The organism is Marinomonas foliarum (assembly GCF_003337275.1).
Taxonomy (GTDB): domain Bacteria; phylum Pseudomonadota; class Gammaproteobacteria; order Pseudomonadales; family Marinomonadaceae; genus Marinomonas; species Marinomonas foliarum.
Map to the genome: position 1 here is coordinate 1 of NZ_QPJQ01000015.1, position 57,671 is coordinate 57,671.

45 protein-coding genes (1 of these 45 running past the window's edge) are annotated in these 57,671 nt (G+C 44.9%); 21 read left to right on the top strand and 24 right to left on the bottom strand.

Translation table 11 applies throughout. From position 1 onward, the window contains the following. Nucleotides 1–32 precede the first annotated feature (32 nt). Complete coding sequence (locus DFP77_RS09435; protein ID WP_114412043.1) at nt 33–845, top strand: carbohydrate porin; 813 nt, start codon at nt 33–35, stop codon at nt 843–845. Nucleotides 846–1,077: 232 nt separating this feature from the next. Here DFP77_RS09435 and DFP77_RS09440 read toward each other — a convergent pair whose 3' ends face one another. From DFP77_RS09440 to gss, 4 genes are all read right to left on the bottom strand, one after another. Next, the gene (locus DFP77_RS09440; protein ID WP_114412044.1) at nt 1,078–2,463 is read right to left on the bottom strand and encodes an MFS transporter; all 1,386 of its coding nucleotides are present in this window, start codon (nt 2,461–2,463) and stop codon (nt 1,078–1,080) included. A gap of 103 nt (nt 2,464–2,566) precedes the next feature. Further along, on the bottom strand, nt 2,567–4,972 hold the full coding sequence (locus tag DFP77_RS09445) for a glycoside hydrolase family 3 C-terminal domain-containing protein (RefSeq protein WP_114412045.1): 2,406 nt from the start codon (nt 4,970–4,972) through the stop codon (nt 2,567–2,569). Between the two features lie 13 nt (nt 4,973–4,985). After that, nucleotides 4,986–5,627 carry a TetR/AcrR family transcriptional regulator gene (locus DFP77_RS09450; protein ID WP_258861109.1) on the bottom strand — a complete coding sequence of 214 codons (642 nt, stop codon included), beginning with the start codon at nt 5,625–5,627 and terminating at the stop codon, nt 4,986–4,988. A 169-nt stretch (nt 5,628–5,796) separates the two neighbouring features. Continuing rightward, nucleotides 5,797–7,674 carry a bifunctional glutathionylspermidine amidase/synthase gene (gene gss, locus DFP77_RS09455; RefSeq protein WP_114412047.1) on the bottom strand — a complete coding sequence of 626 codons (1,878 nt, stop codon included), beginning with the start codon at nt 7,672–7,674 and terminating at the stop codon, nt 5,797–5,799. 254 nt (nt 7,675–7,928) lie between these two features. Between gss and DFP77_RS09460 the strand changes: the two genes are divergently transcribed. Both DFP77_RS09460 and DFP77_RS09465 read left to right on the top strand, forming a co-directional pair. After that, nucleotides 7,929–9,005 (top strand): alkene reductase, encoded by a 1,077-nt coding sequence (locus DFP77_RS09460; RefSeq protein ID WP_114412048.1) that lies wholly within the window; start codon nt 7,929–7,931, stop codon nt 9,003–9,005. 185 nt (nt 9,006–9,190) lie between these two features. Further along, complete coding sequence (locus DFP77_RS09465; protein ID WP_114412049.1) at nt 9,191–10,348, top strand: methionine aminotransferase; 1,158 nt, start codon at nt 9,191–9,193, stop codon at nt 10,346–10,348. Between the two features lie 71 nt (nt 10,349–10,419). Here DFP77_RS09465 and DFP77_RS09470 read toward each other — a convergent pair whose 3' ends face one another. Further along, a complete protein-coding gene (locus DFP77_RS09470; RefSeq protein WP_114412050.1) occupies nt 10,420–10,827 on the bottom strand; it encodes a GFA family protein in 408 nt (135 codons plus the stop codon). A gap of 31 nt (nt 10,828–10,858) precedes the next feature. Further along, nucleotides 10,859–11,134 carry an Lrp/AsnC family transcriptional regulator gene (locus tag DFP77_RS09475; RefSeq protein ID WP_110574507.1) on the bottom strand — a complete coding sequence of 92 codons (276 nt, stop codon included), beginning with the start codon at nt 11,132–11,134 and terminating at the stop codon, nt 10,859–10,861. Nucleotides 11,135–11,594: 460 nt separating this feature from the next. Between DFP77_RS09475 and DFP77_RS09480 the strand changes: the two genes are divergently transcribed. Beyond that, nucleotides 11,595–12,875, top strand: coding sequence for a sensor domain-containing phosphodiesterase (locus DFP77_RS09480; protein WP_114412051.1), 1,281 nt, complete (start codon nt 11,595–11,597; stop codon nt 12,873–12,875). Nucleotides 12,876–13,090: 215 nt separating this feature from the next. Then, nucleotides 13,091–14,380 carry a dicarboxylate/amino acid:cation symporter gene (locus DFP77_RS09485; RefSeq protein WP_114412052.1) on the top strand — a complete coding sequence of 430 codons (1,290 nt, stop codon included), beginning with the start codon at nt 13,091–13,093 and terminating at the stop codon, nt 14,378–14,380. Between the two features lie 103 nt (nt 14,381–14,483). Here the strand turns inward: DFP77_RS09485 and DFP77_RS09490 are convergent, their stop codons facing one another. Then, nucleotides 14,484–15,524 (bottom strand): zinc-dependent alcohol dehydrogenase family protein, encoded by a 1,041-nt coding sequence (locus DFP77_RS09490; RefSeq protein WP_114412053.1) that lies wholly within the window; start codon nt 15,522–15,524, stop codon nt 14,484–14,486. A 140-nt stretch (nt 15,525–15,664) separates the two neighbouring features. Between DFP77_RS09490 and DFP77_RS09495 the strand changes: the two genes are divergently transcribed. After that, entirely contained in the window at nt 15,665–16,126 is a 462-nt protein-coding gene (locus DFP77_RS09495) for an Lrp/AsnC family transcriptional regulator (RefSeq protein WP_114412054.1), read from the top strand. An 86-nt stretch (nt 16,127–16,212) separates the two neighbouring features. Here the strand turns inward: DFP77_RS09495 and adhP are convergent, their stop codons facing one another. Continuing rightward, nucleotides 16,213–17,223, bottom strand: a complete 1,011-nt coding sequence (gene adhP / locus DFP77_RS09500) for an alcohol dehydrogenase AdhP (protein WP_114412055.1) — start codon at nt 17,221–17,223, stop codon at nt 16,213–16,215. 260 nt (nt 17,224–17,483) lie between these two features. Between adhP and DFP77_RS09505 the strand changes: the two genes are divergently transcribed. Together DFP77_RS09505 and DFP77_RS09510 are read left to right on the top strand one after the other, a co-directional pair. Further along, on the top strand, nt 17,484–17,936 hold the full coding sequence (locus DFP77_RS09505) for a PA2169 family four-helix-bundle protein (protein ID WP_114412056.1): 453 nt from the start codon (nt 17,484–17,486) through the stop codon (nt 17,934–17,936). A 241-nt stretch (nt 17,937–18,177) separates the two neighbouring features. Next, a complete protein-coding gene (locus DFP77_RS09510) occupies nt 18,178–20,166 on the top strand; it encodes a BCCT family transporter (protein ID WP_114412057.1) in 1,989 nt (662 codons plus the stop codon). 96 nt (nt 20,167–20,262) lie between these two features. On the opposite strand, the gene DFP77_RS09515 is transcribed toward DFP77_RS09510, so the two are convergent. Continuing rightward, the gene (locus DFP77_RS09515) at nt 20,263–21,924 is read right to left on the bottom strand and encodes a diacylglycerol kinase family protein (RefSeq protein WP_114412058.1); all 1,662 of its coding nucleotides are present in this window, start codon (nt 21,922–21,924) and stop codon (nt 20,263–20,265) included. 135 nt (nt 21,925–22,059) lie between these two features. Then, nucleotides 22,060–22,932: a LysR family transcriptional regulator gene (locus DFP77_RS09520; protein ID WP_114412059.1), complete on the bottom strand. Its 873-nt coding sequence runs from the start codon at nt 22,930–22,932 to the stop codon at nt 22,060–22,062. 135 nt (nt 22,933–23,067) lie between these two features. Here DFP77_RS09520 and DFP77_RS09525 point away from each other — a divergent pair, with 135 nt between their 5' ends. Next, on the top strand, nt 23,068–24,279 hold the full coding sequence (locus DFP77_RS09525; RefSeq protein ID WP_114412060.1) for an MFS transporter: 1,212 nt from the start codon (nt 23,068–23,070) through the stop codon (nt 24,277–24,279). 74 nt (nt 24,280–24,353) lie between these two features. On the opposite strand, the gene DFP77_RS09530 is transcribed toward DFP77_RS09525, so the two are convergent. The 3 genes from DFP77_RS09530 to DFP77_RS09540 form a co-directional block, all read right to left on the bottom strand. Beyond that, nucleotides 24,354–26,456, bottom strand: coding sequence for a methyl-accepting chemotaxis protein (locus tag DFP77_RS09530; RefSeq protein ID WP_114412061.1), 2,103 nt, complete (start codon nt 26,454–26,456; stop codon nt 24,354–24,356). Nucleotides 26,457–26,762: 306 nt separating this feature from the next. Continuing rightward, nucleotides 26,763–28,691, bottom strand: coding sequence for a B12-binding domain-containing radical SAM protein (locus tag DFP77_RS09535; RefSeq protein ID WP_114412062.1), 1,929 nt, complete (start codon nt 28,689–28,691; stop codon nt 26,763–26,765). Between the two features lie 201 nt (nt 28,692–28,892). Continuing rightward, nucleotides 28,893–29,813 (bottom strand): alpha/beta fold hydrolase, encoded by a 921-nt coding sequence (locus tag DFP77_RS09540; RefSeq protein WP_114412063.1) that lies wholly within the window; start codon nt 29,811–29,813, stop codon nt 28,893–28,895. 83 nt (nt 29,814–29,896) lie between these two features. On the opposite strand from DFP77_RS09540, the gene DFP77_RS09545 reads away from it, so the two are divergent. Beyond that, the gene (locus DFP77_RS09545) at nt 29,897–30,298 is read left to right on the top strand and encodes a MerR family transcriptional regulator (RefSeq protein WP_114412064.1); all 402 of its coding nucleotides are present in this window, start codon (nt 29,897–29,899) and stop codon (nt 30,296–30,298) included. Between the two features lie 50 nt (nt 30,299–30,348). On the opposite strand, the gene DFP77_RS09550 is transcribed toward DFP77_RS09545, so the two are convergent. The 4 genes from DFP77_RS09550 to mtgA all read right to left on the bottom strand — a co-directional run bounded on the left by DFP77_RS09550 (nt 30,349) and on the right by mtgA (nt 36,014). Then, complete coding sequence (locus tag DFP77_RS09550; protein ID WP_258861111.1) at nt 30,349–30,642, bottom strand: hypothetical protein; 294 nt, start codon at nt 30,640–30,642, stop codon at nt 30,349–30,351. Nucleotides 30,643–30,748: 106 nt separating this feature from the next. Further along, on the bottom strand, nt 30,749–31,879 hold the full coding sequence (locus DFP77_RS09555; RefSeq protein ID WP_114412065.1) for a glycerate kinase type-2 family protein: 1,131 nt from the start codon (nt 31,877–31,879) through the stop codon (nt 30,749–30,751). A 107-nt stretch (nt 31,880–31,986) separates the two neighbouring features. Continuing rightward, nucleotides 31,987–34,962 carry an NAD(P)-dependent oxidoreductase gene (locus DFP77_RS09560; protein ID WP_114412066.1) on the bottom strand — a complete coding sequence of 992 codons (2,976 nt, stop codon included), beginning with the start codon at nt 34,960–34,962 and terminating at the stop codon, nt 31,987–31,989. Between the two features lie 374 nt (nt 34,963–35,336). After that, complete coding sequence (mtgA, locus tag DFP77_RS09565) at nt 35,337–36,014, bottom strand: monofunctional biosynthetic peptidoglycan transglycosylase (protein WP_114412067.1); 678 nt, start codon at nt 36,012–36,014, stop codon at nt 35,337–35,339. Nucleotides 36,015–36,217: 203 nt separating this feature from the next. On the opposite strand from mtgA, the gene DFP77_RS09570 reads away from it, so the two are divergent. Then, entirely contained in the window at nt 36,218–36,940 is a 723-nt protein-coding gene (locus tag DFP77_RS09570; RefSeq protein ID WP_114412068.1) for a metal-dependent hydrolase, read from the top strand. Nucleotides 36,941–36,972: 32 nt separating this feature from the next. On the opposite strand, the gene DFP77_RS09575 is transcribed toward DFP77_RS09570, so the two are convergent. Together DFP77_RS09575 and DFP77_RS09580 are read right to left on the bottom strand one after the other, a co-directional pair. Next, nucleotides 36,973–37,356: a SpoIIAA family protein gene (locus DFP77_RS09575; protein ID WP_114412069.1), complete on the bottom strand. Its 384-nt coding sequence runs from the start codon at nt 37,354–37,356 to the stop codon at nt 36,973–36,975. 284 nt (nt 37,357–37,640) lie between these two features. Next, the gene (locus DFP77_RS09580) at nt 37,641–38,237 is read right to left on the bottom strand and encodes a hypothetical protein (protein ID WP_114412070.1); all 597 of its coding nucleotides are present in this window, start codon (nt 38,235–38,237) and stop codon (nt 37,641–37,643) included. A 256-nt stretch (nt 38,238–38,493) separates the two neighbouring features. Here DFP77_RS09580 and DFP77_RS09585 point away from each other — a divergent pair, with 256 nt between their 5' ends. Then, on the top strand, nt 38,494–39,381 hold the full coding sequence (locus tag DFP77_RS09585; protein WP_114412071.1) for a DMT family transporter: 888 nt from the start codon (nt 38,494–38,496) through the stop codon (nt 39,379–39,381). Between the two features lie 178 nt (nt 39,382–39,559). Here the strand turns inward: DFP77_RS09585 and DFP77_RS09590 are convergent, their stop codons facing one another. Further along, nucleotides 39,560–40,501, bottom strand: a complete 942-nt coding sequence (locus DFP77_RS09590; RefSeq protein ID WP_258861112.1) for a sensor domain-containing diguanylate cyclase — start codon at nt 40,499–40,501, stop codon at nt 39,560–39,562. A 642-nt stretch (nt 40,502–41,143) separates the two neighbouring features. Here DFP77_RS09590 and DFP77_RS09600 point away from each other — a divergent pair. Together DFP77_RS09600 and DFP77_RS09605 are read left to right on the top strand one after the other, a co-directional pair. Then, nucleotides 41,144–42,670, top strand: a complete 1,527-nt coding sequence (locus DFP77_RS09600; protein ID WP_114412073.1) for a histidine-type phosphatase — start codon at nt 41,144–41,146, stop codon at nt 42,668–42,670. Nucleotides 42,671–42,786: 116 nt separating this feature from the next. Further along, nucleotides 42,787–43,716, top strand: a complete 930-nt coding sequence (locus DFP77_RS09605) for a porin (protein WP_114412074.1) — start codon at nt 42,787–42,789, stop codon at nt 43,714–43,716. Between the two features lie 129 nt (nt 43,717–43,845). Here the strand turns inward: DFP77_RS09605 and DFP77_RS09610 are convergent, their stop codons facing one another. The 3 genes from DFP77_RS09610 to DFP77_RS09620 all read right to left on the bottom strand — a co-directional run bounded on the left by DFP77_RS09610 (nt 43,846) and on the right by DFP77_RS09620 (nt 48,452). Then, a complete protein-coding gene (locus tag DFP77_RS09610; protein ID WP_114412075.1) occupies nt 43,846–44,544 on the bottom strand; it encodes a transposase in 699 nt (232 codons plus the stop codon). A 120-nt stretch (nt 44,545–44,664) separates the two neighbouring features. Beyond that, nucleotides 44,665–47,400, bottom strand: a complete 2,736-nt coding sequence (gene polA / locus DFP77_RS09615; protein WP_114412113.1) for a DNA polymerase I — start codon at nt 47,398–47,400, stop codon at nt 44,665–44,667. Nucleotides 47,401–47,531: 131 nt separating this feature from the next. Further along, nucleotides 47,532–48,452 (bottom strand): GGDEF domain-containing protein, encoded by a 921-nt coding sequence (locus DFP77_RS09620; RefSeq protein ID WP_181858527.1) that lies wholly within the window; start codon nt 48,450–48,452, stop codon nt 47,532–47,534. Nucleotides 48,453–48,871: 419 nt separating this feature from the next. Here DFP77_RS09620 and DFP77_RS09625 point away from each other — a divergent pair, with 419 nt between their 5' ends. From DFP77_RS09625 to DFP77_RS09635, 3 genes are read left to right on the top strand one after another with little or no spacing between them, the layout of a single operon-like run. Then, the gene (locus DFP77_RS09625) at nt 48,872–49,834 is read left to right on the top strand and encodes a homoserine kinase (RefSeq protein WP_114412077.1); all 963 of its coding nucleotides are present in this window, start codon (nt 48,872–48,874) and stop codon (nt 49,832–49,834) included. A gap of 58 nt (nt 49,835–49,892) precedes the next feature. Further along, nucleotides 49,893–50,456, top strand: coding sequence for a DUF1007 family protein (locus DFP77_RS09630; protein ID WP_114412078.1), 564 nt, complete (start codon nt 49,893–49,895; stop codon nt 50,454–50,456). A 57-nt stretch (nt 50,457–50,513) separates the two neighbouring features. Next, nucleotides 50,514–51,149: a LysE family translocator gene (locus tag DFP77_RS09635; protein ID WP_114412079.1), complete on the top strand. Its 636-nt coding sequence runs from the start codon at nt 50,514–50,516 to the stop codon at nt 51,147–51,149. 3 nt (nt 51,150–51,152) lie between these two features. Here DFP77_RS09635 and DFP77_RS09640 read toward each other — a convergent pair whose 3' ends face one another. Beyond that, the gene (locus DFP77_RS09640) at nt 51,153–51,710 is read right to left on the bottom strand and encodes a TetR/AcrR family transcriptional regulator (RefSeq protein ID WP_114412080.1); all 558 of its coding nucleotides are present in this window, start codon (nt 51,708–51,710) and stop codon (nt 51,153–51,155) included. 200 nt (nt 51,711–51,910) lie between these two features. Between DFP77_RS09640 and DFP77_RS09645 the strand changes: the two genes are divergently transcribed. The 4 genes from DFP77_RS09645 to DFP77_RS09660 form a co-directional block, all read left to right on the top strand. Next, nucleotides 51,911–53,047, top strand: coding sequence for an efflux RND transporter periplasmic adaptor subunit (locus tag DFP77_RS09645; RefSeq protein WP_114412081.1), 1,137 nt, complete (start codon nt 51,911–51,913; stop codon nt 53,045–53,047). Nucleotides 53,048–53,098: 51 nt separating this feature from the next. Beyond that, nucleotides 53,099–56,200 (top strand): multidrug efflux RND transporter permease subunit, encoded by a 3,102-nt coding sequence (locus DFP77_RS09650; RefSeq protein ID WP_114412082.1) that lies wholly within the window; start codon nt 53,099–53,101, stop codon nt 56,198–56,200. 286 nt (nt 56,201–56,486) lie between these two features. Continuing rightward, nucleotides 56,487–57,107, top strand: coding sequence for a MarC family protein (locus DFP77_RS09655; protein WP_114412083.1), 621 nt, complete (start codon nt 56,487–56,489; stop codon nt 57,105–57,107). A gap of 114 nt (nt 57,108–57,221) precedes the next feature. Then, nucleotides 57,222–57,671 carry the 5' portion of a nickel/cobalt transporter gene (locus DFP77_RS09660; RefSeq protein WP_114412084.1) on the top strand. It continues 537 nt past the right edge of the window, so the window shows 450 of its 987 coding nt (coding positions 1–450); the start codon lies at nt 57,222–57,224; its stop codon lies beyond the right edge, outside the window.

Sequence of the window (57,671 nt, forward strand, 5' to 3'; positions counted from 1 at the left end):
AGCAGTAGGTGAAGCATCAACCAGATAATCCGATGAGATGCCGGTCTGTCTCACTCTCATGCAAAGGTAAGATCAACCATTTAATCCGCTTACCCATAAAAACAACGGGCGACGCTGTTGTTGATGATGCTTACGTCCAATTTGGTAATAGCACTTGGGACCTTCAGGCCGGTCGTTTTGAGGCAGTAAATCTGTTCCCAAAAGGCAAAGACACCCTTATTGAACACGTAGAAGCAGTAGATGTTTATGAAGCGAACATGACTCGCGGCCGTGAAGGTGATGATACTGGTCAGTTTGCTTTACACTTCAATGCTAGCGAAAGTGTTAAATTTGAACTTGCTACTCTTTATGGCGATCCAAATATCGATGAAACCACAGAAGATAAAGCGACGGCTATCTCTGGTATTAGACCTTCTGTAACCTTTGCTGCGGGCGCCGCGACTATTACAGCGGGCTATGAAAGTGTTAAGTATGATTTGGCAGCAGGCGGTGAAGTTAAAAAATCTGGTTATGCAGTCTCTGCTAATTTTGATGTGGCCGCTGCGAACGTTAATCTTGCCGCAACGTTCGGTAAAGATCATGAAACCGATGAAAAAGTGACTTCTATGATGGCAAATATGACATACGGTAACTTTGGTCTAGGTCTTATTGCTTCTTCTGTCGATGAAGGAACGAGTGATGATCCTTCTTTGTTAACCACTTATATTGCTTACACAGTGCCAGTGTTGGATATTGAGAATGCAACGGTGACCTTTGCTGGTTCATATTCAACGGCTGATAAAGTGGCTGCGGGTACAAATGATAAAGTAACTGCAGCACGAGTTCGATTTAACTATGGCTTCTAGCGTTTAGTTAAAGGTAAGAGCAATATTATTGGTTATTCCCTTTTCTGGTGATATTGCTCTTCATCGTGGTTATTTTCCTGTCCCACTTTTCTTCTAGTACACTTTACTTATTCGAGTGTAGATATCTTTTATCGAATAAAATGGCTTCCCATACAGATTTACGTTATTAAATATCTCACTCTGACACCATGGTGAAAATAAATGAGCCAAAGTGCCTGTGTGAGAGAATGAATTACTTAGCCGTTTCAAATGGGTTTTGATACTGGCTGTTGTCTTCTTCTGGGGTGTCATGTTTTAAATCAGCCAGTAGCTTATCAGTTAATTTATAGCTGTATAAAAAGATGACTAAACCAATGCTCGCACCTATTGCGTTACCTAAGTTGAGTGCATCCCACATGCCTTGAATGACTGCTGGAGTTTGCTGTACAGCGTTTCCTGCAGTGGTTTCAATAAACCCAACCATAGCGAGATAACCCATTGCAATTGCCCCTCCAACCGCTGTTGTCGCTTTATTCGCAAAGGTTTGAGTTGCAAAGGTGACGGCTTCAAGGCGTTTACCTGAGCGTATATAGCCATACTCAATACAATCGGCAATGAAAATACTTGGCATAATCAGAGTGACACCAAGAGCAACAGCTTTGATCATGGTTAAAGCAACGAATGCTTCGATATGTTCATAGCCAATTACCCATGTAATCAAAGACAGAATGCATAGGGCGGCAGAAGCCCAAGCGAAGGTGGCAATTTTTCCAACTTTACGAATACCAATCGGCACTAATGGTGATGCCAGCATAGCTGGGCCAATCATGGCGAAAAGGAATAAGCCGGAAAGAGAGGGATCATTAAATACATCCCGTGCGATATAAGGCATTAAGGTAAAGGCAACGTTAGATCCACCAATAAAAACAAAGGCAAGGATAAACATCAGCAAGTATTTATTACCAGTGACCGTGCCTAATATTTGCTTAAGCGAGGGTATCTCTTGTTTTACTACGTGGCGTTCTTTTACTTTGCGAATGGTTAACATCAGAAGCATGGCAGTGAAGCACATAATGACAGCCGCCAGCGTCCATTTCCCACCGAGTTTTTCGACCAACCAAGGTGCGCTAATCATAGCGATGACCATGCCCACAAAGCCGCCAAAACGCACAAAAGAATAGATTACATTACGTTCGTCTTTGTTGTTGGTCATGATAGTGCCAATAGCGTAAGCGGGGGCATCAGAAACGGTATAGAGCATGCCCCAGCCTACATAAGTAATGAAGGCATAGACTATACGAAGCCACATTGGCTGCTCCGCTAGGTAATCACCGAAGGCAAAGACTAATACGGTAGCAAGAGGAACGGCCCAAGCAATTGCGTTCACCCAAGGTTTGAATTTACCGCCTTTAAAACGACTTCGCTCGACAAGAACAGAAAGAATTGGGTCATTAACCGCGTCCCATACTCTGGCTAAAAGAAAAATAATGCCCACTGTGCCAGCGGATAAACCGAGTACAGAAGTGTAGTAAATGCTGATAAAGATAGTCACAAACATAAAAATAATGTTTTGACCGGTGAAAAAGGTGTAATAGCTTACGCGTTCACGAAAACTGGTTTCATAGTTCGAGTTCGACATAATGGTCTCGTTGTTGTTTTTATTGTTTATTAACTAAGCCCTTCATTACGCATCAGTGATTCGTTGTAATGAAGGGCTTTTTAACAGAGTTAAACGATAATGTTTAAGCTCTTGTTTCCTTGTTATTTAACGAGGCAATAAGTTGCAAAATCTGATCTTCAGAATATTGCTGGCTATTGAATACTGGCAAATTACGTAATGGCATATCCGCCACCATGGACTCCGCCATCAGGCGATCGGCTTGTGCCGCAGAGTCATTCTGATCGCCGCCCATCATTTGGGTAAATACAGAAAGCATGCTTTCAAACAGAGGCTTGCCTAATGGTTCGTTGGCAATGTCACCCAAGGTTGAGTTCACCGTGTAAGGCTTAGTAGGAGTGGGGGCGGGAATGTCGTAACCTAATAACGCAGTGAATGCCGCGTCATTAAAATCACGTTTTGCAGGCTCGAAGTAGGTTTTTAATGCAGCAATGGGCTGTTTCTTTGCCACTTCCGTGTCTAAGGTAATATTGGCGGTATCGCGAATATCTTCTATAGAAGAGCCAATATGAATCTGATATTCATCGCTCTCAGCTATCCAAGATGATTGAGCTTCATCCCAATAGGCAAAGGCACGATAATCCAGCTCAAGCGCGATTTCTTTGCTTTCACCTGGTTCTAAGAAAACCTTTTCGAAGGCTTTTAACTCTTTGGCTGGGCGAGGTAGAGAAGGGGATTTTTGCCCAACGTAACACTGTACAACTTCCGCGCCGGCTGTATCGCCGGTGTTGGTGATAGTGATTTGTAGCCTAATAGCGTCATTTTCTTTAAATGGTGAGTGATCGCCACTTAGTAAGGTTAAATGGTAATAAGTGAAGCTCGTGTAAGACAAACCATGACCGAAAGGAAAAAGTGCTTTCGTGCTGGTGGTATCAAAATAGCGATAACCGACCCAAATAGCCTCGCGGTATTGCACTTGTTTTGTGGTGCCTGGGAAATAAGGTTGGCTTGGTACATCGTCTAAATTTGCTGGGAAGGTTTCAGCCAATTTACCACTGGGGTTTACCTCGCCAGAAAGCACTTTAGCCACCGCTGAAGCACCGGCTTGTCCGCCTAGATAAGCTTCCAGTATGGCGGGTACCTTGTCGACAAATGGTAGAATCACAGGTGCGCCATTTTGCAGCACAACAAGGGTTTTATTGAGCTGTTCGCCAAGCTCAGCGATTAGGTCTAGTTGCACCTGTGGCAGATTTAAATGCTGACGATCAAAGCCTTCTGATTCGTATTTTGGCGTCAGTCCTGCAAACAAAAACACCACGTCTGCTTGTTTTGCTAATTCAATAGCTTTGGCGATTTCTGCCGCGTCTTCTTTATCATTGAGATGGTAGCCAGCAGTGTAACTGACATTATCGGCACCAAACTGTTTTTTGATTTCGTCGAGAGGTTGCTCTAGCTTGAATGGATTAATCTTGGAGCTGCCCGCACCTTGGTAGCGAGTGTTGTTAGCTAATGCGCCAATAACAGCGATTTTCTTTCCTGCGGCAACTGGCAATAAACCATCATTTTTTAACAGCACACAGGCTTCTCCCGCGATTCGCGCAGCGAGATCATGGTGAGCATTTAGGTCAGCTTTGACCTTATCGCTTTCTAAAGACGCTTGTGATTTCAGGATCAGTTCCAGCACGCGAGAAACAGATTTATCCAATGCTTCCATCGTTAGTTGACCGCTTTTAACGGCAGCAATGATCTTCTTGGTATTCATATCGCCAGAGCTTGGCATTTCTAAATGCTGGCCATTCTTGACGCCTTCAACGCGGTCGTTATTGGCGCCCCAGTCAGTAACAATAATGCCTTCAAAGCCCCATTCTTTGACAAGAATGTCGTTGAGCAATTGCTTGTGCTCGGCAGCGTAGGTGCCGTTTACCTTGTTGTAAGAGCACATGACTGTCCAAGGTTGTGTCTGTTTAACGGCTCTTTCAAAGGCTGGTAGATAGATCTCGCGTAGGGTTCTTTGATCGACAATGGCATCGACCGTCATGCGGCAATGTTCATGATTGTTCACTGCGTAATGTTTTAAGCTGGTTCCCACGCCTTGGCTTTGTACGCCTTTGATCCAAGCGGCTGACATGTCGCCAGAGAGTAATGGGTCTTCAGAAAAGTATTCGAAATTGCGCCCGCCCAATGGGTTGCGTTTGATATTGGTTCCAGGGCCAAGTAATACAGAGACATCTTCAGCGCGACATTCTTTGCCTAGCGCGACGCCCATTTCTTCAATCAGCTTGGTATTCCAAGATGCCGCAAGCCCCGATGCGGTAGGGAAACAGGTGGCTTTTACCGCTGCATTTAGACCGACATGATCGCCTTCCCCGGATTGTTTACGCAGGCCATGTGGGCCATCTGTCACCATGATGGAGGGTAAATTTAAGCGTTCAATCCCATGTAGGTTCCAAAAATCCTTGCCGGTACAGAGCATGGCTTTTTCTTCTAGGGTTAGTTCGTCTAAGAGTTGTTTTATTTTTGTATCACTCATCGTTTCATCCTTATTAGATTTGTGGCGATGGCTTCAGACCATCGAGTAGTAGCTGGATTAACACAGGGGTAAGTTGTGGAATGGCCTCTTGTTCAATTTCCATCAAGGCGTCTCGGCGTAGCAGCATACGACGGAAAAAAGTTGGGACGCTGTTAAATAGTGTGACCGCCAAATAGGACGCGGGGACGTCAGCGCGAATGCTGCCTTCTGCTTGCCCTAGGGAGACAATGTCTGTGAGAGATTTGCTGACTGTATCGGGTAATAGTTGGGTCAGTTTATCTCGAAACTCGGTGGGGATACGTGATCCAGCGTAGTAACCATCAAATTCCGCGATGAAGCGGTCATCGTCTGCATATTGGACATCAGAATACGCTTGCATTAGGACACCAAGCCCTTCGAGAACATTGGAAAAATGACGCGCTTTAATTTTGTCTATGATGCCTTCATATACACCGATTTTGCGGGTAAGAACCACCACTAGAATAGAAAAGCCCAAATCGTATTTGTCTTGGTAATAGCGATATAAGGTATTACGGCTCATGCCAGTGGCCGCCGCAATGTCTTTCATTTGAGTATCGGCAAAGCCATTTTCGATAAAAAGAGCTTCCGCAATAGTGATAATTTTGTTCCGAGTGGCCTCGGTTTGGTGAACCATTCTCGTCGTCATAATAAATGTTACACGTGTTATATTTTTTATTAATCTAAGAGGTGGTGGGTTTTTAGTCAATCATTAGTTACCAAAAAAAAGCCTTTGCTCCATCGTCTGAGGCAAAGGCTTCTATATAAAAACAATTAAAATCAATAGTTTGAGATGGAACTAATGGTCATTCAATGACTCGCAAAGCCATTAAATCACTGTCTTTGGTGATGACCAAGGTCGGATCAACGCGCAAGCAGCTGCCAGCGTAGTGCCCCGCTACCGAAAAAGTACACACCTGTGAGCGATAACCTTCAATATCAGGTAGCTTCCATAAGGCTTGGAAAATTTGATCTTGATGGGCAAAACGCCCAGCGGTCTCTTCCATTAAGTCGTCTTCACCGTCGTACAGGCTAATGTTAAAACCACAACGCCCAGCGATAGGTTTACTCACGTAACCGTTGGTTTTTAATGCATCGCTTAATTCAAATGACGATTCCAATAAATAGGGATGGTCTGGAAAAAGCAGCCATAAAACCGGTAAAATCGCTTTATTACTGGGAATAAGCGTCCAAAGTGGTTCATAGACCATTACGTCTTTACGCAATAAAACGTCGACTAAACGTGGTGCCTCACTACGAGGTGCATCGGTTTTGTAGTCGCGAAGGCGTTGTTCATCGTCATCGCATTCGGTACGGATTTGATCCAGTGCCGTTTCCCACGCCCAGGTTTTCCATACCCAACGGATTTTGACACCGTCAGCATCGACTACATCACCGTCTTCGTCCCAACGCAGGCTACTGACACCCTTGATGACTTTGCAATCGAGCCTTGCTTTTTCCATGGTACGTTTCATGAAAAGCGCGTGGTAATTCTCTTCTAAGTCTGTATCCTGCATGATGTGAATCACGCCTTTTACCGCACTGTTTTTCCACGCTTCGATCAATTCATCGACTAATTCTGTCGCAGAACCTTCACCTTCCGCTACGCCATAATGCGTGGCCCATTTGTCTTGAATGATGCCCGCTTCCATGTAGCAAGAGGCTGAGTCGCAGTTGTATTCGTATACCTTGATTCCATTAGCTGACAGACTGAAATCAAAGCGTCCGGTGATCATCTGGTTACGACGGTTATCCCAAGATTGGTGAATCTTCGGCCATAAAGCTGGAGGAATATTAAAGCTAGAAAGCAGGTCATCGTTTTGCAGCACATAATCCGTAGCGTGCATAAACAAGGCGTGCAACTCATTGGTGGCGCGCTTTAGTTCTCGTTCAGCGGTTTCTGTCATCACCATGTATTTGTAGTCGTCTTCCGGTCGGCTGGCGAGTTTGTGTCCGCCCATCATGTCGACAAAGGCTTCTTCCGCTGGATTCGCGACATTTAACCAAGCGCGAGAAGCTTGGCCTTTGTTTGGTACATGGCGAATTTGTAAATCAAACAACGCTGGGTCGTCTGGTTCAATATTTTCTGCGTGCAGGTCATCTTCAGTTTGGATGACCCAACCCATAATGGACGCATCGCCATAGGAGCAACGCAGCCAATAACCACCATCTTTGCTGATACGCGCATCAAGCACGCGAGAGTAATCTTGGCCTTCTTCCCACACTTGATGGCCGACGTTTTGTTCGACCAAGTACAAGCGATCTGGCAACACTTTAGTGACAATAGCCACATGCCCTGTTACTTCAAATTCACCGCCTTCGTTCCAAATTAAAAGAGCACCGACTTCAGGATGACGTAACGAGCCATTGCGAAAGGATTTCAGTGGCAAGCGGCTCTCATCTGTAATGAGCCGAGCTGACGTTAGACGAAAAATATCATAGGCCATAGCAACATCATCAAAGATATAGCCTTTATTTAGATACAACCAACGACGGGCAAACTCCACGCATTGCCACTTGTACCCCATGAAAATTCCATCGACATAGCTGCGATAAGCATGGCGGTTAGGTAACTCATTATCATCGGCGGAATCATAGTCGGAAGAGTAAACTGGCACATTGCCTGGCGCTATACCTAACAGGGTGCCAAAAGGCGCGATTGGCCTGCTGGAGTCAGATGTCATGAGCTTGAATTCCCTCACACGAAATGTGTTCAAACGGGTAAAAGAAAGACGACATACATGCCGTCTGATGCTCGCAATATAGTCCTTGAGAAGGTGACCTGCAAGCACTCTTGGCGCTTATTTTTTGATCTGTATTTGAGAGAAGTTTGACCGACTATTCAGGAAAGAAAGTGCACGAGATTGTTTTTTAAAATAACTGCCCTATGTAGTCTTTATCCTTTCTATAAAGATTGAAAATTATTCTGGAGTTCATAATGAAAAGCACAGAAAAAAACCTATTTAGCCCATTAAAAATGGGAAACCTAGAGTTACCTAATCGTTTTATCATGGCGCCTTTGACTCGCACACGTGCTCCTGGTCATCAGCCAAATGCCTTGATGGCAGAATATTATGCTCAACGTGCCAGCACAGGTTTGTTGATCACCGAATGTACTATGGTGACTGAGGGAACATCAGCCTTTGGCGATGATCCAGGTATATATTCCGCTGAACAGATCGAAGGTTGGAAGCTAACGACAAACGCCGTCCATGAAAAAGGCGGCCGTATATTTATGCAAATTTGGCATGGTGGTCGTGCTTGTCATCCGTTATTAAATGGTGGCAAAGAAGCCGTTTCTGCCAGCGCGATTGAAATCGATGGTGAAACTCATACTCCTGAAGGCAAAAAGCCCTACACGGTACCTCGTGCATTAACCGTGGCCGAAATCAAAGACATTGTGGGAGATTTTCGTCAGGCGGCAATCAATGCAAAAGAAGCAGGATTTGATGGTGTTGAAATTCACGGTGCCAATGGTTATTTAATTGATCAATTTTTGCGTGAAAGCTCTAACCAGCGCACTGATGAATATGGTGGCTCCTTGGAAAATCGTGCCCGCTTCCTAACGGAAGTGATCGAAGCGGTAACAGAGGTATTTGGCAGTGATCGAGTTGGCTTGCGTCTATCTCCGCTCAATAGTTTCCAAAGCATGAAAGAAGGCGACCCACTGGCTTGGACTCGATTTTTGAGTGAGCACTTAAATCGCTTTAACTTGGCGTATTTGCATTTAATGCGTGCGGACTTCTTTGGCGAGCAGCAAGCCGATGTTGTCAGTGTCGCGCGTGACGCTTACAAGGGGCATTTGATGGTCAATATGGGCTACTCGCCAGAAGAAGCCAACCAAGTGCTAGCAGATAATCAAGCGGACAGCGTGGCGTTTGGTAAAGATATTCTTGCCAACCCAGACTTTGTTGAACGCGTTCAGGCGGGCGCTGAATTAAACGAGCCTAACCCAAATACCTTCTATACATCTGGTGCCGTAGGTTATACCGATTATCCATTTATGACTGCGTAGTCTCAGTTAATACAAGCTCAATCTGAAAACGCCAAGGTGAATGCCTTGGCGTTTTTTTTGTTGAAATTGTTAGATAAATTAAATGATTATCTCATCATAAAATTATTCTCATTCAAAGAGGATTGACGAAGGATCCTTAAGTCTTTTAACTTAGTTAAATTTACTTTCGCTTAAGGCAACATATTGTGACCATCTCTTCTACTCTTACTTCCAAATTGCCATCCGTCGGCACCACTATTTTTACCAGAATGTCAGCATTGGCGGCGGAAAAGGGAGCGATCAATTTGTCGCAAGGCTTTCCAGATTTTCCGCCTGATGCGCGATTATTGGCGCGTGCCTCGCAGGCGATTTTAACTGGTAATAATCAATACTCGCCCATGACTGGCTTGCCAATATTGCGAGGTGCGATTGCCAGCTTGGTAGAGCGTCATTATGGTCGAAAAGTTAACGCACTTAGTGAGATTACAGTGACGAGCGGTGCGTCGGAAGCCATTTTCGATACGATTGCCGCCTTAGTTCATAACGGCGATGAAGTGATTTTGTTCGATCCCGCTTATGACTTATACGAGCCAGCGGTGACGTTGGCGGGCGGTGTTTGTAAACGAGTGACGTTAACGGCACCGAATTTTCGCCCTGATTGGCAGGCGTTTGCTGAATTGCTAACGGATAAAACACGCTTGATATTAATCAATACGCCACACAACCCAACAGGAAGCTGTTGGTTGGCTGAGGATTTAGAATCTTTATGGCGAGCGATTGCGAGCCGAGACATCTATGTACTGTCTGATGAAGTGTATGAGTTTATTCATTTTGGTGAATCCGCAGTAAGTGTTCACAAACATGCGGAGCTTTCAAAGCGTAGCCTAGTGGTCTCGTCTTTTGGCAAAAATTTTCATTTAACAGGCTGGAAGGTGGGTTATGTTGTGGCGCCAGCGGAATTAACTGTGGAGCTTCGCAAAGTACATCAGTTTGTTTCTTTCTGCACAGCAACGCCTTTACAACAGGCCTTGGGAGAACACCTAACCGCTGAACCCGAAGCAAGCACTGGCTTGGCCAGCTTTTATCGCCAAAAGCGTGATGTATTGAGAGGCGCATTAGCTAGCAGCCGTTTTAAGCTATTGCCTTGTGAAGGCACCTATTTCCAATTATTGGACTATAGCGCGATCAGTGATTTGGACGACGTAGCGTTTTGCGAATGGCTTATTGATCAAGTCGGCGTAGCCGCGATTCCAGTGAGCGTTTTTTACCAGCAAGCGCCAAGAGATCAGCGCATAATTCGTCTGTGTTTCGCTAAAGAAGAAATTACTCTATTAGAAGCCGCTCGTCGTTTAAGTGAGCTTTAATTAAATAAAAAAGCCAACATCGGTGTTTGTCACCTAGTTGGCTTTTATTGACCGCTTATTTTAGTAGTTATTTAGCTTGGCATGGTTTCGAACGCAGCCACATCGCTTAAGTGATCATCCCAGTTGCCTTTGCTATCCATGAATATATGCGCTTGCGGCGTTATATCGACATCTGTATCTAAGCAGCCTGCCGGTACCACAACCAAACCACGACTTTTCGCATCGGTAGGGACATTGGAGCCACAAACAGAGCAAAATGTACGAGCAAAGTTTGTGTCTTCTAATCGATAAAAGCTGAGTTTGTCTTCGCCGCTTAACCAATTTAAGGTCGCGCCTGGCGCAAAAAGGTTAGCACAATGCGCTGTACCAGAGGTTTTTCTACAACGGCTACAGTGACAAAGGAAAAACTTCTTAAATTCACCTTCCAGTTCAAATTTAACCGCACCACATAAGCAAGATCCAGTATGAAGATGGCTCATTATTGCATGCTCCAAACAAAGAGTTTTTTAATTATACGCCGACTGAAAACATGCCTTCTAAGTCATGTTTTGAATAAGCACGAAACGCCAACATAGTTTCTGTTTTTAAAATGTTATCGATCTGTGCAAGGTGCTGTGTCACCAATTCAGATAGTTGATCATTTGTCTGCACACGAGCAATGGCGGTAATGTCGTATGAACCGCTTACAGAATACACTTCAGATAAACCTTCAATAGAAGCCAATTTTTCAGCGACTTGGTTGATGTACTTTTTCTCAACAGAAAGCATGATAATCGCGGTAACCATAGAATGTCCTTTTTGGATTGTTAATGTACGCTGAGGCTTGAATGAAAAGAGACGTCAGCGAATAGAGGGAATTAAAGCACCTTAAGTGTCTATTTACAAAGGCGCAAAGAGGGAAGTTAAGTGGATAAATGGGAAAGTTAGAACGGCGAAAAAAGTGGTTCTAAGGAGGAAAACGACATGTTTGAGTCATATAGTTTGAAAGGTGAGAAATATTTAGCCATAAAGTTCTATAAGAAAACTTTATAGCAATCGCGAAAGTTATATTTTCTTTGATCTGCTTACTTAACTATTCATTTGTTTACGCAATAGTTTTGAAAAAAAACGCTAGACTCATTTGATTACATATTGGCACGGAAAAAAAACGGTAAGAGATTTAGTGCTTTTGGTATGCTTTATCTACGTCTTGGGGTGAGCATTCATAATGCCTAATACATATAAAATCATTTCTTAGAGGTAGAAAGTGTTCGAGACAAGTACAGCAGAAATAAATAGTAGCGTCGATTTAATGATGTCTATTTTGGGTGTTCAGAATCAAAGCAGAATGGATGCGGAACTCTTAGCAGGTTCCTTTAATTATGATTTGGAGCATCTAGTACAAGCTATTCGACAGCATTTAGGGATGGACGTCGCGTTTTTGTCTCGTTTTCATAACGGTCATCGTGAAATGTTGTATGTCGATAAAAAAGACATTTGTAATGGTTCACTTAATAAAGGTCATAAGGATAAAAACGAAGAAACTTATTGCCAGCTAATTGCCGAAGAAAAACTGCCGAGAATTATTCCTGATACGTCGCAGAATGAAATAACCAAAGCGTTAGCGGTAACAAAAATTTTAAATATAGGCAGTTATATTGGAGTGCCTATCTATCTCTCAGATGGTTATCTTTATGGTACTTTGTGTTGCTTCAGTGAGAAGGCTGATGAGTCATTGACGAATAAAGACCTTTCAATGTTAACGCTGTTTGCAAAAATTTCGGCTCGTAATATCGAAAAAGAACTGACCGCATCAAGATTACGAGAAGCTGCATGTGACAATATTTTTGACATTATAAATAACTGTAAGCTATCCATTGTATTGCAGCCAATCTATGATTTTAAAGCCAAATCTATTAAGGGCTTCGAATGTTTGTCTCGCTTTCAAGTCGAGCCATATCGTTCCCCTGATTATTGGTTCAATCAGGCAAACATATCAGGTGTTGGTGAAGCACTAGAGCTATTTGCTATTGAAGAATCATTAAGTTTATTACCGCTTATTCCTGAACAATATTATATAACACTGAATGTTTCTCCTAAGCACCTTACATCACTTTACTTACAATCTATGTTAGACAAAGCGCCTCTGCATCGTATTGTTTTAGAAGTAACCGAGCGAGAATCTATTCCAGACTATAAGGCGTTTAGAAATGCCATTCAGCACTTTCGAGACAGAGGCATGCGCCTTGCTGTTGACGATGCAGGGGCCGGCTTTGCCAGCTTCCAGCATATATTGGAGCTGGAGGCCGATATCATTAAATTAGATAGAAGCTTAATCGCTAATATCAATTCAGATCATAGAAAGAGAGCCTTGGTTGCCGCACTCATTGGCTTCGCGAAAGAAACCAAAAGCACAGTTTTAGGCGAGGGAGTGGAGACCTTAGCGGAGCTAGAAGTGCTGCAAGAATTGGGCGCACAAAAAATTCAGGGTTATTTCTTCTGTCATCCTCTACCGCTTAAAGACGTGCTGGCTTTTTGTGAGGCTTGAAGGCTTGTTTTAAGCCTTTTTCTGGTACCTATTAAGTGTCACTAATGTACATTTCTTGCTCTTATCTCCCTGTAAAGTAACGTAGTCTTTTCCTATCAAACCAAAGAAAATGGTTTTTATGCACTATAATGGCATGTACTATGCGTGACTTTTATTTTAGCGCTGTGATGATTTGCGGGTTAAAACAACGATGACAAATGGAATGAGAGAGTCTTATGAATACAACGTTTAAAGTGTTACTTGGGATGGGGCTCGGCATCATTGTTGGCTTGATCCTCAATTTAACGGGGCTAAATGCCGATGGGACATGGGCGAACAGTTACTTAACGGATGGCTTGTTTAAAGTCGTTGGTACAATGTTCGTTAACGCCCTGAAAATGCTTGTTGTACCTTTGGTTTTCTTCTCATTGGTCTGTGGTGTGTGTGGCATTGGTGACATCAAGTTACTGGGAAGGATTGGGTCTAAATCGTTCGTTCTTTACCTTCTGACAACGGCCATTGCCATTGCCGCAGCGCTGACTATTGCCACCGCTTTTGGTATTGGTGAAGGCATGAATGCCGAGTCCTCTGTGACCTTCACAGGGAAAGACTCTCCACCATTATCGACGGTATTGATTAATATCGTTCCTTCAAATCCTATTAGCGCCATGGCGCAAGGTGACATGCTTCCGGTGATCTTTTTCTCGATCATGTTTGGTGTAAGCATCTTAATGGTAGGACAAAAAGCTAAGGTTGTTAGCGATTTCATTGAGTCATTAAACGACATAATGATGAAGATGGTCACCATTATTATGGAAGTGGCGCCGTATGCCGTGTTCTGTCTTATCGCTAGAGCCATAGCGGATTTGGGGATGGATTTACTCGCTCAGTTGTTGGGTTATGTATTGGTGCTGATTGGCGTCTTGTTCTTCCATTTATTTGTGACTTTGCAAGTGATCCTGAAAGTCTTGTCTGGCTTGAGCCCAATTACTTTCATGAAGAAAATGCGTAACACGCAAGTGTTTGCTTTTAGTACATCCAGTTCAAACGCGACGATTCCTGTTACCTTGCGTGCGGTGACAAAACGCCTTGGCGTGAAAAACTCGGTAGCGTCTTTTACTGTACCGTTTGGTGCGACCATCAACATGGATGGTACTGCCATTATGCAGGGTGTCGCGACGGTCTTTATTGCCAATATTTATAATGTAGAGCTTGGTATGATGGGTTACCTAACGGTGATCTTAATGTCTGTACTGGCATCGATTGGTACCGCAGGCGTTCCTGGTGTTGGCTTGATTATGCTATCTATGGTGTTTGCTCAAGTAGGCTTACCAATCGAAGGTATTGGCTTGATTTTGGGTGTGGACCGCTTGTTAGACATGATTCGTACTGCGGTTAACGTGTCTGGTGATGCTGTAGTGTCTACTGTGGTTGCTAAGAGCGAAGGACAGTTAGACGAAAGTGTCTACAATGATCCTAATGCGGGTAATCAGTCTGAAATGCATTTAGAAACCAAACAGAGCTAATAACGGTTAGTATCAGAGGATTCTCTGAACAAACGAATCGTCTAAATAGAGAAGAGCGCAGCCCTCAAGGGTAAGCGCTCTTTTTTTACATGCGATACAGAGGTTAAAAACGTGTAACGACAGTCACGCCCGGTGGGTTGATCTTGTCTATGTTGGTTAGCGCTGCAATGGATTCTTCTAGGCTGATGGTGCGGCCAAGTAGTTTTTCTGGGCTGAGTTTTCCTGACTTAATCATCGACAACATGGCATCGTAACGGAACGCCTGCATGCCGTGACTGCCAATAATTTCTAATTCATGAGCGATAACCAGATTCATTGGAATCGGTGGAGTTGCTTGATCTGCTAACAGCAAGCCGACCTGAACGTGCTTGCCTAGCTTTTTTAAACTCTTAATGGAGTTTATGCAGGTTGTTGGGTGGCCTAAAGCATCGATTGATACATGAGCTCCGCCACGGGTGATCTCTTTAATTGCTTCTGTTACATCAGCCACGCTGGTGGCATTAATGGTCGCGTAAGCGCCTAGGGCTTTTGCTAATTCAAGTTTGTCGTCTGTCACGTCCACCGCAATCACATTGGCACCAATGCTGTTGGCAATCATGATGGCTGACAAGCCAACACCGCCACAACCATGCACAGCCACCCATTGTCCTGCACTGACTTTACCCTGATCGACAACCGCTCTAAACGAGGTCACAAAGCGACAGCCAAGGCTAGCCGCTGTGGTGAAGTCTATGCTTTCTGGCAAGGTAACAAGGTTCACATCCGCATTGTGAATAGAGACGTATTCGGCAAAAGAGCCCCAGTGAGTGAATCCTGGTTGTGTTTGATTACCACAGACTTGATGATTGCCACCGTGACATTCAGGACAAGAGCCACAGCCGCTAACAAAGGGCACAGTAACTCGGTCACCGACTTTAAAACGCTGAACATCTTTGCCTACGGCTTCAATAACACCTGCAAACTCATGACCTGGAACGTGTGGCAGCACAATGTCTGGATCGTGTCCCATCCAGCCATGCCAATCACTGCGGCAAACACCTGTCGCTTCAACTTTGATCACCACGCCATGATTTTCTGGCGTTGGATCTTCGACATTCATAATTTTAGGTGTGGCTGAAAAGCTTTCGTAGACAACGGCTTTCATGGTGTTCTCCTTTGGTGATCAATACGTCAGCCTAATAGACTACTGAATATAGAAGAAATTACCTTGCTCTTTTCCTTGTATATCAGCGAACTTAAGAAATACTATTTCAGATATGAGGTTAATAAGAGGGGAATCTTTCAATGGTGGCTTTGGATAAGGTAGACACTGATATTGTTCGACGTATGCAGCAAGATGGTAAGCTGACTAACGCAAAATTAGCCAGCGAACTTTCATTAAGTGAAACACCCTGTTGGCGCCGGCTAAAACGCCTCGAGGAAGAGGGTATTATTACCGATTATCAGGCGAACCTTGACCGACGTAAGTTAGGCTTTGGGGTGATGGCGTTTGTGCAGTTGACCTGTAATCAGCACGATGCAGAAATCACTCAAACTTTCGAACAGATGATCCAGCAGTGTGACAATGTTTTGTCTTGTCATAACACCACAGGTGCGGCGGATTTTTTACTGCAAGTGGTTGCTAAAGATTTAGACGATTACAGCCGCTTTGTGGATCAAGTTCTGAGAAAATTACCGGGTGTGTCTGCAATCGCTTCGAATATCTCTTTGCGAGAACTAAAAGCATCAACGCGGTTGCCAGTATAATGACTGTATTTTAGAGAAGATGCAGATAATACAAAGCCAACTGGTAAGGGTTGGCTTTGTGCTTCACACGCCAGAAAAACAAACAATCACAAGGTCATTACAATACGGCCTGTGATTTCACCTTTTTCCATATCGGCAAAAATCTCATTAATATCATCCAGTGTTTTTTCTGCAATAATGGCTTTGACCTTACCTCGTGCGGCAAATTCCAAGCACTCTTCTAGATCTTTACGAGTACCAACGATGGAACCAACTACGCTGACACCATTAAGCACCGTGTTAAAAATTGGCAACGGCATGTCTTCTGGCGGCAAACCTACCAAGACACATTTACCGCCACGTCGAATGACGTCATAGCTCTGTCTGAAGCCCGCTTTGCTGACAGCAGTACAAACGGTGGCATGAACACCTGAGGTTGTGTCTAGAATTTCTTTTACGACATCGTCGGTTTTGAAATCGAAGAAATATTCTGCACCTAATGACATCGCCAAGTCACGTTTGGCTGCGCCCGTATCAACCGCAACGACTCGAAATCCCATGGCAACAGCGTATTGCACGGCTAAATGGCCTAGACCGCCAATACCAAATAGAGCGACCCAATCGCCAGGTTTTGCGCCAGAGACTTTGAGCGCTTTATAGGTCGTCACACCGGCACAGAATAACGGCGCTGCTTCAACATAACCTAAGCCTTCCGGTACTTTAACCACATATTCAGCATGAGCCGCGCAGTATTCAGCGTAACCACCATCGACGGAATAACCAGCATTTTGCTGCGAAAGGCATAAGTTTTCGTTGCCTGTTAAGCAATATTCACAATGTCCGCAGGCGCTGTACAACCAAGGAATGCCGACTCGATCTCCCAAGACCAAATGCTTTACCGCACTGCCGACTTCAACAATCTCACCTACGCCTTCGTGACCAGGGATAAAGGGCAGGGTAGGTTTTACAGGCCAATCTCCATGACAAGCATGTAAATCCGTATGGCAAACGCCACAAGCATGAATCTTGACGAGTACTTGATGTGGTTCAACATTAGGTTTAGCCACATCCTCAATGTTTAGAATGGCACCAAATTTACTGGCTACAGCTGCTTTCATAACAAACTCCATCTTTTTATTTAATTAGACGCAATGCTATGTAGTCATAGTGGCACAGAGGAGGAGCGCAAGAGCTGCTTTAGATCAAGGGTTAGGCCTAATTTTTATAAAGAAAAGAGGCTTTGTAAGGCCGTCTCTACTTTCTGCAGCAAACATGCAGTCTAAGTGCATCTACAGAAATACGGTTGTTTTTAATCAAGCCATCGCCAAGTATGTATGTAGCAACACGGAATAAAAGTAACGCTAATTAGGAGGAACATATGCAAAATCAAACTGCACAAGCCCACCACATTACAGACATTATTAAAGTGATGAACGGCGGTATTGAATTCTACCAAGAAGCGAAAACTAAACTTGATAACAGTACTTACCAAGCTTTCTTTGATCGTATGATTGGCGCTAAAGCAGAAGCGGTGCAAGAGCTACAACCCTTCGCTATTGATCAACAAGGCGAAGTCGAAAATGACACTAGCAACATGGTGAAAGCGCGCCAATCGTACACGAAGCTGTTGGCTAAGATCTCTGGTGATTCGACTACGTTTACTTATATTGATCAGCTTGAGGAAGTGGAAGATAAGGTTCTAGAAGAACTTGATTTGGCGCTAGAGCGAAAGCAAGCTCAAGACTGTGATGTTACCTTGCGTCGCGTTAAAGTCAGAATGAAAGAGTGCCATGATGAGATGAAGGCACTACAAGTCGCAGCTCAACATTAATGATATAGGGTGAGAAGCCGCGTTTTAGCCTTTGATTTGCTTTTACCTAAGGCAAAAACTTAGGGTAAGCGTTGCGGAACATTATTAGTATTGTAAAGCCAGCATGGGTAGATTAGGGGTCCATGCTGGCTTTTTTCATTTCTAATCATAGAGTTAGTGTGTAAATCACAGAAGTCACGTCAGGTCATGCAGGTTGCTATTCTTATCAGCTTTTGTCAGGGTGTAAGAAGAGGAGGCTTTTATGACCAATTCACAAAAGACAGTAACGGGTGCAATACTGTTACCAGTATTCATCCCAACCGTTATCGTTACCCTATTTCTTATCGTAGGAACCCTAAGTAATCCAGAGTTTGCAGGAGAGGTATTTCAAAGCGCATTGGCTTGGGTTACTCAGACTTTTGGCTGGTTCTATATGCTGGCTACCGCAATTTTTCTCGTATTTCTTGTTTGTATCGGATTCAGTAGCTGGGGCAATATTCGTTTAGGTCCAGATCATGGAGACCCTGAATACAGTTTTCCGGCTTGGTTTGCGATGCTTTTTTCCGCAGGCTACGGGATTGCCTTGTTGTTTTTTGGTGTTGCTGAGCCTGTCTTACACTTTTCCCAACCACCGAATGCTACTGCCGAAACCATTGGTGCAGCTCGAGAAGCGATGCAAATTGCCTATTTTCATTGGGGCCTACATATCTGGGGGATTTACGGCCTGATGGGGCTGGTTCTGGCTTACTTTGCCTTTCGCCATGGTTTGCCATTGTCGGTGCGGTCGGCACTTTATCCCCTGATTGGTGATCGTATTTACGGACCTATTGGTCATATTGTCGATGTGTTTGCCATTCTTGGTACTTTGTTTGGTTTGGCGACCACGCTGGGTTTATCAGTTACGCAAATCAACGCGGGTTTACATTACCTTTGGGAAGGCATACCGATTAACACCATGGTGCAAATCACCGCCATTGGGTTAATTACGTTAGCTGCAATAGGTTCTGTGGTTGCTGGTATGGATAAAGGGGTAAAAAATCTTTCGATTTTAAATATGTGCTTGGCTGTCTTTATCATGGTGATTGTGTTTTTCGTTGGCCCAAGTATTCATATTCTTGATGCCTTCGTACAAAACACAGGCTCTTATCTCAGCAACATTGTAGAGCGGACGTTTAATCTACAGGCTTATACGCAAAGTGATTGGATTGGTAACTGGACGCTGTTTATCTTTGCGTGGACTATCGCTTGGGCGCCATTCGTCGGCTTGTTTATTGCAAAAATTAGCCGAGGTCGTACTATCCGCCAGTTTATCTTTGGTGTGCTTGCGGTACCGACGCTGTTTACTTTCCTATGGTTTGCTATCTTTGGCGATACCGCCCTGTATTTGATTATGGAGCAAGGTAAAGATGTCTTGATTGGCGAAGTTCAGGCAGACCATTCGGTAGCATTATTCCAGTTCTATGATTTATTGCCTTGGTCTACTTTCCTATCGGTGATTACCGTCTTTCTAATCATTACCTTCTTTGTTACCTCCTCGGATTCTGGGTCCTTAGTCGTTGATTCATTGGCTTCTGGTGGTGCGCTGGAAACACCTGTGTGGCAGCGAGTCTTTTGGGCGTCTCTAGAAGGTATTATTGCAGCAACCTTATTACTGGCGGGTGGCTTAGGGGCCTTGCAAACCATGAGCATCTTAGCCGCACTGCCTTTTGCCATCATCATGTTGATTGCGGCACTTGGCTTATGGCGAGCCTTGGTGATCGAAGGGCATCGTGGTGCAGCAGTGGAAGCCGCTGCAACACCAGGTCGAGCATTCAGTAATGAAGGCAGCTGGCGCAAACGCTTAAGTACTTTGTTTAAATTTCCTGGTGAAGCCAAGGTGACTCACTTCATTAAAGAAGTGGTTGAGCCTGCGATGGAAGAAGTACAAAAAGAGCTCGCGATTCATGGCTGGAAAGCCAATATCACTAGAGAAGAAAACGGTGTTACTTTTCAGCTAGAAAGGGACGAAAAGTTAGATTTCTATTACCAAGTAGTGGCCACGGAACATGAAATACCAGAAGCCCACAGTGAGAATTCGAAATACGATACTCATTGGCAGGCCGATGTGTATATTCGTAATGGCGCGCTGGGTTATGAGCTCTATGGCTGTAGTCAGGATGAGGTGATACGTGATCTGATTGACCAGCTAGAACAGTACTTCAACTTTGTTGATGCCGCTCCAGGGCAATTACCTTGGAATACGGTGTCGTAGCTTAAATCTTGTTTAAAAGAGCAAAAGTCTATTAAAGCGTAAGCAAAAAAAGCCCGCATTGGCTCAATGAGTGAATGCGGGTTGTTATTAAATTGCTTATGCGTAATTTGCTTTTTTATCGCTAATTACTGACTCAGGGACGATGACACTCAAAGATTGAGGTCTGACGACGACTTCTAGCTTTTCAGCTTCACGCTCTTCGCCATCGATCACATAGTGACCTACTTGACTGATATCTACCGTTACACGCGATGCAGAACGATGGAATACGCCATTGTTCCCTTCAGGGGCTTCGCTGTCTTCATTTTGGTCGCCCAATCCAAGCATAGCCAATTCAGCCAAATTCAATATTTGCATGCGCTCAGGGTCTAACCAAGTTAAATCCAACTCGCCATCCATAATATTCGGTACGCCTTTACCTTGTGCTAAAAGCGTCGTTATAGGAGCGGCATTAGCAATGGTTAGGCTTGGTGTTGTGATGGTGAAAGGTTCATCGTCATTCAGTTGAATAGTAAATTCATGGACCTCGTTTTGGCCGATGGCTTCCCATAGACCTTTCAAGTAAGCAAGCTGACCACTGGTGTTCTTTTTACTACGGTCGGCTTTTTCAATCATCTGTTGCTCAAAACCAACGCCCGCCAGTAATAGCATTAATTCGCCGTTACAGGTTGCGGTGTCGATGCGTTGTTCGCAGCCATCAATTAGGTTTAAGCAAATGGTTTCCAAAGGTGCGACTTTTGACATGGTGCCGCAGAGCACATGGCTTAGCGCATTGGCGGTGCCAAATGGGATAATACCCAGCTTAATGTTGGTGCCTACCATGGCCGCTGCAACCTCAGTGACTGTGCCATCGCCACCACAGGCAATGATCATATCTGGCGAAGCTTTAACCGCTTCTTTGGCTAATGCAGTGCCATTTTTTTCTGGTGTGGTTGTTTTCACCGTGACATCAAAATAGGCTGATAGATAACGCAAAATAACGTCTTGTTGTGCTTCCCATTGGCGTGTTCCAGACACCGGATTGGCAATGAGCCAAGCGGAGTTATGCACCACCAAAAGCTTACTTTCTAAGGCGCTTTTTAGATGTTTAAACTGGCGTTTGTTTAAGCGAACAGTCTGGCGAATATCACGTATTTTTTCCATCACCTCTCTGGGAGTGGACTTAGGGTTCTGGCTCAGTAAATACGCTGCCATCATGAAGGCTGAGCGGCCTCGACCTAAAGCACAATGAATGACCACAGAGCGGCCCGTTTTACGGTGTGTGTGTATCCAGTTAAGAGCTTTTTGTATTTGCGTATCGGAAGGGACTGAGTGATCAAGAATTGGAATATTTAAGTAGTCCACATCGGCTTGATAAGACATCCAATTTAAAGAACTAAATTCAGCGGTTACGTCTAATACAGCGCTAATGTTCTCGCTTTTTATTTCATGAATATCCGAAGGGAATAAGCGTCGAGCCAAGAATAAGCCGTCATCAATTTTCTGTAACGCAGGAACAGAATCTGTGCTTCTCGCCCAACTGTTATAAAGCTGTGTGCTCCACAAAAAAGGCAGAAATACCCAGCGCACATAAATGGGTACTGTGCCATCGGAACGTTTGCGAAATATTGTTGGTTTATTAAGAAGATAGGCCAGACTGACAGTGAAAAAAGACAGGGCAAACCATGCCCAAGCGAGCTGGAAATAGACATTGCTGGTCATGATAACCAACAACACAAAAACAGCAGACACTAATAAATAATAGTTTGGTTTAAACAATACAACTCTCCCTAGAGTCCAGCCATAGTTCAAACAGAGTAACACACTGTTTTTTAAAAGTAAGACAGTAGCTCGTAAAGGTACAGATAGAAAAAAGAATCTCGCAATAAAAGTCAGATTTAGGACAGAATCGTCTTAGTATCTGACTCCTACCATTTGTGGGTTAAAGATCGGATTTTCGACCATGATTTTTTCTAAGCGTCGAGTTGCCTCGTTGGCTTTTGGCGATGTGAAAAGCGTCACTTCCATGTCTGGAAGAGAGGGCAAATCCTGATAAATAGCCAAATCCTCTTCTTCTAAGGTGTGGTAAGGAACAATACCAACCCCTACGCCAGCGCGAACCGCTGCTAGAACGCCTGAACGGCTTTGGCTGGTAAAGGCGATGCGATAAGGAATTTTGGCATTGTCGAGTGCTTCACAGGCAAATTGACGGTGTTTACAACCCTCAGCAAATACCACTAAGGGCAGTACGCTTTGGGTATGAACAAAATGATTTTTTGGACCAATCCAAACCAGTTCATCACGGCGTAACCGAATGCCGCCTTCGGTATCAGCCAGCATTTCAACTAGAGCAATATCAAGCTTGCCTTTGTCCAAAAGGTCCAGCAAATAATCTGGACGATAATCACAAATCGCCTCTAGTTCAGCTTCGGGGTAGCTCAAAATGAAGTCCTGTAAAAGCGGAGCAAGCGTGCGGCTAGCGTACTGATCATGCGTTCCCAGCCGAACCACACCACTAATGTCCATATTCTGAAACGAACCAACAATTTGATCATGAAGGTTTAAAAGCTGTTGCGCATGCGCTTTTAATTGCTCTCCGACAGCAGTTAATCGCACACCATGTTGACCACGTTCCATCAGTGGGTTGGCGATTAAATCTTCCAAGCGATTGAGCTGCATGCTGATTGTCGATGGCGCCTTGTGCAGTTGTTTGGCGGCCTCAGTCAGGTTTAGCGTCTCAGCCACGACCATAAAAGTGCGAAGTAAATTTATCGGTAAATCACGCATTGTTTAGTTTTCAATATAGTTGAACGTAGAGTTGAATATTTATCGATTTACCGAATAAAAGCAAGCTCCTAATATGGCGCCATTGATTGTTTTTTATACATGTCTTTCAAGGGTGTTTTTAGCAAGGAGTTTTTGATGCGTATTCCAATAACATTTGGCTTTAATCAGGTTATCAGTCACGGCTTTGGTATTTTCTTGTTTGCGGCATTAGTGCCAACCATGCAAGGCTCGCTTGATATTACCAGTTGGCATCTCGCCCTAGCTGGGGCGCTAACACAAGTGTCTTATCTTATCGGTGCTATGTTATTGGGCGTAATTGGTCCGCGCCTAGACTCCGGTCGCTTGTTGCTGATCACAGGCATACTCACTACGTCTTTGCTGTTTACCATGGCATGGCTAGATAATACGACTGTCATGATTTTTGTTCTCACCGTGATGGCGGCGAGTGCGGCCATTAGTTGGGGGTCCATTGTGGAGCTAGTTACTCGGTACGGTCGTGCTGACCGCACAGCGACTAACTTGTCTATTGCTTCAAGCGGTACTGCTTGGGGTTACAGTGTTAATGGTTTGATCATTTTACTGATTGTTCCACTATTGGGATGGCGAAGCGGTTGGATGGCTGCATCGGTACTTGGACTGATTACCTTGGTAGTCACTTTTAGGTTACTTAAAAGCGTTCGATCTCAGTCACAGGATCAAGACATTGATGTTACTTTCGCAATGGGCACACGGCAGTTGTTTAAAACCGTATTGCGTGAACGCACCGCTTTTCTTGCTTGCTTGATTTTGCTACTAGTGGGCGCTTCAACCATTACTTTTACGACTTGGCTGAATACCTATTTGGCGGAGTTATCACTACCGCCAGCATTGGGCGGATATACTTGGGGGATTATTGGCGTAACAGGCATGATCGCGGGCTTTTTTGTTGGCAAATTGGCAGATAACAAAGGTCCTAGTGTTACGCTTTTGGTTATTTTTGGCATTTTTGCTTTAGGCTTGTTGGCTTTCACTTATCGTCCTGAGCAGTTTGTTATGCTTGCAGGCTTTGGCTACGGCATGATGTATTTCCCTATTTGGGGCATTATTGCAGGCTGGATAAGCAAACAATATTCTTCCAAAGCGACCATGCAGATCAACGGTATTGGCATGGTGACGTTTGGACTTGGTGGTGCTCTAGGCAATGTCTTGGCAGGGATGATTTACGATGCGACTGGTAGCCTGTCCAATGTGTATTTACTTATCTGTGGGCTGGCTGTCGTGTTGTTTGTATTGGCAATGTATATATTCTTGCATGAGCGCCAATCCAACAAACCACGCTCTGACAGCTTCTTACAGCCAGAAATTTGATCTGGTGTTTAATGGTATTGACCGTCAGCCTTCATGGCTGACGGTCACATTTTTCATTTTTACCCAAGCCGCACTTATACTTTTAACTTCGACAAAATGTTGGTTAATTGATTCACTGCTTCCACACTATTCTTATGGCCGGACGATAAGCTGGAGACCACGTCGCGTAATTCCTGTGCAGCATCACTGATGATTACAAGGTTACGATTAATCTCTTCTGCTACGTTAGACTGCTCTGTGGCGGCAGAAGCTACTTGTGAGGAATTCTCGGAAATAGTCACTACGCGATCGTTAACAAAACCTAATTTCTCTGCGCTGTTGTTGGCCACGGTTACTGTTTCGCTGATGTTAGATTGACTGTTGTTTATCAAGTTTACTGCGGAGCCGACGTCTTCTTGTAGAGCTTTTATAAGGGTGTCGACTTCCTCTGTGGAGTCTTGTGTACGTGCCGCGAGACTACGCACTTCGTCCGCTACGACAGCGAATCCTCTGCCTTGCTCACCTGCGCGGGCGGCTTCTATTGCAGCATTCAAGGCCAACAAATTGGTTTGCTCTGCGATAGCACGAATGGTGTCTAAAATGCTGTAAATTGCGTCGCTGCGTTCAGAGACTTTAGCTACTTGAGTGCTGGCTTCGTTCAGTTCAGAGGCAAAATGTTCTACTTGGCTGCGGTTGTGCTGTACTAAGTCTAATGATTCTTTAAGATAACCGCTCATTTCATTAGTGGCATTGCCATTTTCTTGAGCTAAGTTTGCCACATCAAAAGCAGAGCTCGACATCTCTGTTACAGCGGTCACAACGGACTGAATTTGATCAGTTTGCGATGAAATAGACGAGTCGACTTGTATGGTGGTATCAACAAAGCTTTCATTGGAATGTGCCACGACATGGCGCTGTTCATTGAGTTGTTGAACCATTTTTTGCAATTTTTCAGTAAACAGATTAAAACCATCGGCAAGCTGTACCAATTCGAGATGTTTTTGTTGCCCCAGGCGTTGCGTTAAATCGCCTTCTTCAGAAGCCAGCTCCTTCATACGTGACGCGATATCACCCAATGGTGCGGTTACAGAACGTACTATTAGATAAATAACCCCTAACCCAATGAATACCAAAATCAATGAAAGTCCGAGTAAAATCGTTACGGCATTGTTGGTTTTAGCATTTAGTCCAGCGTTTAACTTTATGGATGGCGCAAGTAAAACGCTAGTCGGAACAGACAAGAATACAGTCCAGTTTTGAGCCGCGTGTCCAATGGCAAAATCACTGGTAAATGTCCACTCTAACTCTCCTTCAACCAATCCTTTTTTCGTAAGATCCACACCAGATAACGGAGTCGATTTTATGTTATTGCCTACCGCTTTGGGGAATGCACTGGAACCCACGATAATGCCACGTTGGCTAACAATAGTAATCTGCCCTTGACCATCGAATAGGTTTTGAGCCAAAGAAGTGACTTCGGTTTGAATCTTCGGCAAATTGACATCCGCACCGACCAAGCCGACAGACTTTTTGTTGACCAAGACGGGTTCGGTGTAACTGGTCATAAGAACACTATTGCCCTCTGATATTTCATATAGATAAGGATCGAGTAAGCAGGCATTAGCAGATTCTAGAGAGCATAAATACCATTCAGATTCACGAATACCATTGTCGTCTACTTCGGTGCCGTACTTCTCTGCAGACTCTGTTTCGTAAGAAACAAATTGCCCTTCTTCTTTCACCCAATATACATCTAAGGTTCCAACATCTGATGTCGTGAGCGTGTTCTTTGGCGACGTGCTGTCTAATTGGTCGTAACCGTTTTTTTCAAATTGAGCATACAAAGCACTCATGGTTGGCGTGCTTTTTACAAAGCCTTTTGTCATCGCGTGAACACGCTCACGGCTGAATGGTTCGCCGCTGTTTCCTATGGCTGTTTGAGTGAGCAGTGAGGCGAAGTTGGTCACCGTCGAAGCGGTGGATTCGAGGAACACTCGAACCTTAGTTTGTGCTTCATTAGCCGTGGACATTAGTAAGGTTTCTGCTTGGTCTTTTTGAACTTGACTTAGTTCATCTGATGCGAATTCATTGATTGAACGGATGGATTGAGTAGAGGCCAAAATCACAATACCTACTAGACACATGGCAAAAAAGCCAACGAGGAAAACAAGCTTTACTCTTATACTAAGATTCGACATCTGGAGCCTTTTTTTGGTTAGTCAATTGGATTGGATTCAGCGAGCGAATACGTTTTATTGGCTATTAGTGTAGACAATACGGCAATAAAAGATAAAAAAAAAAGCGTCAGGACTCTATATGCCTTTGGAGGTAGTTGCGCATTTTTGTACTTCAGGAGAAAGAGATAGCACTAAAAAAGTATTAGACTATGGTTTGGGCCCGCTATGGTATTGTTCTTGAGAATGATGGGAAGAACTCGACATATTGTTTCGCTGTTGCGAATAAAATAATGGATCAACATAAACCTAGCAAAAACGAGCTGTTATTTAATGGCTCGCAATGACATTGTTAATAGCTTTTGAAATTAGGTCTTTTTTCACCAATGTGCTTTTCACTGGTTTATCAAACCAGAAGTCCATTGGCTGATCAAAGCCGATGCCGTGCATGTAATTGTAGAGTGCTTTACGCAGTCCGTCGCCTAACATGTCGTGATCGGTTCCCGTTGGATCGGTGAAGTCCACATCGTTTTCTGCGAACAAAATATCAGGGCGCTCTACGAGAGTGATGCCATATTCATCCGGGTTAATACCAATTGGGCTGTGTGCTGTGGCGGCGAATCTATGCCAGAAAGCCGATTGAAAACAGCCTTGCGCCATCATCTGACGCACCATGTCTAAAGCGTCTATGGTTTCTTGCTCAGTTTGTGTCGGGAAGCCATACATCAAATAAGAATGCACCAGAATATCCGCATCACTGAAGGCTTTGGTTACGCGAGCGACTTGTTCGACGCTCACGCCTTTTTTCATTAGTTTTAGCAATCGATCAGATGCTACTTCAAGCCCGCCACTTACCGCGATACAACCAGAATCCGCCAATAACTGACAGCGCTCTGGTGTGAAGGTTTTTTCAAAACGAATATTGCCCCACCAACTGATCACCACGCCGCGTTCGATTAGGCGTCTTGCTAAGGCAAACAAGGCTTTTGGCGGAGCGGCTTCGTCGACAAAATGGAAACCTGTTTGTCCGGTTTCTGCGATCAATTCTTCAATACGGTCCACCAATATATCGGCACCTGCCGCATCGTAGCGATCGATGTAATCCAGTGTCACGTCACAGAAACTGCATTTGCGCCAGTAACAGCCGTGGGCAATGGTGAGCTTGTTCCAGCGGCCATCACTCCAGATTCGGTGCATCGGATTGAGCATTTCACACAGGGACAAGTATTCGGTTAACGGCAAACCGTCGTAAATCGGTGTGCCGACATCAGTTTGCGGGATATCGTAAAGCTCGGCGTTTTCATTGTAGTGAACGAATGGCTCGCCATTTTCGTCTTCAGCGAGGAAGTAAGTACGCACTAACTCGTCGATTTCACGCTTTCCGTCAAAGAATTCCAGCAAGGTCATAAAAGGACGTTCGCCATCATCAAGGCAGAGGAAATCGACAAACTCAAACACGCGAGGGTCTTTCAGTGCACGTAGCTCGGTGTTAATAAAACCACCGCCCAATACCACAGGAAGATCGGGATTAATGCTTTTACAAGTTTGCGCAATACGCAGTGCGCCGAGCATATTACCGGGGAAAGGCACGGTTAATGCCACGACGCTGGGTTGCGTTTCTTCCAGATATTGCTCGACCAATTGCTCGAGGATTTCTGAACTGAAGCTCGGTTCGCCCATCAGCGTATTGTAGAGATCGTCAAAACTTGGGTTAGCTGCCGCTAGACGCTCGCCATAGCGACTGACTTCAAAGTACGGATCGACGCCTTGAGTAATCACAGCCGACAAGTCATTAATAAACAAAGTGGCCAGATATTTGGCTTTGTCTTGCACGCCAAGCTGGCCAAAGGCGGTTTTTAAAATGTCGCCTGACACGGCTTCCATCTGTTCTATAGCATCAAACGCAGGGCCTTCAGGTAAAAAACGGCGGGATGTAATACGCAGTGCAAGGCTAGAATCTTTACCTTGTAAAAAACGAATCACAGGTTCAACGCAAAGGCGATAACGATCAAACTCCGCTAAGAAGCTAAATACGGCATCAGGCAGCTCGTCGTCTTCAAATGACTCGAAGTTGTCTTCCACATGCTGGCGGATAATATCCAGCGCAGGGGCTGTCATCATCTCTAAGAATAACTCAATGGCAGGGTCTCGCTGCACCGCCTCATAGCCCCGAGAGCGCAAAAAGCCCGTCAAATACGCCGTTGCTGGGTAGGGCGTATTTAATTGCGTCATGGGTGGAGTCATCAGAAGAACGGTCATAGCCTGCCTTTAAAGTAAAACCTAATCGGAATAGGCGGATTCTAGCATTTAAAAAGAGTTCCAACCTTTTTTAAATGCTGTTTTTCTAGCTGTTCTTTAGTTCAAGGATTATGAATTAAGACGTTTTCTAATGAAGGTAGAATTGGGGCTGCCCATAGCGGCATGTTGATACTATGGGCATTTTTCAGAAACTATTTTTTTTTAATTTTTATTCATTGTGTTGTTAATAAAATTAATTATATCGTTGTTAAATCGAGTGCTTTCTTCAAAAAATGGAGAGTGTCCTGAGTTTTCATATATTTTGCTCTGACTAGTAGAATTAAGCTCTTTAACTCTCTTTAGAGATGCGTTGGGGTTAACCAAAGCATCATGAGCGCCATAAATTAAAAGAAAAGGTTTGGTTAGCTTGCCTAGGCCATTCACAACATCCACATTCATACTTGGAACGGTTTTTTGCATGTTAAAAGATGCTGTCGCAGCATTGGCCAATAAAAGCTCAAAAGTCTCGGTATCAGGTTGTGTATTAAAGCATAAGCGTATGAAGTGACGTTCAGCTTCAAGATGTGTTTTTAGGTCTTCATCTGCCATACCACTATAAGTCTTTGGATGAGGTGTGATTTGTCCAGCCGCTAACTCAATCACTCCACCAACATACATAACACCCGCGATATGAGAGTCGCCATAGGTTGCTAAATAGCTACTGATGACAGATCCCCCTAGAGACCAGCCAACTAATATTGGCTTTTGTGGTGATGTGGTTTTAACCGACTCAATCACTGCGGCTAAATCATCGCCCCATAAACGACCATTTTGATATGATTCGATTGCCTCAGGTTGATCAGATAATCCATGACCACGAAGATCAAATGTAATTAAACGGTTTTTTGCCAGCTGAGGGTCATTAATTTGCGAACTCCAGCTTAAATGGCTGCCAAGCAGACCGTGAACAAAAATGATAGGTATTCCTTCTGGAGCCCCAGATTCTTGTACAGCAAGAGATACGCCATCGGCAGAAACCACTTTATAATTCTGATCACTAGCGAAAGCCAATGGAGTAAAAAACATTAAGAAAAACGAGTAGAGTAAGCTACTCAAAGCGAGCTTACGTGCGATTTTTATCATAAGATATATCCTTAGTTTAAGATTAAAAACGCAGTCTAAACCCTAACACTAATGTGAGAGTCAACGTAAAATTTGAGTATTCTATGCAAAACAGAAAACCAACAGGAACGATCACTATTGGCAATTTAGCTAAGCGATCAGGTGTCAGTGTGAGATCTATTCGACACTATGAAGAAGAGGGCGTATTAACATGCTATCGTGGAGATAATGGCTATCGTTTTTTTTCGATAGAAGCGATTACTCAGGTAAGGCAAATTCAGCGTTTGATTTCTTTTGGTTTCAATCTCAAAGATATACGTACTTTCCCCGAATGCATGAGACTAGTAGAAGGCGCTGAATTTTGTGAAGAAACACTCAGCGCTCAACAGTCACTGCTACAATCTATCGATCATCAAATAGAGACATTAGAAGAGCGTAAATATCAGCTACTGAAAACGATGTCAGAGAACATTTCCCAAGCATCATCGGTTATAGATGAAAGGTAATAGTTGTATAGATTAGGATTTACAGTGTTGTCGAACGGAAAGCATAATAGTCAACAAGTAGCTCGCATCTGTTCTATAGCATCAAACGCAGGGCCTTCAGGTAAAAAACGGCGGGATGTAATACGCAGTGCAAGGCTGGAATCTTTACCTTGTAAAAAACGAATAACCGGTTCAACGCAAAGGCGATAACGATCAAACTCCGCTAAGAAGCTAAATACGGCATCAGGCAGCTCGTCGTCTTCAAATGATTCAAAATTGTCTTCTACGTGCTGGCGGATAATATCCAGCGCAGGGGCTGTCATCATCTCTAAGAATAACTCAATGGCCTCGCTGCACCGCCTCATAGCCTGCCTTTAAAGTAAAACCTAATCGGAATAGGCGGATTCTAGCAAATGACCTGCACAAAAGCCCCGTGAATTCGGGGCTGGTGCCCGTTTATATTAGATAATACTAGCGAATAATGGCAATTATCACATCCATGACATTGGTATTTGTTGGGCCAGTAATAAAGATCGCATCCTGTTCACGCAAGTAGGTCCCTGCGTCAGCGCGTTTCAATGCATCTCGAACCGCGTGCATATCTTTTGCTGTTGAGCCATCTACAATACCGCCAGCTGCGTCGGTTGGACCATCACTGCCGTCAGTGCCGGCAACCAGCACCAATATGTTATCGCGACCAACGATGTTTTCTGCAATGCCTAGTGCTAGCGCTTGGTTACGGCCACCGTTGCCGGGGTTTTCGGGTAGCTTAACCGTTGGCTCTCCGCCAAAAATGTACACACCCGGTTCGGCATCCATTAGTTGCTGACCAATATAAGAAGACAGTATTTCAACATCGTCATACAGGTTTTCTGTATTTTCGATAACGTGATAGCCAAGCTCTGTTGCTTTGTTGGCCGCTGCTTCTCGGGCGACTTGGTTGGTACCAATTAAGGCAACGCTGGCAGCCGATGGACAGCGTTTAATTGACCCAGTGCCAGAGCCAATGGTACCAATGTCATCGCCTTCCACGTCGGAAATAGCCAGTACGCGGACGTCAGCACCTTTAAATTTTTCGAGTAACTTACCGTCTTTGACCAAAGAGGTTTCTTTGCGGCGGGTATTGATCTGACCAATATTATAGCCAGCTGCAAGCATTTGATCTGTTAGCTTTTGCCAGTCTTCCAAGCTGACATCGTCAGGCAGAGCTTCAGATAAAGCCGATGCGCCACCAGAGACTAAAAGAAGTAATTTACTACCTGCTTGCATGTCTGTGACCGTAGAGAGTATTTGCTTGCCAGCGTCCAATGAGTGTTGATCTGGAACAGGATGAGCTGACTCAAGAACCGTTACGTTGGTTGCATTCCACATAGTTTGGTCTGTGTGATCGTACTTTGTGACTAATAACGCAGGGCAATCGTTACCTAGTGCCGCTAAGGCACCTGCACACATGCCACTGGCTGCTTTACCGACGGCTATGATTTGATCTGGCGTGAAGTCAGTAAAGCTTTCTACTGCACGGTACGTTGCATTGTAGCCAGCCACCGCATTGATCGCAGCGTCAAAAATAGACACAGCAGAGTTTTTATCATGTGAATGCAAACCTGTTCTCCCTTACTTGCCTCAGAGGCATAAACTAAAAAACCGCATCAACAGGACAGAGTCACGCCCTTAGATGCGGTTTTTTGAATGTCTAACGACAGTATTACTTAATTACCAAGTGGCCCTTGCAGACCATTTTGAGCAAGTAACGTCGTGTAGATATTCGAGTTCAATACCATCATCTCCGAGTATTCAGCAACAAGTGCCGCGCGTTTGTCTGTGTCTTCGGTTGCGTTAATTGCTCCCCAGTATGCCGCAATTTGTGTTGCGCTGTCAGCTAGTTGCTTGATTTGCTCAGCTGATAACGCTTTAACAGAACTCGCGTTTACTTTGCCCACGCCGTTGACCGTCTTAGTACCACCGTTGGTGAAACCTTTAGGCAAATCGCCTTTTAGGTTAATCACTTTATCGTGTTGAATCACACTTAGGATTTGATCAACCGCTTGCTTAGCGCCTTCGACACGAGAAACGTGTTCTGTGTCTGCCGCCGCATGTGGTAGAAGTTCCATTTTGCCTACGTGCTTTTCGTAGATGTTGCGGTAAGGAACCATTGGGCCAGATAATTCGCCAGTAGCTGGGTCTTTAAACAAATCCGCATCGATTGCTGCGTAACGGATTTGGCCGCTTGCTAAGGCAGCGTCTAACGCTTCGATGTCAACTACTTCGCCACGGTCGTAGTTAACTAGCACGGCACCTTGTTTCATTGCAGAGAAAACGTCTGCATTGATGATGTCAGAGTTGCTGAACTTGCCAGTATCAGCATTGAATGCACCTAGGCCAGTGTGTGGGCTAAGTACGTCAGCGTCTTGTGCTGCTTCAACGATGCTAGAGGCGTAAGTGAAGCCTTCAGACTCGATCCATTTCTGGTGCGCAGGACGAGCGTATACAGATACCTTCATACCAAATGCAGCGCCTAGTTTCGCTACTTCACGACCGATGTTGCCGTAACCAACAACAGCAAGCTTCTTACCTTCAAGCTTAGTCGTTGGGAACTCTGCAAGGTTCTTACCTGTGTCGAAGTCACCCGCCACAACGCGATCGTGCATGGCAGAAACTTGTAGATCAGGAAGCACTTTAAGCAGCGCTTTCATTGCCGCTTGTGCGGTTGCACGAGAGTTGAAGCTTGGTGTGTTCATCAGTGGTGCAACACCACCTTCACCGTTACCGCCGCCCCAGCTAGCAGAGCCCATGTTGCCAGTGCCCGCACCGATACGTACGCCACCTAACTCGAACTTAGATTCCGCTGGGAAGAATGTCGCTGCAGCGATCACAGCGTCGTATTGACCTTCGCCCGTTTCAGCTAATAGCTCGTCTTCACGGCTTAGGCTTGGCTGGTAGAAGAAATGTACTTTACCTTTCGCAAGGTCACCGGCTTCAGCAACAGAACCGAAGTGGAACTCACCGCCTTTAGACTTGATGTAAGCTGCAACTTCGCTGCAATCAGCGTTGCCGTCAGCATCGAATACCATGCCGACTAGGTCAGCGATTAATACTTTGTAAGCACGGTTTGCATCGTCTACACGTACGTCGCCTTCAGCTGACGCTGATACAGCGCTTTCGAAAGACTCGCCTTGTTCAGCTAGCAATTCTTCAAGAACCGCGTTTTTCGCACGTAGGTAGCAGTACTGAATGTTTTCTAGTAGCGCCGTGATGTCTTGTGAAGGACGGATACCGCCGATCCATGCACGGTAGTCGCCTGGCGTACCTGGGAATGCGTTTACGTAACGAGCAACGTCTAGACCTTTCTCGTGCGCACCGTCAGTATGAGTGATACCTTCGTAGCCTAACATTTGCTTCGACTTAGCAATGATGCGAGCGTGAACGTCTGCGTCTGTGATGTCACCATCCGTCACTTTGAGAAGCGTTACGGCTGCACCACGAGAATCTGCATTAGATACACCAAGTTCGAACAAGTCGCTGCTTGCTATCCAGCTGTCTACAGACTGGCGGTTTGCTGCAGAACGCGCATTCAGTGCGTAAACATCACCTATCATGCGTTCGTTGCGAAGGATCGCAAAGGTGGTTTCGGCAAACGCTAAGGTGCTGAAGGTATTAATGATACCGCCAAGCATTTGGTCTTTTTCTGCATCGTAGATTGGGCCAAGATCAGTGGTTTTTTCACTGGTCAGTGGTTCTTTTGCGTCACGTGGCACTGCAATTTTAAGCTGACGAGGAATCGCCCAAGAAGGGTCTTTCTGGTTCGCATTGATCAGTGCTAAGGCAGGTTTAGTTAAAGAAACGATGAAGTAACCAGAAATACCGCCGATGGCTTTTTGGAACGGCATGAATAGGTTGCATTTTGTTAGTACGCCATCCACCAACTCTTTCGCCCAAGGCATAGCACCAAGTAGGGACGTTGCATCGATTACGGCGTGGTGTTCTTCTGGGTTAGCGTCAATCCAAGCCAATAAGTTGGCAATTTCTTGCTCTGTGTAAGTGGTCGCGCCTGTTGTTTCATGGCCCACACCGAAGAACAATTTAACGCCTTTTTCGATTAGGAAGTCAGCACTTGGAATCGCGCCTTCGCCTTCAGCAAAGATAATCCGGTTTTCGTCACCGTTAGTCGCATAACGCTGTAATTCTGTTAGCTGAGTGCCCCAAGATTGACGAAAGAAACCGCCAGCCTTGCCTTCAGCCGATTCAGGCTTAGGCGTATCAACGTACACAATTTGAGAGGCATCGTTTGCAGTCATTAAATGCAGAGCTGCTGCGGTAAAGCCACTGTGACCACCACCAAGACCAACCGCCATACGGTTGGCTTTAGGAAAACCAAAGTAGCGGTGAATTTCACGCATCATGTCATTTAGGACTTTGTCTGCAGGGTAGCCACGGTGCATGCCACGACCGATTTCCGCAGTAGTGAAACTACCAATGCGATTACCTTTGTCGTCTAGTTTTGGGTAGTTTTCTTCTATCCAAGCGTCAAATTCAAAACGAAGTTGACGAGCATCCACTTCGTTTAATGTCATGTCTGTAATAGGACCAACGCCGAAGAACTGGTTGCTAGTAGCCTGAGGAGCGCCTTTTTGTGTCAGAGAAAGCGCACTCGCGCGAGCGGCTTTAAGTTGCTCAATTGAAGTCATCGTTTTCATTACCTGCAAGATAGTTTATACGTTCGCTCTGGCTTTAATGGCTATTCTAAGACCAGGCAGAGAAGAGTCCCTGTCCTTCCCCACAGATAAGAATGTTTACCCATGGACATTATCCAAACAGAGCATGGTTTTATTTTTTAAACACAAAACGATAAATGAGAATCTTTATTACGTTGTGCTAGTGCAGCAGTGTAATCTTGTTCAACGACATGAAAGTGTTCTGAAAACGCCAAAATAATGCGTGTCCCCTACAAATGGACGCAATTAATCGACTTAAAAGTGAAAAAGCGCACTTTATGGCACTAGGGGAAGGAGAAAGTGGGTGGCATGCTCGTATTAGAATGGTGAAATACGAGCTTTAAAGATTATTCAAGAATGGGCTTCAAATAGTCTAGGCCAAGTTGCTGCATTTGCTGTTCAACCCAATCGACTCTTTGACGAAGATAATAGGTTAGCTCGTTAGGGTTTCGAGTACGGGGACTTGGTAGCATGATGGCCAAGCGAGCTGCTTGGTTCATGGTGAGCTTGCTGGCGGATCTGCCAAAATAATGCTGGCTTGCGGCTTCGACACCATAAATGCCTTGGCCAAACTCAGCGATATTCAAATACACTTCAAGAATACGCTTCTTGCCCCATAGTGTTTCAAGGCCAATGGCAAAGCCTGCTTCTAATCCTTTGCGAATAAAACTTCGACCAGACCAAAGGAAAAGATTTTTTGCCGTTTGCTGGGTAATAGTGCTCGCACCACGAAGACCTTGTCCATCATCGTATTGGTCAAGCGCCTTACTTATCGCGGTAAAATCAACGCCGAAGTGATTGGGAAAGCGTTGGTCTTCGGAAGCAACCACGGCGAGTGGCATATAGGGCGGTAGCTTATCAATGCTGATCCAATCTTGAGTGGCCGGATAAGGACTTTGCAACATAAACGCTGTGGTTGGCGGTGGTATAAAGCGAAACACCAATAAAACAAGAATCAGCAATAGCAAAGCGCGCCAAAGAATGGTCCAAGTCTTTTTGAAAATACCCTGTTTACGCTTTGCCATTTATTCTCTCTTAATGATTCGAACGAGGCTTTCTAGCCCGCGACAACCAAGAGTATAAACAATAACAGTGGTAAATCTTTAATGAATCTTTAGTTTTTGCTGCGCAGACTCTATACCTCGATTCCTGTAGCATTCGTCCACCAAAATTTTACCGTCCGCAACATCGGATTTCACCTTACATTATAGCAATAGGACATTGCCAAATGGCCGACTTTAAAACCCATTTTACGGTGGCAGCCATACTCAGCGCACCATTGGCAGCCAGCACCTTTATTATGGGCTTTGCCAATATGAACGAGGCCATTTTTTACGCCTTGGCTGGCACCCTTGGTGGATTATTGCCTGATATCGATGCCGATGATTCTGCCGCTATTCGTCTGATATTTCGGCTCTTTGGCGCCTTGGCTGGTGGTCTGGCAATTGCGTTTGGCATGGAGAAACTGATTCATTGGCAGGTACTCGCCTTAGCGATTGTCAGTTATTTAGTGGTACGTTTCCCTATCCAATGGGTGTTTGAGCAATTTACTATACATAGGGGGACGTTGCACAGTCTGCTGGCCAATATGATGTTTGCCATGCTTGCCGTTCCTATTACTTATCACTTGTTCGCTCTTGAAGCGAAAACCGCTTGGGGGATTGGTGGTTTTATATTCTTGGGTGCGACCATCCATCTCATACTTGATGAGTTATACAGTATTGAACTGTCTGGCATGCGTATCAAACGCTCGTTTGGCACCGCGATGAAGCTCACCGATTGGGGTGAGCCGCTGGCGTCGCTGGTGTTGGTGCTCTGCTGCGTAGTGGGTTATTGGTTAAGCCCAAGCGCAGAAGCTTGGATAACAGCCTTTACTTGGTGGCCGGAGAACGTACAGTTATCAGACTGGTTTATACAAGAGCTAAACGAGTTACGTCAGCTCTGGGGTTAGGGGATAAATGGGTTCAGCGGATCAAGACTGGCTTATGAAGACATAACCCAGTCTGTCGCTTCTTTCTTACGCTTGAACACCTTAATGTCTGCAGAGATAAACCAGCTAATTACACGAATTAGTCTGTTCTGCCAACGGCTTTTGCCGTAGATGGCAATGCGATTGAACTCACCGCCAAGTCGCTGACTTAATAAAAATTCCGACCAAGCGCTTTTAATGCTCCAGCCTTCAAACTCACTAATATCCACCAACAAACCCGCATAAGGGGAATGGATAGTGTACAGCGCCGCCTCTAGCTTAGGCGTGATGCTTTCGAAATCCATGTCGCTTGGGTGACCTGAGGTTTTCACATTGAGTAACAGCTTGTCGTTATAACGCTTTGCATTCAGTGAAACACCATTTGTGTAAGTAGACATAATTAGCTCCTAAAAAGCGCTTATCAATAGTGTTACTTTAGAACAAAATTGCCAGTAGGAAAGTTGATTAACTCAGCATAGATAGTCAGCAAGCAGCTTGTAATTTGCGCTTTTTGCTAAAAGTGTCAGTAAAAGCAATAGAAAAAGGGAGAATCTCTATAATGTAGCCACCTAACGTGGATACATTTGCTTGAGTGTTATTATGCCTAGGCACATATTATTGGCCTAGGCGTTTGCAAAGTAATGATGATTAGTTTGATCTTAATCAATAACAGTTGGCGAATTTAAACTGTTTGTTGGGACAGCACACTGCGGCGGAATTGCAGGATAACCAATATAATCAAAAACCCTACCGCCAAGCAGAACGGAAACAGCACTGTCGTCACAGAGTAGGCTTCCAGCGCCACCACAGAGCACACATTACGTAAAATCATAATAATGAAGAAAACACGGCTGTCTTCAAAGGGGCGGTGATAAACTTTTCGAAAGGTGGGGCCAAAGCCTATCATATCGATCGTGGTCAGAATCAACACAGCCCACAGGGGATCATTTGTTACGTACCACAGAGGCAATGATGCCAAGGCAAGAGCCAAACATCCCCAGTCTAATTTAGTGATAGTGGCATCACCGCGCTTAATATACGCTAAGAAGGCAATGAAAATCGTAATAAAGCCTGATAACCCAATGGGCCATGCTCCTACGCCGCCCTCGGCTTCTAGCTGAGCAAAGAATACAATGGTAGTGGTAATGCCCCAAATGACCCATGAAAATACATGAGGTTTCACCTTGCCTCGCAGGATCAGCGCAATATAAGGCACAAAACCAACCATCGCTAACGCAATCGCAATGCCGCTAAAAACAAGTTTTATATTAAAATCCATCTGTCTTTCCTGCCTCATCCATCATAGTAACACTCGATTCTACAGACTTCATTGTTAAACAGACGGACAAAATACGTCAAATTTGCACCAAAATAGGTCGTTTAAAGTGAGTTATGGATTGTCTATTAAGTGATAGCCAAAATGGCTTCTAGCGCCCAATTTTTAAACACATCTAAATTGCCCAATTGTTCTTTGAGATGTTTTACAATCCAGAGACCATCCAAGACTCAGCACACCATAGAAGGGCAATGGCCAAATGAATCCATCGAACAAGGAAGTGGGCTCCAACTTAGTGGGAAAAGGCGTATTGTTATGCCTAGCCGCGATGTTGGTATTCGCGTCACAAGATGCCGTGACGAAAATCCTCGTGCAGGATATGTCCGTAGCGCAAGTGGTATTAGTGCGCTATTGGGTATTTGCCCTGTTTGCCATCGTTTGGGTATCACGCACCAGCACTATTCGCCATGCATTACGTTCAGTTCGTCCTAAGTTACAAGTATTGCGCTCCATATTATCCATCGCAGAGATTGCGATTTTTAATTTGGCTCTGCGTTATCTTGGCTTGGCAGAATCCCATTCGTTGATGGCGGCATTCCCATTGATGGCGATTGCCTTGGCGGCCCCCATCCTAGGAGAACGGGTAAGCATGAAATCGTGGTTAGCGGTTTGTGTCGGCTTTGCCGGAACGCTTATTATTCTTCGGCCTGGGTTGGACGTCTTTAAACCTGAGTCATTGATACCATTAACTGCAGCCCTGTGCTTTGCCTGTTACCATATCGTGACTCGTCAGGTGAGTTCAGCGGGTGATGGTTTTCATACCAACATACTGTATATGGCGTTGATCGGCTTCGTGTGTGCAACCCTCTTTGGTGTGACGGCATGGCGTGCACCAAGCATGCAGGAATGGATGCTATTGGCCGTGATCTCTATTATGAGTGTCGCCGCACAGCTTTTGTTAGTAAAAGCGCTAGAGTATGCACCAGCCTCGGTATTACAACCGTTCAACTACAGCTTATTGGTGTTTGCCACCATTATTGGCTTCTTAGTATTTAGCGAACTACCAGACAGGTGGACCATAGTAGGAGCGGGCATTGTCATTGCCAGTGGACTGTACGTGATCTACCTACAGCGTACTCGTGAATAGTTTTTTATATGCACCCGAATCCCTACAGCCCGATATGGCAGTGGGGAATGACAGTTTTAAAGAAAATATTAAACGCTGACTGGCAGGCGAGTCTCGCCTATGAAGCGCGGTAGGGAACCGAGTCAGACGGATTAAATTTCCATCTGCCCAATTGACCCTAATTGTTAGACCTCAGCGATCAATATTGTTGAACTTGATTTCTACCTAACGCTTTTGCTTTATACAAAGCAAAGTCTGATTTGGTGTAAAGCTGCTCAAAAGAGGCGTTGCTATCTTCGGTTACGAGGCCGACAGATATGCTTAAAAAGACAGTGTGTCCATTTATCTTAAGAGGTGTCGCGGCGATCTGTTCTCGAATTCGATTGATAATGTTGAAGGCTATTTCCTGATCAGTATTGCGAAGAAAGATAGCGAATTCCTCGCCGCCAACTCTGCCAAATATATCGTATTGTCTCAGTTGTGTTGTTGCCAGCTTAGTAACATGCTGCAACGCTGCATCTCCAATTTGGTGACCAAATTCATCATTAACTTTTTTGAAAAGGTCTAAATCAATTAACGCCATTGTCGAGTAGGTTCCAGCGTGTCGATTGCGTATTAGCTCATTTTCGACTGAATTGACAAAGCCTCGACGATTGGCACACCCAGTCAGCTCATCGACGAGAGCAAGCTCGCTGAGCTTTTCTAATGTATTTTCCAGCCCACCCTGAAGGATTTTTTGTTTGGTGATTTCTTTCATCTGAACTAAAAGAAAGCGGGACTCATTGACTTGCTCAGAAAATAAATACCAACGACCATCCATGAAATCGACTTCAAAAATTCGAAACGGGCGCGATCTTCTCATTTTATGGGCATAGTGTAAAAAGGCATTAACATCCTTAGAATCAATTTTCGCTCCACGGCCATTCGAGTAGTTTAGTCGAACAATTTCCTCAAACGATCTGCCTATGAGTTGTTCTTTAGGGTGGTAATTTAGCTCAGCGAAGGCTGAATTACAGAATATAAGTATGTCGTCTTGATCATATATACCGTAGCCGTCTTGGCTAAGCTCGATAAACTCGTTAATCATTTGAGCGCGTACTCCAAGTAATGACTCACAAAACTCAATCACTGTATAAAACATAAGGTGTTCATTGGCATAACTATAGCAGGGGTTAAGCAAGGCAACCCAAAATGCTATTCTGATTTTTAAATCTTGTGTCATCAGTGCAGAGGAAGACTTTTTTATCTGCCAGCGATATATCGAACTGAATCCTGTTAGAGCAGATATGGTATCCCATCCCGCTCACTACAAGTGGTCGAGCCATCGCTTTAATACTCAGGCGTCACTGGACCTACAAAGTGAGCTTTGGCAGCCACATGAGCTTTATCTCAAGCTTTATTCAAATACCACATCCCAGAAGAAGAACTCGGACGGATTCGATCCGCTACGCATTCAGATATGGCACTGGGGAATGACAGGTTTAAAGAAGAGATTGAAAAGCTAACGGGCAGGAGAGTTTCGCCTGTAAAGCGAGGGCGGAAGCCAAGTAAGAAGGTTTAATTTTTATCTGGCCCCAATTGTTGAATTTTCATCTGCCCCCAATTGCTCCTCTCATAGCCCGAAAAATCATCACAAATGAAATAAATGGACGTCAGATTAATTTTGCACCTATGTGCAAAATTCATTTTTATGCAATCAGGTTGTCATATTGACAGGTTACTGTTCCGCTTGTTTTTTGGAAATCGCATCATACCTGTTTCACTGTCACTTTTAGGAAAACTCATGAATCGTTATTCTCTCATCGCCTCAGCAACTATCGCCTTGTTGAGTGCGTCTAGTAGCCTCGCTCAGTCTGTTGAATATCAATACAGCAGCAAGGCAACTTATGTACCTAAACAAGATTTAAACAGCTACGAAGCCGTACCTAATGGTTATGAAATTGCTTATACGCAATTGGTTGAACGCCATGGAGCACGTGCATTATCAAGTCCAAAATACGATATATTGACTAAGCAAGTATGGACGTTGGCGAAACAACGCGGTCAATTAACAGAGCTAGGTGAAAAACTTGGGCCGATCACCGACCAAGTAACCGCCGCAAACAAAACTCTAGGCTACGGCTTACTCACAAAAATTGGTGAAGAAGAGCCTTCAGGTATTGCCACACGTATGGCTGAGCGTTTGCCACTGCTCATGCGGAATACATCTCAACAGCCAGTCTGCATCCAGGTGCAAACATCAGGTAAAGCGCGGGCCAATCAAACGGCCCACTTCTTCATGCAGTCGCTTGCAAAAGACGTTAATTATGTAAGTGATGATGCGGCGCAGTGTTATCAAGCCCAAACACAAGCCAATAAAATTGATAAGAAGATGGTCAATAAATACGAGCTTTACTCCCACAAAACCAATCCAGCAAAAAACGCCAATTATCAAGAGTACAAAGGCAATTATGAAGCGTATAAAGCGTTTAAAAAATCAGACAAGCTAGAGGCGGTCTTTGATGAACTAGCAAGACTGCCGCAAACCAAATTATTGGCTCGTGAGATGCTAGAACGCATTTATAGCAAGGAGTTTGTCGACTTCCTTGAGCACCAAATTTCTGATGACAAAAACTGCGATGTGGCGGCTGGAGATTGCTTTAAAACCAATACTCGTAAACCAGATGAAACAGAAGACGATTGGAAGTACGTGCAAAACGAAGTCGATGCGGCATCCAAGCTTTACAACATGTTTATTATCGCGCCTGGGATGTTGCGAGAGGCCCAAGCACAAGGTGGTGAATGGGATCTGAAACAGTTTATTACGCCAGAAGAGTCCGCTTGGTTCGCTTACCAGTCTGATGCGGAAGATTTCTATGAAAAAGGGCCAAGCTTTGCGGATGGCCATGGCGTGACTTACAACATTGCGAAGCCCCTGCTAAAAGACATGTTCAATGAAATGGACGCCGTTGCAAACGACCGCCAAGCGGTTAAGCATGTCGCCAAACTTCGTTTTGCCCACGCGGAGCAAATTATGCCCTTGGCGGCGCTTCTGCATGTCGAAGGCAGCCAGAAATCCGCGTCCCCTGATGAACTTTATAGCCAAGCAAATAATACATGGCGTGGCGGTTGGGTGACGCCTTACTCTGCGAACATTCAATGGGATTTGTTTAAAAGCAAAAAACCGAATAGTGCCACTTTGGTGAAGATGCTCTACAACGAAAAAGAAATCGCCTTTAAAGACGATTGTAACGTATTTCCAGGCACTCAATATTTCTACAGTTTAAACGAACTAGAACGTTGTTACCGTGATGAATTAAGCCTTCACTAGCGGTACATCACCACTTTCAGTACTTAATGAACTCTTAAATAAATTATAAACACTTTTCAATAAGGTGGGGTTGCTGTTGTCTAGCGACACGGACAAGCCTCATCGAGGAACTTAAAATGAAACAGACAATTCTAGTAACCGCGATGCTTTCTTCTCTCATGACTACTTCCGTTATGGCGGCCACCATTGTTGATCAAGACGGCTTTAAATATAAACTGAATGGAGACATCCAAATCCAATTGCAAAAAGACAATGGTGAAGATAAAAATCTCTACGTGAATTTTGATTCTTTGAAACTTGATAACAAAATTTCTTATCAACTCACCAAGGACCTGAGTGCTTTTGGTCGAATTAAGTTTGATTTTGATGACGCGGCTAACGATGACGAAGATCAAAATAGCGCGGCACTCAAAGACGCTTATGTCGGTTTTGCTTACCGTGATACTGCGCTGTCGGTTGGTAAGCAAGATTACGCCACGGATGAGTTTGGTGTGGCGGAGGACTATGAGATGGACTCGGACGATGTGGCTTTTGATGAAACGGGTGGCGACGACGTGATCTTAGTAAACTTCGACCTAGACAAAGTTAACCTTATGCTTTCGACGGAATTACGAGCAGAAGGTGAAGACAGTGAAGGCGAGCAGTCATTTGATGCGTTTGCATCGTTTAATGTTTCAAACGTGGAATTCGCCGTCGCCTATCAAAATCGTGAGGAAGCAATTCATGGCGATAAGATGGACTCGTATGGTGTGAGTGCCAAATACGATGCCGGCTTTGCGACCTTCGCAGCAGACTACTCGGAAGCGAAAGACACGTTAAAAGTCTATAACCTAGTGGCCATGTTTGACGTAACCGACTCGACCACCATGGTGCTTGGTTATGTGAATAATAAGCCTGAATCGGATGAAGAAGTTCGTGAGTGGTATACCAACGTGACGTATGCGTTTCCTGAATTTAAAGACGTAAAAGTCTTTGCAGAGCTTTCTAACACCAACAAAGAAGGCGCGGAAATGGCCTACGTTGCAGGCACAGAAATCGAATTTTAAACTTGGACTCATGCCCTACTTTCCGGTAGGGCGCTGAAATTGTGAAATTGTGGTCAGATGAAAATAGTAATAAAAGGGGTCAGATCCCTTAAAAATAAAGCCAATGTTAGTTGCAGCTTGATTTGGTGTTTAAGGGATCTGACCCCTTTTAGAGGGGCGGCCTCGATGGTCTTGACCGACTCTTTGTCTTAGTTGAGTTTCGACCTTCTCTTTAAAGTGGTTGTCGCCAAGAGGCGTGCCTGTTTGCCAAGCTGACTGTATTTTTGATAATTCTCTAGTATCAAGGTGCTGTTCAAACAGTCGTATGTAGTTTTGTATTCTTTCTTCGATATTACGGCCAAGGGCATTATAGACAGAATGAGCGGTGATAAACGAAAGCTGTTTAAATCCGCCGTTGTGATGAAAGCTAGACCACCGATACAAACCTGGGTAATCGACCATATTAGCTCTAACGGGGTTAAGTTCAATGTAGCGCATGACAGCCAAGAAATAACGGTCTGATTGGACTAAACTACTTTTAAACCTTCCCTCCCAAAGGGAGCCACTACGTCCATATTTATGATTTATAAAAGGGACATAACGTCGACCAATATGTTGCATAAACTGACTGACACCAGCTCCAGATTGAGCAGTCAACAGGATATGAACATGATTAGTCATTAAAACAAAAGCATGAATAGCCACATCGTGTTTGATGGCGGCTTCTTTCATCCAGAAAGCATAGGCTTTGTAATCTTCATCCTCAAAGAAAACGGGATCGCGAGAAGCGCCGCGCTGAACGATATGTACCGGAACATTTGGTAAAAAGAAACGAGGCTTTCTTGGCATCTTTTCCTCCTTGAAGAGAGACCAATTTTCTTAAAGGGGTCAGATCCCTTAAAAATAATGCCAACATTAGTTATAACCTGATTTGGCGTTTAAGGGATCTGACCCCTTTTAAAAAGGCGCTTAATGCGCCTCGTCCCAGTTGTCTCCAACTCCCGCCTCTACCAACAGCGGTACATCAATCTGACTACTATTCTGCATGATGTCGACGATTTTTGCTTGGGCTTTTTCTAGGTCTTTTTCGGCGACTTCGAAGATGAGTTCATCGTGTACTTGCATGATCATTTTTACGTCTAGGTCGGTGTCGGCTAGCCAGTCGTGCATTTTGATCATGGCGCGTTTGATGATGTCGGCGGCGGAGCCTTGCATCGGGGCGTTGATCGCGGTGCGTTCGGCGGCTTGGCGCATCATGGCGTTTTTCGCTTTGATGTCTGGCAGGTACAAGCGGCGGCCGTAGATGGTTTCCACGTAGCCTTTTTCTTTCGCGCCTTCGCGGGTGTTTTCCATGTATTGTTGCACGCCTGGGTAACGTTCGAAGTAGCGTTTGATGTATTTTCCTGCTTCTGGGCGACCAATGCCAAGCTGTTTCGCTAGACCAAAGGCCGACATGCCGTAGATCAAGCCGAAGTTGATGGCTTTGGCGCGGCGGCGCTGTTCTGTGGTGACTTCGTCTAGGCTGACCTCGAAGACTTCTGCTGCGGTGGCTTTGTGTACGTCGGCGTCTTTTGTGAAAGCGTCTAATAAGCCCGGATCTTGGGACAGGTGAGCCATGATGCGTAATTCGACTTGCGAGTAATCGGCCGCGACTAACTTGTAGCCTTTAGGCGCGACAAAAGCTTGGCGAATACGACGACCTTCGGTAGAGCGAATCGGGATGTTCTGCAAGTTCGGATCCGTCGACGACAAACGGCCTGTCGCGGTAATCGCTTGATGGTACGAGGTATGAATACGGCCTGTTTTCTGGATCATTTCTGGCAGTTTGTCGGTGTATGTGGATTTCAATTTCGACAGGCTGCGGTGTTCCATGATCAAACGTGGCAGTTCGTAGTCTTGCGCCAGTTCTTGCAAGATTGGCTCGGCAGTAGAAGGCTGACCTTTGGGTGTTTTCTTGATAACCGGCAAGCCTTGTTTTTCGAACAAGATGACTTGTAGCTGTTTTGGCGAGCTTAGGTTGAAGCTTTCGCCCGCTTGTTCGTGGGCTTTGATTTCCAGTTCTTGCAGTTTGCCTGCAATTTCGCTGCTTTGCAGGTGCAGGAGTTCTGGGTCGATCAAGGCGCCAGTTTGTTCCATTTTCGCCAATACTGGAATCAATGGGCATTCGATGTCTTTAAAAATGCTGACGAGTTCTGGCGTGGTTTCGATTTTCGGCCAAATCGCTTGGTGCAAACGTAAGGTGATGTCGGCGTCTTCCGCGGCGTAGAAAGCGGCCACTTCTAGACCGATTTGGTTAAAGGTTTTTTGTTTCGCGCCTTTGCCAGCAATGTCTTCAAAGCTCACGTTGGTGTGACCAAGGAATTTGCTCGCCAAGGTGTCCATGTCGTGACGTGAACTTACGGAGTTGTAAACGTAAGATTCCAACATGGTGTCGTAAGCGATGCCGCGCAAGGTGATGTCGTAGTTGTTGAGCACGTTGGCGTCGTATTTTAGGTGTTGGCCGACTTTGGCTTTGCTGTCGTCTTCGAGCCAAGGTTTTAGCTGTTCCAGCACCCAATCGCGGTCCAGTTGTTCTGGTGCGCCTTCGTAATCGTGAGCCACTGGAACGTAAGCCGCTTCGCCCACTTCTACCGAGAAGGACAAGCCAACCAGTTCCGCAGCCATGTAGTTGAGGGAAGTGGTTTCTGTATCGAAGGCAACCAGTTCAGCGGCTTGGATTTTTTCCAACCATTTGTTGAAGCTTGCTTTGTCTAAGACGGTGTCGTAGTTGGCTTCGATGTTGGATTTAACCGGTGTTTCCACTTGGCCGTCATTACCAACGGTATCGCTGGCGGTTTCTACGCTTGGCGCTTTGTCTAGGTCAGACAACCAAGTTTTGAATTCCAGCTTGGTGAACCATTCACGCAGCTTTTCTTTGTCGGCTTCGCCGTTTTTCAATTCTTGTGGTTCGAAAGGCAGTTCTACGTCGCATTTGATGGTCGCCAAGGTGTAAGACAACTCTGCCATTTCTTTGTTGTCTTCCATTTTTTGCTTCATGGTTTTGGAACCACGGAAGCCCAACGCAGCGATCTCGTCTAAGCGGGTGTAGATGTCTTTGATGCTGCCCAAACCTTGCAGCAAGGCAAGGGCGGTTTTTTCGCCCACGCCCGGTACGCCTGGAATGTTATCGACTTTGTCGCCCATGAGTGCGAGGTAATCGATGATCAGTTCAGGCGGAATGCCGAACTTGTCTTTCACCCCTTGGATGTCCATAACCGTGTTGTTCATGGTGTTCACTAGAGTGACTTTGTCATTGACCAACTGCGCCATGTCTTTATCGCCCGTGGAAACAACGACTTCGCGGCCGGCTTCGCCCACTTGTTTGGCGATGGTGCCGATGACGTCGTCGGCTTCTACGTTATCTATGATCACCAGCGGCAAGCCCATGGCTTCCACCACACGGTGAATGGGTTCGATTTGCGGGCGTAGGTCGTCAGGCATGGGCGGGCGTTGCGCTTTGTATTCGCTGTAGATCTCGTCGCGGAAGGTTTTGCCCTTGGCGTCGAAGATGATGACCATGGGGGAATCTGGGTAGGTTTTAATGAGGCTGCGGATCATGCTGATCACACCGCGCGTGGCGTTGGTCGGTTGGCCATCGCTGGTGTGCATAGGTGGAATCGCGTGGAATGCTCGGTAAAGGTAAGACGAGCCGTCTACCAAGATCATCGGTGTTTGTGTCGTAGAATCCGTAGCCAAAATAGAACCTCTTTGTGAATCGGCAAATATGAGGTCTATTCTAAGCGGTTATGATGATTTTTACAGTCTAAACCCAGATAAAGTTTCGAATGCTCTGTGTGCTAGTCAACTATGAGTAATTGTCGCATTTTCATAGTTAATGACTGCTGAATGTCACTGAATGCGATGATTTTGTCTCGGCCACTTTCTTTAGCATGATACAAGGCTTGATCGGCTTCTTCGATTACGTGGTCAAACGCAGTGATCGAAGCAATGCGAGATACGCCAATACTTGTGGTAACTTTTCCCACAGTGCGAAAAGGAACCTGTCCAAAAACAAGATGGCAATCATTGGCTAGCTTATTCAATGTAGCGGCCGACGGGTTGGTAATCACCAAAAGAAATTCTTCTCCACCCCAGCGTACAAGGCAATGGTTGTCTCGGTATACGGTGCGCAAGCGTGAAGCAATTTCAACTAATACCTGATCACCTGTGGCGTGGCCAAAGCGGTCGTTGATGTTTTTGAAATAATCCACATCGAGTAGTACTAAACCTATAGTGTCGGTTTGATTGTTGCGGTTTAGCCAGCTGTGTAAGCCGCGTCGATTATAGATGTCTGTTAGGAAATCTCTGTCAGCGTGCATTTTATAGCGCATCAGGTCGTAGAAAATGTCGTCTAGTTGCTGCTTGATATTTTGTTGGTAAGGAATAATTGCCACAATAAACAAGCTGGCAGTGCCAAATAAAAATAACAAGTCGTAACCGCGCGATGTGTGTAATTCAGCTGGGTGCAGCAGTAAATAATGCAGTACAGGTAAGACGTTTAGCGCCCAGAATAAAGCCCCGAATTTGGTGTGCCTTTTCGGCAGCACCAACATAATAAGCATAGATGTCATTATGATCATGCCAGAAATGGGCGGATAGCTTTCGATAAATACGAGTCTTCCTTGCCACCCGTTATAGATAAACATAAAGGTGACTGGTGTGAAGGTAAGCAAGGTGATGGCCGCATACCAATTGAGGGTTTTGCTTGATCTAATCAAAGGGTTCTTATGGAAATACAGCAATAAGACCAAGCAAGCCGCGCATGTTACAAGGGGGAACACATTGAAAAATAACCCGCATAACCCATAGCTGAGCGCAGAAATAATCAGAAGTCTATAGATAGCATCTTTCAAGATGTTCTTTTGGTAGTTTGCTGAGTTCATTGCATCGTTTTGATCAGTTTGTTAAATACTTGGTTAAATAATATACGATGCGGCTTTTTTAATATGTTGCTACTTGGTGAATATATGTCGACTAAGTTATCTGAGTTGTAACCAGTGGCTTCGCATAGAATATAAAGTGTGCGCAGAAAAACAGGGGATTTGCGCTACTTAGAATTGACCTTTCTGCACTTATTGTGGAGCATAGGCGTTTTCATATTATCGTCATCCTTTGATAACAAATTAGGTAACACAACTTGGCTGTTTACACTTCCCTTTCGGACTCTGACATGCGCGCCTTAGTGGCGGATTATTATTTAGGTGAGCTGGTTTCGTTTCAAGGCATTTCCGGTGGGGTAGAAAACACCAACTACTTTTTGACAACGACAACGGGTAAGTACGTTGTGACTCTGTTTGAAGAGTTTGATTTAGACGAAGTTCCGTATTTCTTGGACGTTGTCGCTCATTTGAAACACAAAGGCTTTAATGTTCCTGCGGCTTTGATTGATATTCATGGTGAACGCCTACGTGAAGTAAATGGTCGACCGACTATCATTGTTGACTGCTTCCCCGGTGGTGAGCTGAAAGGCACGGACGAAACTTCTTGTCGATTAATGGGCGAAGCCTTAGCGAAGCTGCATATTGCGGGTGAGGACTTCCCTGTTCACCGTGATAGCCATCGTGGCGTGGCGTGGTGGCATAAAACCAGCCAAGCCATCGCAGATCAATTAGAGCCAGAACAAGCGGAATTATTGTTGTCGCAAATTGCTGAATTTGATGCCTTTATTACAGAACATCCAGATTTACCGAAAACCACTATTCATGGGGATTTGTTCTACAACAACACTTTGTTTGAAGGCAACAAGTTGTCTGCCATTATCGATTTCTACAATGCGTGCCATTCTTGGGTGATGTACGACTTAGCCATTGTGGTAAACGATTGGTGTTCGGACATGGCAACGGGGGAATTAGATAAAGGCAAATATAAGGCATTGATAAAAGCCTATTTGCATGAGCGTGAAGCGAGCCCAGAAGAGATTCTTGCTTGGCCGCATATGTTGAAAATCGCAGCGTTGCGTTTTTGGCTGTCTCGTTTGGAAGCGTGGCATGGGGCGAAGCATGACCCTGAACGTTTGGCGCAGCAGCATGATCCGCTTGAGTTTCAGCGTATTTTAGAGTCTCGTGTGCAATATTCCCCGAGCTTAGTTGAGTTCCTATAGGTCAGTTTTCGAGCTTTTAAGACTCTGTTCTTATGAAACTATTTTTTAAGGTGAAGTGATGCGTCTTTGGTTGTGTTTGTGCGTTACGGCTCTGTTTACGGGCTCTGCTATGGCACACCCTCATGTTTGGGTGGATTCTCAGTATCGTGTCAATGTCGACCAAGCCAATGTGTCTAGCCTTGCAGCGACATGGGAGTTGGATCTTTTTACGTCGACAAGCTTGATTGCTGAATACGACGTAGACGGTGATGGTGAGCTCACAGGTCAAGAAAAACTCGATATGATTGAGGTGTTGAAGAGCTTTGAGAATTACGGCTTTTTTATCAAAATGAAACAAGACGGCGCAGATTTGGTGCCAGAACAAGTGCGCGTTGCGGATGTTCGTATTCGGGACCAAATGTTGTGGATTCGTCTAGGTATTGATTTGCCTACTCCCGTTAATCTAGAAACTTCGACCTTGAGTCTGGCCTTTGGTGACGATGAATTGTATTTCGCCATGGAGCCATTGGAAGAAGGTTTAGTGCGTTTGTCCGGTGCCTTATCTGAAATATGTACGCCAGTAGAACGTGACGCTACAGAAACCTCCGTCGCCGTTTGGGTTGATCTGACTTGTCAGCCTTAATCTAATTATTTTCTAGCGATTTTTCGTTTTCAATGTTTCATATAAAGGTCTAAGCGCATGTTAGAACATTTCCAATGGTTGCCTTTCTTAGCCGCTATTACGGTACTTACTATGAGCCCAGGTGTGGACACTATTTTGGTGATGCGCAACGCGGCATCAGGTGGTTGGCGGTTGGGTTTTTTGACTAGCTTAGGCATTTGCATGGGGTTATTTGCTCATGCGACCGTGTCGGCGTTAGGCCTGTCAGTTATCCTGCTAGGTTCTGCAGGTTTGTTTACTGCCTTTAAATTAGCGGGTGCGGCGTATCTTGTGTACTTGGGTGTGCAAGCGATTCGAAGTGCGATGAAGCCGGTTGGCATGACCTTTAAAGATGCGAAAAATCCTAAGTCATTGACGGCATGGGGCAGCTTTCGTCAAGGGATCTTGTCTAACGTATTGAACCCTAAGCCGATTATTTTCTACATGGCATTTTTGCCACAGTTTATTGACCCTAGCCATTCGGCATTGGCTCAATCACTTTTTATGGCCTCACTTCATTTTATCATAGCGATGTTGTGGCAAACGTTTCTTGCGCTTATGGTTCATAAAGCGCGCGTTTGGTTGGCGCGACCAAAAGTGGCGTTGGTCTTGGATGGCTTAACTGGCGTATTGCTGTTGGGCTTTGGTGCAAAACTCGCATTGAGCCAGCGCTGAGTGTTAGGGGGTCTTGTATGACTGAGTACAAACGCCTTCTAGCAACATGGTTTCTATGATGTCGATGACTTTTATTCTGGGTACTCGACCTCTTAATTCCGCATCAATAAGCGCAGAGAATAAGCCGTGGCAGCATTCTGTCATGGCGACTGAGCTTATATCAATTCGAAAAACACCTTCTTGCTGACCTCGTAAAAAGAACTTGTCTAGAATGCCTTGTGTTTCGACACAAGCGCCACTTTCGGCTAACGCAGGCTGCCAATATTGTATGATGAAAATGGTTAGCTCTTTATTGGCATAGTAGTTTTCTAGCAGCTTGCGAATCCCTTCTCTTGGCTCTGCTGTATCGAGATCGGCGTCTCGAATAGCTTCTTGATAAGACTCAATACTGCGTTGTAACAGCCTTTCAATTAGGTTTTCTCGCGTTCGACAGAAACGATACAAGGTAGCCTTGCTCACACCGACAGCACAGGACAGCTCTTGCAATGATGCTCGTGGGTATTCAACCAAAGCAAGCGCAAGTGAATTCAGCAATGTGTTGTTCGTTTCTTCTTCAGCCATGATCTTTTTCCAAAATTTTTGACAGTTGACTTTTATTTCGACTTAAGCTCAACATCCTCGATGTTGGCATTTTACTTGGAATGTCGACGAGATGAAATAAAAAACTATAAAGAATCAAATGAATCTAAGTTGATTCATTTGGAGTTGTTTAGTATCTTACCTGTCTTTCTCAGTCAGATAAAATTTTAAGGTACAAAACAATGATACGAATTTTAAAAAATGGACGGACGCTGCTAATGCTGGCTGCGTTATTTGTTGTGTCTGGCTGCTATTCTAGTGAGCCAGAAGCTCAAGCGAGCCCTCCACCTAGTGCAAAAGCGGCGACCGTGACTACCGTGCAACCTATTGAGTTTGAAGAAAATGCCATTTTACCAGGAAGAATCGAACCTATCCGTGAGGCAGAAGTACGAGCTCGTGTTCCAGGTATCGTTTTACATAGAACTTTTGTAGAAGGCTCTGATGTTAGTGCGGGAGACGTCTTGTTCGAAATCGATCCAGCGTCTTTAAAAATAGCGCTTGATAGTGCTAAGGGTAAATTGGCCATGGCGGAAGCAACTCTGTTCGATGCCAAGATGCTGGTGGACCGTTATGCCCCGTTATTAAAATCTCAGGCTGTTAGTAAGCAAACATTTGATGCCGCTCAAGCGGCTTATTTGAGTGCTAGCGCGTCGGTTGCTTCAGCGAAAGCGGATGTGGCAAACGCTGAACTAAGCCTTGAATATGCAACGGTGCGTGCGCCTATTTCGGGTCGTATTGGCCGAGCAAATGTCAGCGAAGGCATGTTGGTTGGACAAGGTGATGCGACGCTGATGGCTACTATTCAGCAGCTTGACTCTGTTTATATCGATTTTACTCAATCTGTAACCGATACCTTGAAATACAAGCAATCAGTAAAAGGTGAGTCTACTCATAGCACCAAATTGATAGCTAGATTAGACGGTTACGACAAGCGCTTTGAAGGCAAGCTGTTGTTCTCTGATAGCCAAGTTGACGAAAAAACTGGCAATGTTGTGTTGCGTGGTTTGTTCCCAAATCCAGAGAAAGTGCTATTGCCAGGTATGTATGTCCGAGTGGAAGCCGTTCAGTCTTATTCTTCAACGGCTATTTTGATCCCTCAACGTGCCGTGATGCGTGGCAACAGTGGTGCGTTTGTTTATGTTGTGGATGACCAAAACACAGTGGAATCTCGCTCAATTACAACGGGGTCTATGTCGCAAAATTTGTGGCGTATTACTGACGGCTTAAAGAGTGGCGATAAAGTAATTATTGATAATGCTGCCATGTATCAAGCAGGAGAGAAGGTAACGCCTTCCGTTAAATTGGCCTCTAACATTTAGTCCATTGCTCCTTTCATCTCATTTATTAAGACGTTTTTAGAGGCTTAATGCATGTCTAATTTCTTTATTGCGCGGCCCAACTTTGCTTGGGTAATTGCAATCTTTATTTTGTTGGCAGGGTTGCTTGCTTTGCCAACGCTACCGGTATCGCAATTTCCGGTCGTCGCGCCACCGCAGATTACGGTAAGTGCTACGTACCCTGGAGCATCTGCTCAGGTGTTGGTGGACTCGGTGACTAGTGTTATCGAAGAAGAGCTAAATGGCGCGAAAGGTTTGCTCTATTTTGATTCGTCTAGTAACGCCAATGGTATTGCTCAGATTACTGCGTCTTTTGAACCGGGTACTGACCCAGATTTGGCTCAGGTCGATATACAAAACCGACTCAAAAAAGCCGAAGCCCGTTTACCAAGTAGTGTTATTGCACAAGGTGTACAAGTAGACCAAGCGAGCTCTGGCTTCTTGATGATTTATGCGCTGACTTTCAAAGGGGATGATTCGTCTAAAAGTATCGTTGCCTTGGCCGATTACGCAGCACGTAATATTAACAATAATATTCGTCGTGTAGAGGGTGTTGGTAAGCTGCAATATTTCGGTACCGAAGCGGCTATGCGAGTTTGGGTTTCTCCTGAGAAGCTGTTGAGTTACGGATTATCCATTGGTGATGTTAATAACGCGATTAGAAACCAAAACGTACAGGTTCCAGCGGGTAGCTTTGGTGGTCGCCCAGCGGATAATGAACAAGAGCTAACAGCCAGTTTGGTGGTGAAAGGCTTTTTAGAAGATCCTGAAGAGTTTCGTAATATCGTATTACGCAGTAGCTCCGATGGCTCTGCCGTGTATCTTAAAGACGTTGCTCGCGTTGAACTAGGCAAGCAAGACTATAACTTTGAGACCCGTTTGAATGGTCGAAAAGCCGTGATGGGGGCCGTGCAATTATCGCCTGGTGCAAATGCCATAGAAACAGTGAAAGCGGTTAAAGCCCGTGCTGCAGAATTGGAAGAAACTTTCCCCGATGATATTCAAATCAGTTTCCCTTATGACACGTCTAAATTCGTTAGCGCTGCGATTGAAAAAGTAATTTACACCTTGCTTGAAGCTATTTTGTTGGTTTTCTTAGTGATGTTGCTGTTCTTGCAGAATTTACGCTATACCTTGATTCCGACTATCGTAGTGCCAGTGTGTATTTTAGGTACCTTTGCGGTGATGTCTTTCATAGGCTTTTCAGTCAATATGATGACCATGTTTGGTATGGTGTTGGCGATTGGTATCTTGGTGGATGACGCCATTGTCGTGGTGGAAAACGTCGAGCGAATTATGGCGGAAGAAGGGCTTCCTCCGAAAGAAGCAACGATTAAAGCAATGGGACAAGTGTCTGGTGCCATTGTTGGTATCACTTTGGTGTTGTCTGCGGTGTTTGTTCCTCTGGCATTTATGAGCGGTTCCGTTGGTATTATTTATCAACAGTTCTCTATGTCGCTTGCCGTTTCTATTATGTTGTCTGGTATTTTGGCACTGACATTTACACCAGCGTTATGTGCCACCATATTGAAGCCGATCAACACAGAAGAACATCATGAAAAAGGTGGTTTCTTTGGCTGGTTTAACCGTAAGTTTGCCACTTTAACAAGCCGTTATTCGACATTAAATAGTAAGTTGGTTAGCCGTTCTGGACGTTTCATGTTGGTGTATCTTGTGCTGATTGCTGGCCTTGGTTATACCTATGTGCATTTGCCTGAATCTTTTGTTCCAACGGAAGACCAAGGCTATATGATTGTAGATGTGCAGCTTCCGGCTGGTGCTACTTTTTCTCGAACCAATGAGACAATGAAAAATGTTGAAGCGTTTTTAGGTCAGCGTGATGCGGTAGAGAATGTTGTTTCCGTTATGGGCTTTAGTTTCTCTGGTATGGGGGCGAATGCCGGCTTGCTATTCCCGACTTTTACCGATTGGTCTGCCCGCGAGCAATCATTGACGGATGAAACGACGGCCTTTAACCAGTTTGCCGGTAGCATTTCTGACGGCCGATCTATGGCGGTTGCGCCACCGGCTATTGAAGGTATGGGTAACTCTGGTGGTTTCTCACTACGATTACAGGACCGAAGCAACTTAGGACGAGAAGCGTTAACCAACGCGCGTAATGTGGTTCTAGGTCAAGCAAATGCATCTCCAATCATCGCTTACGCCATGATGGAAGGTTTAGAAGACGCACCTCAGCTTAGGATCGATATCGATCGTAAAAAAGCCACAGCTTTGGGCGTGGGTTTTGAATCGATTAATAATGCGGTATCAACGGCATATGGTTCTGCTTCTGTTAACGACTTCACCAATGCTGGTCGTTTGCAACGAGTAGTCGTTCAGGCGGATGTTGCTGACCGTATGACGCCTGAGCGCGTGTTAGAGCTGCAAGTGATGAATGATGAAGGCAACCTAGTTCCTATGCGTTCATTCGCAAGTAGCTTGTGGGAAATAGGGCCGGTTCAGGTGTCTCGTTACAATGGTTATCCAGCTTATAAAATTTCTGGGAGCCCTATGCCAGGTTATAGTTCGGGTGATGCCATGCTTGAAATTGAGCGCATAGTAGACACTTTGCCAAAAGGCATTGGCTTTGAGTGGACGGGACTGTCTTACCAAGAGAAATCGGCGGGTTCTCAAGCACCTATGTTGTTGGCTATTTCAATATTAGTGGTCTTCTTGTTGTTAGTTGCATTGTACGAAAGCTGGTCTATTCCGTTTTCGGTTATTTTGATTATTCCAATTGGTGCTTTGGGTGCGGTTGCGGCTGTGTATCTAACGGGAATGTCTAATGACGTCTACTTTAAGGTTGGCTTGATTACTATTATTGGTTTGTCAGCGAAGAATGCGATCTTGATTGTTGAGTTTGCTAAAGACCTTTATAAGCAAGGATATTCCTTGAGAGACTCTGCAATCGAAGCTGCCAAACTGCGCTTCCGTCCAATTATTATGACGTCTATGGCCTTTATTTTAGGGGTTGTGCCGTTAACATTAGCTTCCGGAGCTGGGGCTGCTAGTCAGCACTCTTTGGGTGTGAGTGTTATCGGTGGCATGATCTCTGCGACATTATTAGGTGTGTTGTTTGTCCCTGTGTTCTTTACATGGGTGCTTGGACGCTTTCAAAAAAAAGCAGTGTCATAAGACGCATTCATTTGCGTTTGAAAAATGAGTGAGCGTTCGAAAAGCCGACTTTATGTCGGCTTTTCTTTTTGTCATTCATTGTTATTTACTCCTCTTTCTTTCAGATTCTTTGCTAGAATTCTCTCGTCTGTGTTCTCTTAGAAGCGCTTTTTTAATAGAGACGGCTTTCAGATAGATATTTGCCGCGCCACAAGCGCTGCAAATTGGGTGTGTCCTAGCAATATATGGTAGGGCTTTAGATAATAAGCATGCGGCTTTGCTGCCTGTTTCTTTGGTGATTCTTTTAATGAGTTTATTGATCTCGACTTGGATTAAGTTCTTCTTTCTCTTCGCGCCGTTTTTTGTGTTGTCTATGTTTCTTGCGTTAACGCGCGGGGAGTCTTCAACTTCTCGTCGACAGGTGGCGAATAAAGCGATTATTGCCTCTGTGGCGATATCGATTGTGTTGTTGTTTTTTGGTGGCAGTTTGTTTGCCGTATTAGGCATCACATTGGATTCTTTCCGTATTGGCTCTGGTATCTTGCTGTTTATGTCTGCCTTGAGCTTGGTTCGTGATGGGACACGTAATCATGCTGTGGGTATGCCAAGCGAAGAACGTGACGATGTGTCAGTTGTACCTCTGGCAGTGCCAACCATTATTGGGCCTGCGACTATTGGTACGATTCTGGTTTATGGCGCTGAATTGCAAGGTTGGGATTTAATTATCGGCTTATGCGGTTTGTTGTTGGCGTTGGGTACCTTAGCGATGATTTTGTATTCTGGTTCCTTGATCGAGAAAATGCTGGGTCGAACCGGCTTGAATGTCTTGTCTAAAATTACAGGTTTGATTTTGGCGGCTATGGCTGCGCAAATCTTTATGAGCGGTGTGATGGGATTTATAGAACCTGTTACAACAGCTGTTAGCTAGGCGGTAATAAGTTAAATCTTGTACAAATTGCGGCGTTTCTAGGCTTTGGCTTCTCCTTGACTTTGAGTTGTTATATCATAACAAAATTCTGTCCAGTCTCGGTGATAACCCATTATGGCAAAGAACGTCGCTTTTTTATTTTTCTCTTTCTTTTGTTTGAGCTCGCCTCTCTATGCCGCGATGGATTTTGCGGTGTATCAAGACTTTATTCAGTGGATTCTTGCTCAGCAGGCCACCTTTCATCGTGAGCTTGTGACTTTGGTGCGCTCTATTAGCAAGGGCGGCAGCCCTGTTTTATTGTGGGGATTAATCTCTACCAGTTTCTTTTATGGCGTGTTTCACGCGGCAGGTCCTGGGCATGGGAAGGCGGTAATTTCGGCTTATATGCTGGCGAGCAAAGCACCATTACGTCGCGGAGTTAGCTTGGCTTTTTTATGTGCTGGCGTTCAAGCAGTGATGGCGGTATTAGTCATTTTGGTGTTGAGCCAAGTATTTTCCTTGGCGGGAAAAGCCATGCAAATCAGTCGTTTCTTTGAAGTGGCGAGTTTTGCTGCGGTTGGTTTG

What these genes read in the sequence shown, in the direction of transcription:
- DFP77_RS09460 (WP_114412048.1), top strand. Translation starts at nt 7,929, where the DNA reads ATGAAAAGCACAGAAAAAAACCTATTTAGCCCATTAAAAATGGGAAAC.
- DFP77_RS09640 (WP_114412080.1), bottom strand. Translation starts at nt 51,710, where the DNA reads ATGGCTGAAGAAGAAACGAACAACACATTGCTGAATTCACTTGCGCTT.
- DFP77_RS09560 (WP_114412066.1), bottom strand. Translation starts at nt 34,962, where the DNA reads ATGACTTCAATTGAGCAACTTAAAGCCGCTCGCGCGAGTGCGCTTTCT.
- DFP77_RS09490 (WP_114412053.1), bottom strand. Translation starts at nt 15,524, where the DNA reads ATGAAAGCCGTTGTCTACGAAAGCTTTTCAGCCACACCTAAAATTATG.
- DFP77_RS09570 (WP_114412068.1), top strand. Translation starts at nt 36,218, where the DNA reads ATGGCCGACTTTAAAACCCATTTTACGGTGGCAGCCATACTCAGCGCA.
- mtgA (WP_114412067.1), bottom strand. Translation starts at nt 36,014, where the DNA reads ATGGCAAAGCGTAAACAGGGTATTTTCAAAAAGACTTGGACCATTCTT.
- DFP77_RS09630 (WP_114412078.1), top strand. Translation starts at nt 49,893, where the DNA reads ATGCGTCTTTGGTTGTGTTTGTGCGTTACGGCTCTGTTTACGGGCTCT.
- DFP77_RS09545 (WP_114412064.1), top strand. Translation starts at nt 29,897, where the DNA reads ATGCAAAACAGAAAACCAACAGGAACGATCACTATTGGCAATTTAGCT.
- DFP77_RS09650 (WP_114412082.1), top strand. Translation starts at nt 53,099, where the DNA reads ATGTCTAATTTCTTTATTGCGCGGCCCAACTTTGCTTGGGTAATTGCA.
- DFP77_RS09590 (WP_258861112.1), bottom strand. Translation starts at nt 40,501, where the DNA reads ATGTTTTATACAGTGATTGAGTTTTGTGAGTCATTACTTGGAGTACGC.
- DFP77_RS09535 (WP_114412062.1), bottom strand. Translation starts at nt 28,691, where the DNA reads ATGACCGTTCTTCTGATGACTCCACCCATGACGCAATTAAATACGCCC.
- DFP77_RS09495 (WP_114412054.1), top strand. Translation starts at nt 15,665, where the DNA reads ATGGTGGCTTTGGATAAGGTAGACACTGATATTGTTCGACGTATGCAG.
- adhP (WP_114412055.1), bottom strand. Translation starts at nt 17,223, where the DNA reads ATGAAAGCAGCTGTAGCCAGTAAATTTGGTGCCATTCTAAACATTGAG.
- DFP77_RS09575 (WP_114412069.1), bottom strand. Translation starts at nt 37,356, where the DNA reads ATGTCTACTTACACAAATGGTGTTTCACTGAATGCAAAGCGTTATAAC.
- DFP77_RS09450 (WP_258861109.1), bottom strand. Translation starts at nt 5,627, where the DNA reads ATGGTTCACCAAACCGAGGCCACTCGGAACAAAATTATCACTATTGCG.
- DFP77_RS09585 (WP_114412071.1), top strand. Translation starts at nt 38,494, where the DNA reads ATGAATCCATCGAACAAGGAAGTGGGCTCCAACTTAGTGGGAAAAGGC.
- DFP77_RS09530 (WP_114412061.1), bottom strand. Translation starts at nt 26,456, where the DNA reads ATGTCGAATCTTAGTATAAGAGTAAAGCTTGTTTTCCTCGTTGGCTTT.
- DFP77_RS09445 (WP_114412045.1), bottom strand. Translation starts at nt 4,972, where the DNA reads ATGAGTGATACAAAAATAAAACAACTCTTAGACGAACTAACCCTAGAA.
- DFP77_RS09435 (WP_114412043.1), top strand. Translation starts at nt 33, where the DNA reads ATGAGATGCCGGTCTGTCTCACTCTCATGCAAAGGTAAGATCAACCAT.
- DFP77_RS09600 (WP_114412073.1), top strand. Translation starts at nt 41,144, where the DNA reads ATGAATCGTTATTCTCTCATCGCCTCAGCAACTATCGCCTTGTTGAGT.
- DFP77_RS09550 (WP_258861111.1), bottom strand. Translation starts at nt 30,642, where the DNA reads ATGAGGCGGTGCAGCGAGGCCATTGAGTTATTCTTAGAGATGATGACA.
- DFP77_RS09470 (WP_114412050.1), bottom strand. Translation starts at nt 10,827, where the DNA reads ATGAGCCATCTTCATACTGGATCTTGCTTATGTGGTGCGGTTAAATTT.
- DFP77_RS09610 (WP_114412075.1), bottom strand. Translation starts at nt 44,544, where the DNA reads ATGCCAAGAAAGCCTCGTTTCTTTTTACCAAATGTTCCGGTACATATC.
- DFP77_RS09475 (WP_110574507.1), bottom strand. Translation starts at nt 11,134, where the DNA reads ATGGTTACCGCGATTATCATGCTTTCTGTTGAGAAAAAGTACATCAAC.
- DFP77_RS09510 (WP_114412057.1), top strand. Translation starts at nt 18,178, where the DNA reads ATGACCAATTCACAAAAGACAGTAACGGGTGCAATACTGTTACCAGTA.
- DFP77_RS09635 (WP_114412079.1), top strand. Translation starts at nt 50,514, where the DNA reads ATGTTAGAACATTTCCAATGGTTGCCTTTCTTAGCCGCTATTACGGTA.
- polA (WP_114412113.1), bottom strand. Translation starts at nt 47,400, where the DNA reads ATGATCTTGGTAGACGGCTCGTCTTACCTTTACCGAGCATTCCACGCG.
- DFP77_RS09655 (WP_114412083.1), top strand. Translation starts at nt 56,487, where the DNA reads ATGAGTTTATTGATCTCGACTTGGATTAAGTTCTTCTTTCTCTTCGCG.
- DFP77_RS09605 (WP_114412074.1), top strand. Translation starts at nt 42,787, where the DNA reads ATGAAACAGACAATTCTAGTAACCGCGATGCTTTCTTCTCTCATGACT.
- gss (WP_114412047.1), bottom strand. Translation starts at nt 7,674, where the DNA reads ATGACATCTGACTCCAGCAGGCCAATCGCGCCTTTTGGCACCCTGTTA.
- DFP77_RS09440 (WP_114412044.1), bottom strand. Translation starts at nt 2,463, where the DNA reads ATGTCGAACTCGAACTATGAAACCAGTTTTCGTGAACGCGTAAGCTAT.
- DFP77_RS09525 (WP_114412060.1), top strand. Translation starts at nt 23,068, where the DNA reads ATGCGTATTCCAATAACATTTGGCTTTAATCAGGTTATCAGTCACGGC.
- DFP77_RS09505 (WP_114412056.1), top strand. Translation starts at nt 17,484, where the DNA reads ATGCAAAATCAAACTGCACAAGCCCACCACATTACAGACATTATTAAA.
- DFP77_RS09645 (WP_114412081.1), top strand. Translation starts at nt 51,911, where the DNA reads ATGATACGAATTTTAAAAAATGGACGGACGCTGCTAATGCTGGCTGCG.
- DFP77_RS09540 (WP_114412063.1), bottom strand. Translation starts at nt 29,813, where the DNA reads ATGATAAAAATCGCACGTAAGCTCGCTTTGAGTAGCTTACTCTACTCG.
- DFP77_RS09580 (WP_114412070.1), bottom strand. Translation starts at nt 38,237, where the DNA reads ATGGATTTTAATATAAAACTTGTTTTTAGCGGCATTGCGATTGCGTTA.
- DFP77_RS09520 (WP_114412059.1), bottom strand. Translation starts at nt 22,932, where the DNA reads ATGCGTGATTTACCGATAAATTTACTTCGCACTTTTATGGTCGTGGCT.
- DFP77_RS09485 (WP_114412052.1), top strand. Translation starts at nt 13,091, where the DNA reads ATGAATACAACGTTTAAAGTGTTACTTGGGATGGGGCTCGGCATCATT.